The organism is Allokutzneria sp. A3M-2-11 16 (assembly GCF_024213555.1).
Lineage (GTDB): Bacteria > Actinomycetota > Actinomycetes > Mycobacteriales > Pseudonocardiaceae > Allokutzneria.
On record NZ_JANAVO010000010.1, the window covers coordinates 115,344 to 171,266 of the forward strand.

Consider the following 55,923-nt stretch of genomic DNA (forward strand, 5'->3'; position numbering starts at 1 on the left):
TGTGCGCGCCGGAGTGGCCGGTGCGGTCGGACGAGTTCGAGATCATCGGCCTGAAGGACGGCGACGAGGTGGTCGGCGCGAGCTGGCTGACCGACGGGGAGGAGACGCTGACCTTCGTGTCCTCGGACTCCTCGCTGCTGCGCTACTCCGCGTCGCTGGTCCGCCCGCAGGGGCTCAAGGGCGGTGGGATGGCCGGGATCAACCTGGGCGCAGACGCGCACGTGGTGTTCTTCGGCGCGGTCCGCACCAACGACGACGAGCACGGTGAGCCGATGGTGGTCACGGCTTCCGGTCAGACGGCGAAGGTGACGCCGTTCTCCGAGTACCCGGCGAAGGGGCGGGCGACCGGCGGGGTCCGTTCGCACCGCTTCCTCAAGGGGGAGAAGGCGTTGTTCCTGGCGTGGGTGGGACCGCGTCCGGCGGGTGCCTCCGACAACGGTTCCGCGGTCGATCTGCCCGATGTTGATCCGCGCCGCGACGGTTCCGGATCTCCCCATCCGGGGCCCGATGTGGTCGGTCACCTCATCGAGCGCGACTGACCCGCCGCATTTCTCCCGTTTCGTACTCATAACGGGAATTGGGAGCGCTCCCAATTCCGGTAGGAGTACGAAACGGGAATCCGCGCTGGATGTGATGGGGGTCACATGCGGTGGAGGTCGAGGAAGGAAAGGCGGATTCGACGTCCCGGGTGAAATCGACCTGAGGAGGACGTCATGATCGCTCTCGGCAGCATCCTGCTCGGCAGCGCGCACCCGGAGCGCCTGCGCGACTGGTACCGCGCGGCGTTGGGCTGCGAGCCCCGCGAGGACGGGTTCATCGACTACGGCGGTGTCTCGCTGCTCATCGACGGCCGGGACGACGTCGCGCCCGCGACCGCCGAACCGGGGCGGGTGATCCTCAACTTCCACGTGGAGGACGCCCGCGCGGTGGTCGCCCGGCTCGACGAGCTCGGCGTGGAGTGGCTGGCGCGCCTGGAAGACCGTGGCCCGGGGCTGTTCGCCACGCTGGTCGACCCGGACGGCAACTACGTCCAGGTCATCCAGATGAGCGAGGAGTACCTGGTCTCGCGGGGGTACAAGCAGCCGCGCAGCCTGCACAGCGCCGCGCCGTTCAGCGGCTTCTCGGTGGACGACATCCCGGCCGCGAAGGCGTTCTACACCGAGGTGCTCGGACTGAAGGTCACCGAGGAGCACGGCATGCTCCACCTGCACATCGACAGCGGCGAGGTCCTGGTCTACCCGAAGGACAAGCACGTGCCCGCGGAGTTCACGGTGCTGAACTTCCCGGTCGCCGACATCGACGCGGCGGTGGACGAGCTGACCGCGCGCGGGGTCACGTTCCTCCGCTACGAAGGCGTTCCCGCTGATGGGAAGGGCATCGTCCGCGAAGGCGGCCCGCAGATCGCGTGGTTCACCGATCCGGCCGGGAACGTGTTGTCGGTGCTCCAGTGAGCAGGTCGACCCGTTCGCTGAGGTAGCGGCGCTCGGGTTCGCTCGCGGTGCGCTCGGCGGCCCTGCGGTAGCAGGCGAGCGCGGCCTCCTGGTCGCCCGCCTGCTCCAGCAGGTGCCCGCGCACCGCGCTGAGCCGGTGGTGGCCTGCGACCCGCGGGTCCTCGTCCAGCGGGGCCAGCAGGTCCAGCCCGGCCCGCGGACCGTCGACCGCCGCCACGGCCACCGCGTGGTTGAGGGTGATCATCGGGTTGTCGGTGAGGTCGGTCAGCAAACCGTAGAGCGCGACGATCTGCGGCCAGTCGGTCTCGTCCGTACCGGGCGCCTCGGCGTGCACCGCGGCGATCGCCGCCTGCACCTGGTAGGGCCCGATCACGTTGTCCTGCAAGGACTGTGTGATGAGCGTGGTGCCCTCGGCGATCAGCGCGCGGTCCCACAGCAGCCGGTCCTGCTCGGCCAGCGGGACCAGGGTGCCGTCCTGGCGCGTGCGCGCCGCGCGCCGTGCCTCGGTGAGCAGCATGAGCGCCAGCAGGCCGGTGACCTCGCCGTCCTCCGGCAGCGCCCGGTGCAGCAGGCGGGTCAGCCGGATGGCCTCCGAGGTGAGGTCGGCGCGGCTGACCCGGTCGCCGCTGGACGCGGTGTGGCCCTCAGTGAAGATCAGGTACAGCACGCCGAGGACCGGGGCCATGTCCTCGGGGGCCGCGAACGCCGCGCCGCGGACGCGCTGCTTGGCACGGCTGATGCGCTGGGCCATCGTCGTTTCCGGCACCAGGAAGGCGCGGGCGATCTCCGCCGTGGTCAGCCCGCCGACCGCGCGCAGCGTCAGCGCGACCTGGGAGACCTGGCTCAGCGCCGGGTGGCAGCACAGCGCCAACAGTTCCAGGGTGTCGTCATCGGCCGGGATGTCTTCTGGGACAAGGGGTTCTTCGAGTGCGGCCACGGTGGTCTCACGCCGACGCCTGGCCTCGTCCTGCCGCAGCAGGTCGGTCAGTCGGCGTGAGGCCACCGTGATCAGCCACGCGCGGGGGTTGTCCGGGACACCCTCGCGCGGCCACTGGGTGGCCGCGGCCAGCAGGGCTTCCTGCACCGCGTCCTCGGCGAGGTCGAAGTGGCCGTACCGGCGCACCAGCGCCCCGAGGACCTGGGGGGTGAGTTCGCGCAGCTGATCCACGCGCGGGATCGTGCCACGCGCGCGGTCAGAACCAGTGCGCCCGTCCGCCGACGCGCCGCCCGGCCCCGCCGAGGACCGCCAGCACCAGGCCGATGACCAGCAGTGCGACCCCGATCTGCCACAGGATCGAGATGTTGGCCAGGAAGCCGATCAGCAACAGGATGACTCCGAGGGTAATCACGCGTTCGCCTCCTTGAGGTTCTGTCGTGCTCCGGGGGTTCACCGGCCGCATGATCAGCCAAACCTCACTGGTCCCCTCGGCCCAAGGTCGCTGCGTCGTCCGGGTGAGGCGTCGCCCTCAAGATCCTTTTTGTCCCGGTAAGGGCTTTCCGGCAAATGTGTTACCGATGGGCGACGGGCGGGTAGAAAAATGATTCACATTACCATTGTTTCCATTGTATTCGTTATGTATGTCCCCCTGATTCACTGTCGCGGCCGACCATTCTTCTAGCTTGAGGTGGACTTGATGCTTCGACTTCGACTGAGCGCTCGGACGCTGCAGTCGGTCAGCTTTTCCGCTGGCCCGCTGCCCATGGTCGAGGTTATTGGCGCTCTTCACCGTCTTCGTAGAATTGCCCGGAATTCCGATAAGGCACTCTACGAGTGGAGTTTGCCCGCTGTAGCCATGCCGCTTTTCGACCTTTTCACCGCCCGCGGTGAGGTCCCCGGCTTCCTGCTGTCCGCGCGTCCCGACATGGGTGCCGCGCTGGCGGAGATCGGAGCCTGCCCGCCGTCCCGCATCCGGGCCGACCTGCTCGCGGTCTTCGCTGGCGAGCCCGCCGCCCAGTGGGTGCGCGAGCTCGCGGGCGGCTGCCCCCGGGCCAGGGCCGCCCTGCTCGCCGCGCTCAACGCCGCCTACCGCACGCTGGTCGAGGCGCGCTGGCGGGAGATCGAGTCCGCGGTGCAGTCCGATCTCGCGCAGCGCGGGCACGTGCTGCTGCGGATGGGGCTGGCCGAGGTGCTCTCCACGCTGCCCGGCACCGTCCGGCACCGCGACCAGATCCTGGAGGTGGACTCGCCGGTCGAGCGCCTGCTCACCGTCGAGGGCGGGCTGCGCTTCGCGCCGTCGCTGCTGATGACCCACCCCGTCGTGCTGCCGGCCGCCCCCGGCGACGTGCCGACCGTGGTCTACCCGGCCGCGCCCGCGCCGGTGCGCTCCAGCAAGACCAGCCAGGACGTGCTGTCGGTGGTGCTCGGCGCCAGCCGGGCGGAGGTGCTGCGCGCCTCGGTCCAGCCGAGGGGCACCACCGAGCTGGCCCAGTACGCCGGGGTCAGCCTGTCCTCGGCCTCCGAGCACGCCACCGCGCTGCGCAACGCCGGTCTGATCATGACCGCGCGGGCGGGCCGCAAGGTCCGGCACACCGCGACCGCGCTGGGCATGTCCCTGGTGGCCGCGTGCGATCCCGGCCAGGTCCGGCCCGCCGCCTCCTCCGGTTCGGTCGAGCTGCTCTCGACGCTGCCCGACCCCGTTCGTCGGATGGCCGCGGGCAGAGGACGGTGAGGCCGCACCCCCAAACTGTCCATTGTGGAGCATCAAAGATGTGTTTCGGGGAGCGCCGAAACGGTGGACAGCGGTTCCGGGCGTGGATCTACTGGCCCGGTCGGCAGACGCAATCCGAACGTGGGGAGCGGCAAGCGAGATGACGGCCGCCATGCCTTGTGTTGACCAAGCCGCGTCGTTGCGGATCGCCGCGTTCCCGGTCAACGGGCCCGCAGGCGCGCTCGACGCCTTCAGCAGCCCCGACTGCGCGCAGACCGTGGACGGCCACCTCGCCGGACAGGTCAGCGAGGAGCTGGCGACCAAGGCCTATGAGGAGGCCGCGCTGACATCAGCGGCCGCGGTGTACCAGGTCGCCGTCGACCCGGGATTCCGCGACGCGGTCGGCGGCGGTGACGCGATGCTGGACCGCGCGCTCAGCAACCTCGTCGAGTCCGGAGTGGACGGTCCGCGCAACCGCGCCTACCGGCGTGACGCGGAACTGGTCGCGAAGTACTGGCAGCGCTACTGCGCGAAGACCGAGTTCGGCGGCGCGCGCCCGGTCGAGCTCCTGGAGTCTCCCGAGCGGGTCATCGCCCGGTCGGACGGCGGTTTCGCCTTCGGCAGCACCCTGCTCGACGAGCTGGCGCCCGCCTTCGACGCTGCGGGCCGCCGCACCGGGGTCGGCGTGCACCTGTGCGCGGCGAGCCTGGACGAGCTGAACGCGGGCGAGTACCTGGCGGTGCTCAACGATCCGACGGTCACCGGTGCGTCCGGCGGGCACACGCCGAGGATCACCGAGGGCCGGGTGGTGACCCAGCGCGCGACGTGGCACACCACGATCGCGGAGAGCGGGCTCGCCGAGGTGGTCGGGCCGAAGGAGCGTTACCTCGCGACGCGCCGGTGGCGAGCCGAACTCGGCCTGCCGGAACAGGTTTTCGTGGCGCTCTCGGACGCGACGAAGCCGATGTACGTCGACTTCACCAGCCCGATCTTCACCGCCGTCCTGTGCACCGCGCTGCGCGCGTGCGCGGACCACGACGTCGCGGTGACGATCACGGAGGTGCTGCCGGGACCCGGGGACGCGTGGGTCGCGGACGCGGAGGGCCATCGCTACCTGTCGGAGCTGCACATTTTCTGAGCGGGCATCCTCTGACGATCACACCTCGCGGCGGGCCTCGACCAGGAAACGCTGCGAGTGCGCGACGAACGAGCCGTGCTCGGCGATGTGCTCGTGCATCGCGCGGAGCCGGTCGCGGTAGCCGTCGACGGTGAACCCGGGGACGGTCCACAGCACCTTGCGCAGGAAGTGCACCACCGCGCCGACGTCGAAGAACTCCGCCCGCAGCGACTCGTGCCGCAGGTCGACCACGGTGAGCCCGGCGGCTTCGGCCTCCTCGCGGGCGCGGTCGGTGCTCCTGACCTGGCTGACCGGCTGCGGTCCCATCATGAAGTCGGTCAGCTCGCGCATCGTGCCCGCGCCGACCTGCTGGGACAGGTAGCTGCCGCCGGGGCGCAGCACGCGGGCGATCTCCGGCCAGATCGTGACCGTGGGGAGCCTGCTGACGACCAGCTCGAACGAGGCGTCGGGAAAGGGCAGCGGTCCCTCGTCGGGGGCCTCGACCACCTTGCCGCCCAGGGGCTCCAGGTTGCGGCGGGCGACCGCGAGGTTCGGCGGCCACGATTCGGTGGCGGCCAGCGCCGCCGGGGCGCGCGGGATCGTGGCCAGCACCTCCCCGCCGCCGGTCTGCACGTCCAGCATTGAGTCCACAGTGGACGAACGCTGACCGATCAACCGGGCGTAGCCCCAGGAGGGGCGCTGCTCGGTGGCCCGGCCCTCGAACCAGGAGAAGTCCCAGCCGTCCAGCGGGACGGCGTCGCCCTCCGCAACCAACTCCTCGAAAGTCGCCATGCCGGGCAGGCTCCAGTACGACCGCCGGTCATGCAACCTGATTGATCCGCGCCCGCAGGTCGCGCAGGCGGAGCAGGTCGCACGGCTCGTGCGCGTCCTTCGCCGGTGTGCCGTAGACGAAGTTCAGCGAGCTCCCGATCGTCCACGGCCGCACGACGTCGAAGACCTTCTGGAGTCCGGAGTGGACAGTCTCGGGATCGGTCCCGTCCAGCGGTGCGATCAAGCGCAGGATGTACTGCGCCGCACGGTGTCCGACCGCGTTCGGCACTTCTGGCTCGCGGGCGAGGGCGCCACCGAGATGTCGAATGTCCACAATGTACTGACCGGCGAGCGTGAGCACGTCGCGCAGCGCGTTCGCGTCCAGCTCGGTGAGCAGCACGTTGTCCCCGAGATAGCCGTGGGGCTGCGTCGGATCGTTGTAGATCGACCCGGCCTCGCTGAACGGCAGCTCGCCGAGCTTGTCGATCACTCGGGGACCGAGTTCGCGCAGCGGCGCCACCAGGCGGTCACCGTCCTCGCCGGTGTAGGCGATCCGGACGTGCGCGACGTACCGCCCGCGCAGCGGCTCGGGGAACATCGGCAGATCCGGCATGGAGTACACGCCGACCGAGGACGTCAGCTGCTCCGGAACCGTTGCGCTCCAAGCGAGATAGCCGCTCACCGCGTCCGGGACCCGATCGAGGTCGAAGTACAGCCCGCCACCGTAGATCGTGCTCACCGGCACGAGGTCGACCTCGATGCCCGTCACGACGCCGAAGCCGTCCCGGGCACCGCGCAATGCCCAGAACAGGTCCGGTTCGCTGTCCGCGGTGACACGCACCATTCGGGCGTCCGCGGTGACCAGCTCGATGACCCCCACGTGGTCCGCTGCGTAGCCGAATTCCCTTGCCAGCAAACCGATCCCGCCACCCAGGGTGTAGCCGATCGCGCCGACCTCCGGTGCGCTGCCGCTGAGCGGGGCCAGCCCGTGCGGCGCGGCGGCGTCGATCACGTGCCGCCACTGGGCGCCCGCCTCGATCCAGGCGGTGCACCGCTCCGCGTCCACCCGCACGCCCGTCATGGCGCGCGTGGAGATCAGCAGGTGGCCCTCGGTCACGCCCGCTCGCCCGTGCCCGGTGGCCTCGACGCTGATCGCCAGGTCCCGGTCCGGGGCCAGTGCGACCGCGGCGCGCACGTCCTCAGCGGTCCTCGCGGCAATGATCACCGCGGGGCGCTGCTCGAAGGCGGTCTGGAAGCCCGCGCGCTCGGTGTCGTAGGCGGGGTGGTCCGGGGTGATCTCCATGCCTCCAGCCTGCGGACCGCTCAGCCAGAAGTCCAAGATTTAGTCGTGCTCGATGTTAGAAGGACTGGTTATCGCTTGCCGGGGAGTCGGTCAGCCGGGGGCAGGAAGCGGTAGTGGCATGCCCGGCAGGCTGGAACATTGTTCCGGCGAATGTCGCCGCATTTCATTCAGTCGTGAAACCGTGCTGTTCGCGCAACCGCACTGGCGGTGCCCGGACCTGCGGAATTGAGCTTTATCTGAACACTCTTTCGTGATTTCTTGAGTATTCATTGAGTTGCGGCCAGGTGTTCGATCGGTCCACTGTTCTGTCGTCAGCGTTGTTTCCACAAAGGAGATGAAGATGTTTTCAGTGCGCCTGAGCGCCGTGCTCGCGGCCACCGTCGCCGTCGTTGCCTCGGCCGCGCTCGTGCTGCCTGGTCAGGCCAGCGCGCGCGAGAACCTGGACTGCGGCTTCAACAGGGCCATGGCCGCGCAGGCCAAGGGCTGGCCCAACGCCCCGCACTACAAGCACTGCGGTGACAAGCCCGTGCTCTTGCTGCTGGAGAACGCTCTGAAGAAGGGCAATGTCTGTTCTCCTCCGCACAAGCCGCACGAGGGGCTGGAACTGCGGCCGATCAAGAATGACCAGGGCGAGGAGTTCTACGAGGTCATGTCCGCCAAGGTCGTCGGCGACTGCGGCGGGGTCGGCTGAACGACGCCTTTCCGCCCCGGCCGATAATTCCGGCATGGAGCTGCGCCAGCTTGAGTACTTCGTCGCCGTCGCCGAAGAGGCGAACTTCACCAGGGCCGCCGCGCGGGTGCACGTGGCTCAGCCCGGGGTGAGCGCCCAGATCCGGCGGTTGGAGCGAGAACTGGGGGAGCAGCTGCTGGACCGGTCGGGGCGGACCGTGCGGCTGACCGAGGCGGGGGCGGCCGTGCTGCCCTACGCCAAGGCGGCGCTCGCGGCCGTAGCCGGGGCGAAGTTCGCCGTGGAGGAGCTGACCGGCCTGCTGCGCGGGCGGGTCGACATCGGCGTGGTGACCGCGTGCGGGGCCGTCGACCTGCCGACCGCGATGGCCGACTTCCACGAGCTGCACCCCGGCGTCGAGGTCACGCTCACCGAGGGGAACTCGGCGGACCTGCTCGACGCCATCCGCGCGGGCGGCCTCGACCTCGCGCTGGTCGGCCTCGCGGGGCCGCCGCAGGGCATCAGCACGCACGTTGTTGTCGACGAGCGACTGGTCGCCGCGGTGAGCCCGGACGACCCGCTGGCCGATCGGTCGGAGATCACCCTCGACGACCTCCGCGACCGCGCGCTGATCTGCCTGCCGAGGGGCACCGGCGTGCGCACGTGCCTCGACGACGCTTGCGCTGCGGCAGGTATCGCTCCGCGCGTCGCCTTCGAGGCCAGCGGTCCGATGATGGTGGAGCGCCTGGCATTGCGCGGGCTGGGCGTCGCGATCCTGCCCGGGGCGGCCGGCCCTGGCCTGCACACGCTCTCGATCACCCCCGAACTGCGCAGCCGCCTCGACTTCGCCTGGCGCTCCGACGACCCGATCGCCCCCGCCGCCCGAGCCTTCATCACCCACCTCCGCCACGCATTCCCGCACTCCGCCGCCGTAGGACCGTCTTCAAGTACCCCGAACCCCACCCAAATCCATCGCTAACCGCTACCAACCCCGGCCGAGGTTGGGGGCGGTTAACGACTCCTGGGGAGGGGGTTCGGGGTACTTGAAGACGCCCCAACCACCTGGCGCCAGGAGGTGGTGCACCGAGGACGGGGATGGGCAGGAGGAGGCAAGACCGCGTCCTGCAAGTGGTCCCCAACGATCGTGCCGCCACCCCTTCGTCCCCTCGCTCACAACATCAGCTGGGCAGCCCAAAATCCCGTTTCGTACTCAAAACGGGTTTTTGGAGCGCTCTTTTTCCCGTTATGAGTACGAAACGGGGTTCTCTAGGTTGAGGCCGCCGCGCGTTGGGTGTGCGGGCGGGTGGAGTGCATGGGCTGAGTTTACTCGGTGTGCGGAGTGCGGGCGGGGCCTTGCGGGGCACGGGTTAGGCGGGCCAGGAGGGGGAGCGGCCGCTGAGCGCCAGTGCCTTGTCCAATGTGGACGCATCGGTGGGGACGGGGGCCTCGGGGCCGTAGACGCCCATCTCGCGGCCCTGGTCGGCGCTCCTGGCGATCTCGCGGTGCACGTAGTCGACGACGTCGGCGTCCCACTCCACGTGCTGGCCGGTGGCGCGGGCGAGGTCCCAGCCGTGCACGACGAACTCGCCGACCACCATGCCGCCGACGAGTTCGGCGGGCAGCTCGAAAGAACCGCCCATGGTCGTCATGCCCTCCCACGCCGACGCCGGGCGCCACGCGGCGAGGGTCCGCTCGACCTGGGCCTCCAACGCCTCGGCCCAGTCACCGGAAGCCCCGCCGGGCGGAACCGCTTCCTTGCGCGCGGCGCCCTCCAACGACGGGCCCCAGTGCAGCAGGTGGTCGATCAGCGCGCGGACGTCGAACTCGGCGCACGGGGTGGGCGAGCCGAGCTGGTCGGGCTTGATGTTGCGGACGATCTCCAGGAAGGGCGCGGCGGCGCGGGCCATCAGGTCGCTCATGGGCCAAGAGCCAAGCCGAGCGGCTGGCGGGTGTCTTGAACAAACGCGACATAGGCTGCGCGGCATGGGCAGGGACGCACGTGGGCTCGGCGGCGCGTGGACGAAGTACCAGCGGCACGCCTTCCCCAGCCCCTCGCCGGACCTGGCGCCTTACGTGGCGCGCTACTGGGTGGTGTCGTGGGAGTACGACGAGCCCTACCGGCAGCTGATCGTCCCGTACCCGAACGTCCACCTGACCTTCCAGGGCGGCGGCGCGACGGTGAACGGCGTGTCCAGCGGGCACCAGGTGAAGGTGCTGGAGGGGCGCGACGGCGTGTTCGGGGTGGCGTTCCGGCCGGGAGCCTTCCGGCCGTTCCTCGGCGCGTCGGTCAGCACGATCACCGACCGCAGGGTGGACGCGGCCGAGGTCTTCCCCGGCCCCCTCCCCGCGGAGCCGGACGTGCCGGGCGTGGAGGCGTTCCTGCTCGCCCACCTGCCGGAGCCGGACCCGCGCGCCCAGTACGCGACCGACGTGGTCGAGAAGATCATCGCCGGGCCGGAGATCACCAGGGTGGACGTGCTCGCCGGGAACCTCGGCACGAGCGTGCGGGCCCTGCAACGGCTGTTCGCCGAGCACGTGGGCATCGGCCCGAAGTGGGTGATCCGCCGCTACCGGCTGCACGAGGTGACCGAGCGGCTGGAGCGCGGTGAGCCGATCGACTGGGCGGTGCTCGCGGCCGACCTCGGGTACTCCGACCAGGCACATTTCGTCCGGGACTTCCGGGCGATGTTCGGCGAGCCGCCCACTCGGTACGCGCAGCGGTACTGAAGATTCAGAGACTTGTGAAATGGGTGTAGCTTGACGCCATGGACCGCGAGAAGATCACGCTGACCGGAGCGCAGGAGACCATGCTGGCCACGCTCTACGCCCGAGCGCTGGACAGCGTGCGGCCGGACCCCGTCCTCGGCGATGTCGCAGCCGCCGACGCGGTGCGGCGCATCGACTACGACTTCCGCAAGACCGGCATCAAGGGCACCTCCGCCGTCGGGGTCGCGTTGCGGGCGAAGACGCTGGACGACTGGACGCGCGAGTTCCTGGCCGCCAATCCGGAGTGCACCGTGCTGCACCTCGCGTGCGGCCTGGACACCCGCGTGCACCGGATGGCCCCGCCCGCGTCGGTGCGCTGGATCGACGTGGACTTCCCCGAGGTGGTCGAGCTGCGCGAGCGCCTGCTGCCGACGCCGCCGGGGGACTACACGGTGATCAGCTCGTCGGTCACCGACGACGCGTGGCTGGAGCAGGTGCCCGCCGACCGCCCCGTCGTCGCGGTCTTCGAGGGGCTGAGCATGTACCTGAGCGAGGAGGACGGGACGCGGCTGGTCCAGCGGATCACCGGGCGCTTCCCGAGCGGTGAGCTGCTCTTCGACTGCTACGGCTCGATGGGCATCAAGCTGCAGAAGCTGGTGCCCGCCGTCCGCAACGCCGGGGCGACCCTGGACTGGGGGATCGACACCCCGGGCCAGATCGAACGCCTGCACCAGGGCCTGACCTGCGTGGACGCCCTGCGCAGCGTGGACATGCCCGGCCTGGAGAAGCTGCCGCTGTCCGGGCGGATCGGGATGAGGGTGATCGCGCACATCCCGGCCCTGCGCGATATCGGCAAGATCATGCGCTTCCGGTTCTGACCGCTTGACTTGGAGCGCACTCCACCCGCGAGGATTGCGCTCATGGACGAATCGCTCACGGTCAGCGAGGCCGCGGCGGCAGCCGGGGTCAGCACGCACACGTTGCGCTACTACGAGCGCGCGGGGCTGCTCGACCACATCGAGCGCGGGTCCTCGGGCCGCCGCCGCTACAGCCAGCAGAACCTGGGCGCGATCGAGTTCATCCTGCGGCTGCGCAGCACCGGCATGTCGATCGGTGAGATCAAGAAGTACACCGACCTGGTGCGCGCGGGCGCGGGCAACGAGCGGGCCCGGCTCGGCCTGCTGGAGGACCACCGGGACAAGATCGTGGCCTCGCTGGCCGAGCAGCGCGCGCACCTGGCCGCGATCGAGAAGAAGATCATGATCTACGCGGACCTGCTGGGCGTTCAGCCCGCGCGGCGCGACCTGCCGAGCAGCCCCAGCAGCACCACGCCGCCCGCGGCGAGCGCGAACCTGCGCAGTCCCCGGTAGTCCCTGCGCGCACCGCCGTCCACAGTGGACCGGTCGGACTGCTCGCCGGAGCCGCCGAGCCGGTCGGCGCTGAGCGCGGGACTGGTGCCGCGCACGCCCGCGCACAGCCCTTCCACCTGCTCGCGCGCGCAGTCGGCGCTGCTGTGCTTCGGCGCGAAGCCGAGTTCGCGGCGAGCACGCGAGCTGTCCAGCAACGGGGAGACCTCGGCCAGGTCGAGCCACCCCGGCGAGCCGCCGATCACCCTGGCCCGCCAGAGCGCCGTCACGGCCGCCTTCGCCAGGAAGTCCGGCACCGGGATCGCCTTGGCGTGCATGGCTTCCGCGAGCGCGGCGCGGTCGAGCGTGTCCTCGGCGGAGAGGTTGAAGGCACCCGTCGCACGCTTCTTCAGGATCGTGATGATCGCGTCGGCCACGTCGTCGGCGTGCACCAGCCGCAGCTTGAGCCCCGACGGAATCGGCAGTACCGGCATGAGCTTGCTGCGCCCCAACCGGAGCAGCAGCGGAGTGACGAGCGGCCGCAGGTACAGCGCGGCGATGCTCGCCGACGCGACGCGTTGCGTGACCAAGGTCGGCCGGATGACGGCGACGGCGCAGTCGCGGAAGCCTTCCAGCTCCTGCTCCACCGCGACCTTGTGTCTACTGTAGACAGAGCTGGGCACGCCCGTCGCGGGCGAGGACTCGTCGACGGGAAGCGCCGTAGGTGCGTACACACCAAGGGAAGAGGCGTACACCAGATGCGGAACGCCTGCCTGTCGCGCGGCCTCGAACACCGCGCGGCTGCCCTCCACGTTGACGGCGTGCAGCCAGTCCTCGTCCCGGATCGGCTGCACCGCCCACGCCAGGTGCACGACGGCATCGGCACCCGCGAAGACCTCGCTCAACCGCTCCGGCGCGGTGAGATCGACGGCCTCCCACCGGGCGATGTGGTACGGCGGGGCCGAGGGCGGCGGAGGCCGGCGGCACACGCCGACGACCTCGTGCCGCTCGTCGGACTCGGCCAGCCGCCGCAGCAAGCCGGTCCCGATGTTCCCGGACGCACCGGTGATCACGACCTTCATGGTGAAGGCGTACCCAGCGCGGGCGGGATCAGTCGCGGACGTGCTCCAGGTACCGCTTCGCCGAGCGCTGCACGACCTCGTGGCCGTCGCGCGGCACCTCGGACTCCCACCAGGCGCCGTGGATCGTCTCGAACCGGTACTCCGACAGCATGTCCGCCGCACGGCGCACCACGCTCGGCCGTTCGGGGATCAGGTTCGGGTAGCTGTACATGAAGCCGACGAACTCGCGGTCCGGGATGACCTGGACGATGTCGCCGGAGAGCAGCGTCCCCGCGCCGTTCGCGCCGTCCCGCCAGTGCAGCACGGTCCCGCCCGCGAAGTGCACGCCGAGGTTGACCAGGGTCAGGTCGTCGGCGAGCCGCTTGGTGGTGCCGCTCCACAGCTCCACCGCGGGATCGGGGCGGCCGATCCACTGCTGGTCGTTCTCGTGCAGGTGGATCGGCACGTCGAAGGTGTGCGCCCACTCGACCATCGTCGTGTAGTAGTGCGGGTGGCTGATCGCGATGCCGGTGATGCCGCCGAGCGCGCGGACCTGTTCGACGAGCTCGTCGTCGAGGTACGCGGCGCAGTCCCACAGGAGGTTGCCGGACTCCGCCCGCACCAGCAGCGCCCGCTGCCCGATGGCGAAGCGCGGCTCGCAGCCGATGCCGATCAGCCCCGGCCCCTGCTCGCGCACGACACCCCGGTGCTCGCCCGCGCGCAGCGTCGCGAGATCGGTCCACGCCTGCCCGGTCGGCGGCACGTACTGGCGCTCGTCCTCGCAGATCGGGCAGTCCGGGCGCGGGGCGGCGTACTGCGTCCCGCACGTGCGGCAGACCGGCAGGGTGCTCACGGTGCTCCTCGTCCTCGGGGTGCGCGCCCGTCCGGCTGGCTGACCTTGGGCGGCTCCGGGGCGGGCGGGATCGGCAGCGTCACCTCGGCGCCCGGCTCGACGACGATCGCCTCACCGTGGTGCGAGGTGTGCAGCGGCCCGCCGGAGACTACCCGGTAGGTGGCGCTCTCGCGGTCGACGGTGACGCAGAAGCTGGTGTCCCGCAAGCGAATCCGGAACGAGAAGCGATTCAGTGCCGGGGGAGTCCTCGGCGCGAAGCTCAGCTTGCCGCCGTGGTCGCGCATCCCGCCGAACCCGGCGACCACCGCCGTCCACGCGCCCGCGAGCGAGGCCATGTGCAGTCCGTTGCGGGAGTTGCCGTGCAGGTCGTCGAGATCGGTGAACACCGCCTCCAGGAGGTAGGAGTACGCGAGGTCGAGGTGCCCGATCTCCGCGGCCAGCACCGCCTGCGTCCCCGCGGACAGCGAGGAGTCCCGCACGGTCCGCGCCTCGTAGTAGGCGAAGTTGCGGGCCTTCTCCTCCGGGGTGAACGCGTCGCCGCGCAGGTGCATCGCGAGCACGAGATCGGCCTGCTTGATCACCTGCTTGCGGTACAGGTCGAAGTAGGGGTAGTTCAGCAGCAACGGGTAGCCGGACTCCGGGGTGTTCGCGAAGTCCCACTCCGCGTGCGCGGTGAAGCCCTCGGCCTGCTCGTGCACTTCGAGCTTGCGGTCGTAGGGGATGGCCATCCGGTCGGCGGCGGCGGTCCACCCGGAGACCTCGTCCTCGGAGACCTCAAGCCGCCGCGCCACGTCCGGCTGGCGCCCGCACACCGCGGCGGCCTCGCGCAGGTTCTGCTGCGCGATCAGGTTGGTGTAGACGTTGTTGTCCACCACGGCGCTGTACTCGTCGGGCCCGGTGACGCCGTCGATGCGGAAGCCGTCGTGCGGGTCGTGGTGCCCCAGCGCCGTCCACAAGCGCGCGGTCTCGACCAGCAGTTCCGCCCCGCAGGCGCGCTCGAACTCCTCGTCCCCGGTGGCCGCGACGTACTGGGCCGTCGCGTACGCGACGTCGCCGGAGACGTGGAAGGCCGCCGTGCCCGCGGGCCAGTACGCCGAGCACTCCGCGCCGTTGATCGACCGCCACGGGAAGGCGGCGCCGCACTGGCCGAGCTGTGTCGCGCGCTCCCGAGCTTTGTCCAAAGTGGAGTGCCGCCAGCGCAGCGCGTCCCGTGCCGCCTCGGGAACGGTGTAGGTGAGCAACGGCAACACGAAGATCTCGGTGTCCCAGAAGGCGTGCCCGTCGTAGCCCGGCCCGGTCAGGCCCTTGCCCGCGATGGCCCTGGTCTCCCCGCGCGCCCCGGCCTGCAGCACGTGGAACAGCGCGAAGCGGATCGCCTGTTGCACCCGCTCGTCGCCGTCCACCTCGACATCGGCCGCCGCCCAGAACTTGTCCAGGAACTCCCGCTGCTCGGCGAGCAACCCCTCCCAGCCGGTCTGCAAGGCCCCGTCGAGCGCCGCCTCCACCTGGGCGCGCAGCGCGGGCACGGACCGGTTCGCCGACCACCCGTAGCCCAGGTACTTCGTCAGCCGCAGCCGCCCGCCCTTGGGCACGTCGACCGCCACGGTGAACCGCGCCAGGTCGTCCTCGGCGTGGATGTTGGTGCGCAGGTTGTCCCGCGTGTGGAGCGTGTGGTCCATGGCCGCGGCCATCCGCAGCTCGGAGCGCCTGGTGTGGTGCGCGAGCACGGCCCGGCTGCCCTCGGCCACCGCGAAGTCCGACACCAGCGGGTTGTCCAGCGCCGCGGCCACTCGCGGATCACCGGAGCGCTGCTCGATCGGCTCGTTGGCCAGCAGGTCCGACTGCACGACGAGCTGGATGTCGTCAGCGGGCTCGATCTCGTAGTGGATCGCCGCGACCGCGCGCTGGGTGAAGGACACCAGTCGCTCGGTGCGCACGGTGACGCGCCGCCCGGTCGGCGACTCCCACTCCGTCTCCCTGCGCAGCGTGCCGGAGCGGAAGTCCAGCACGCGCTCGTGCGAGATCGCGCGGCCGTAGCGCATGTCCAGCGGCTCATCCTCGACCAGCAACCGGATGATCTTGCCGTCGGTCACGTTGACCACTGTCTGCCCGGCCTCGGGATAGCCGTAGCCGCCCTCGCCGTAGGGCAGCTGGTGCTCCTCGTAGAAGCCGTTGAGATAGGTGCCGGGCAGACCGCGCGGCTCACCCTCCTCCAGGGTGCCGCGCAGGCCGATGTGCCCGTTGGACAAGGCGAAACTCGACTCGGTGCGATCCAGGCTGCCGACATCGAGCCCCCGCCAGGCCAGCTTCCACGGGTCGGTGCTGTATCCAGTTGCGCCTCCGCGCGGAAAATTACGTCGGCGGTAACTCAAAGCAGCTCTCCCAGGTCGTCCACCACGATGTCGGCGCCGTGCTCGCGCAGCGCCTCCGCCTGACCGGCGCGGTCCACTCCGACCACGTAGCCGAAGTCCCCGGCCCGCCCGGCCGCGACGCCGGAGAGCGCGTCCTCGAAGACGGCCGTGGCCAACGGGTGCACGCCGAGCTTGCGCGCCGCGGCCAGGAACGAGTCCGGAGCGGGCTTGCCGCGCAGCTGCTCCTGGTCGATCACGACGCCGTCCACCCGCACGCTGATCAACTGCGCCAGCCCGGTCGCGGCGAGCACGCGCTCACCGTTGGCCGAGGAGGTCACCACGCCGAGCGCCAGACCCGCTTCGTGAGCGGCTTTCAGGAACCGCACGGAACCGGGATAGGGGGTGACGCCTTCCTCGGTGAGAATCTTGTCGATCAAGTCGTTCTTGCGGTTGCCGACACCGTGCACGGTGGCCAGGTCGTGCGGATCGGCCGGGCCGCCCTCCGGCAGGGTGATCCCGCGCGAGGCCAGGAACGTGCGCACGCCGTCCCGCCGCGGCCTGCCGTCGACGTAGTCCAGGTAGTCCCGCTCGCTGAACGGCCGGAAGGACGGTCCCTCGCGCGCGGCGAGGAACTCGTCGAAGACCTGTTTCCAGGCCTTGCGGTGCAGTTCCGCGGTGCTGGTGAGCACGCCGTCCATGTCGAACAGGCACGCGGTGATCTTCTCCGGCAACTTCGTCGGCATCCGCACAACCCCCGTGGTCGGTGATCGTTTCGCGCTGGGAGTGCCCTCCGCCGGACGAGCCTAACCGTGCCCGGTTCGGCGCACCGCCCGCCCGATTCCGGGCGAAACGGGTCCGTTTCATTACCCGGCAATTCCCGTGTGTTCTTGCCAGGGTCTCCCCGGGCCTTGTGAAAATGGGACACAAAGGGGGAAAATTCACCCCTCGTGGAGTGGCGCCAACGCTGCGAGGTGGGGCGATAGCTCAATGCTATGACCTGCGACTATGGCAGGTCGTTGAGATGTGAAGTTCCTGATTCCAGGCGGGGCGCGCGAACGCGGGACTGGTAAGTTCCCGTTCCGAAGTGAGCGGCGAACCATTCCTGGGGCGGAATGACGGGCGCGGCGCGGGAAGGCTATCCCTCCCACCCCTGTGCGGAACTGGGGCTGTTCCGCGGGGATAGGGGTCGGCTTTCCCCGCCACCGTCCCTAGGTTCGGTGGTGTCGCGCGTGCGCCTGGGGGCGTGCGCGGCACCGACCACGTCTCGCCGACGTGCTTGACGGCCGGCGCGGTCGTCGAGAAAGGGGACGACATGTCCGCAGAGGACGAGCGGATCGCGATCGTGTCGATGGCGCACCGGGAGCCCGGCGTGGGCCCACCCGGGTTCGACTCGGCGCTGTTCGGCATCGACGCCGCGGACCTCGACGCGGCCCGGCGGGTCTCGCTGGAGCTGGCGTGGGAGGTCCTGGAACGCGGCGGCCTCGACCCGCTCTCCGCGCGCGAGGGCCGGACCGGCGCCTACGGCTGCGCGGCCGCGGAGCTGGCGGGCGCGTTCCGGCTGGGCGGCCCGGCGATCGTGGTGGGCACCGCGCACACCCCGCTGGTGGCCGTGCACGTGGCCGCGCGGGCGCTGCGCGACGACGAGTGCGACCTCGCCATCGCGGGCGGCGCGACCGAGACGGACGGCGCGTCGATGCTGCTGCTGGAGCGCCTCGCCGACGCGCGCAGGCACGGCCACCCGGTGCTCGCGGTGATCGTCGCGGGCGCTGTGGGGTCGACGGTGGAGCGCGCCAACGACGCCGCGCTGCGGGCCGCGGGCCTGGAACAGTCCGAAGTGGACACTCTGGCGGACCTGCGCTCATTGACCCAGGACCACCGCGGTCTCGTCGGCGTCTCCGCCCCGCCCGGCGTGCACCTGGTCCTGGAGCCGGTCGAAGCCCCGTGCGAGGTCAGCACGGCCGTCGAGCTGCCGGACACGCCGCTGCTGCTCTCCGCCGCCAACCGGGCCGGACTGCGCGCGCAGGTCTTACGGCTGCTCGACCACCTCGAAGCCGACCAGGACGCCTGCCTGACCGACGTCGCCTACTCCCTGGCCACCAGCCGCGCCGCGCTGCCGCTGCGGATCTCCGTCGTGGGGGACCGGCGGGAGGTGCTGGACGGGCTGACGGCCATCGCCGCGAGCGAGCTGGACGTGACCAGGGCCGCTCCGGTCCCGGCCACGTTCTTCTGCACCGGTGAGGCGCCCCCCGCGTTCGGCCGTGAGCTGCACGCGGAGTTCCCCGTCTTCGCCGAGGCTTTCGACGAGATCTCCGGCGAGTTCGACGCGCTGCTGGAGCAGCCGTTGCGGGACGTGGTGTTCGCCGTCGACGAGCCCGCCGCCCCCTACGAGCGCGCCGCGACGTTCGCGGTCGAGGTCGCGCTGCACCGGCTCGCCGAGCACTGGGGCCTGCCGGTCCGCCGCGTGGACGGCCGCGGTATCGGGGAGATCAGCGCCGCGTACTGCGCGGGCGAGCTCTCCCTCGCCGACGCGTGCGCCCGGGTGCTCGCGACGGAGCCGGAGGTCGCGGCGGCCTCACGGCTGGACCTCGGCCCGCTCGCGGTGCTCACCACCATGCCGGAGATCCCGTTCGGCACCGCGCCCGGCACCGCCCGGGTGGCGCTGCTGCACCCCGACGAGCCCGAGGCGCGGTCCCTGGTGACCGGCTTCGCGCAGCTGCACGACCGCGGCGTCGAACTGGACTGGGCGGAGTTCTTCTCCGTGACCGGGGCGCGCCGGGTGGACCTGCCCACCTATCCCTTCCAGCACGTCACCGTTCCGTCCCGGCCGGAGCGCGAACTCTGGCGCGGCGTCCCGGAATCGGGTACCTGGCTGGTGATCACCGCCGCTGACGGCGCCGACGAGCCGCTGACCGGGGCCGTGCGCGACGCGCTCGCCCGCGACGGCGCGGTGGTGCGGTCGATGGAGGCGGGCCCGTGGAACCGGGAGCAGTTCGCCGAGCACCTGCGCGCCGCGCTCGGCGACGAGGCGCCCGACGGGGTGCTGGCGATGGCCGGGGTGGAGACCGACCTGCTCGTGCTGGCGATGGGCGACGCGGAGATCGACGCGCGGCTGTGGCGGCTGGCGCCCGCGCTGCGGGTCAACTCCGGTGGTGTCCGCCGCGGCCCGCGCGCCGGGTTCTGCCACCGGGGTCGCCGCTGATCAGCCGCGCGTGTTCGTGGCGTGGCCGCGCGGGAAGCCGTACTTGGTGAGCCGCGTGTCCGCGTTCTCCGGCGCGTAGGACAGCGAGTAGTACACGCCGACGATCATGCCGAGCAGCAGCGCGAGCAGCACGACCTCGCCGGGACCTCCCAGCGCCACGCCGAACACCAGGTACAGCAGCGCGAGCACCGGGGAGACCAGCACCAGCGAGCGCAGCACGTGCCGGAGGAACCAGGTCCGGCAGGTGAGGTCGTGCACCACCCAGTCGCGGTAGCGCGCGGGCAGCTTGCCGCCGAAGGCGTACCACAGCCACAGCACCGGATTCGGTCGTCGCACGGGCCCTCCTTGTTTGCCACACCAATGGTTAGTGTACCAATCATTGGTAGGCTCTCCGCTGTGACTCAGCAGACGGATCCGCTCGAGCTGGAGCGGCAGGTGTGCTTCGCGCTCTCGGTGGCCTCGCGGTCGGTGGTGGCGATCTACCGGCCGTTGCTGGAGCCGATGGGGCTGACGCACCCGCAGTACCTGGTGATGCTGGCGCTGTGGCAGCACGCGCCGCTCTCGGTGAAGGACCTCAGCGGCATGCTCCAGCTGGACCCGGGCACGCTCTCCCCGCTGCTCAAACGGCTGGAGGCGGGCGGCCTGGTGCGGCGCGAGCGGGACAGCCGGGACGAGCGCAGCCTCGCCGTGACGCTCACCGCGGCCGGGCGGGAGCTGCGCGCCGAGGCGGAGAAGATCCCGCCCGCCGTGGTCGCCCGGCTGGGCATGCCGGTGGAGGAACTGGAAAGCCTGCACGAGGCCCTCACCCGGGTGATCGCCGCCGCCTCGCGGACCGAACCTGTCCGCTAGGGGTGCCAGGGTGGCTTTTCCCGCAACGAACGGAGCCCACCGATGAGCCGCCACATCCAGGTCACCTTCGACGCCCACGACCCGCGCGCGCTGTCGTCCTTCTGGCGCGAGGCCCTGGGCTACGTCCACCCGGCCCCGCCCGGCGTCGAGCTGGCCGAAGGGGCCGACCCGCTGGCCGCCTGGGACGACTTCCTCGCGGGGATGGGTGTTCCGGAGGACCAGCGCAACACGCGGTCGGCGATCGAGGACCCGGACGGCCACGGCCCACGCGTCTTCTTCCAGCAGGTGCCCGAGGGGAAGACCGCGAAGAACCGCGTGCACCTCGATGTCCGCGTGGCGCCCGAACTCCGGGGCGATGAGCGGATGGCCGCGCTGGAGAGCGAATGCGCCCGGCTCGTCGCACTGAGAGCGACGCGCGTCCGCCGCTTCGAGCCCGAGCCCCCGATGGGCTTCGGCTTCATCGTCATGACCGACCCCGAGGGCAACGAGTTCTGCCTCGACTAGCCCGAGCCCCGCGCGCCCTCCACACACCACGTAAACTGGGCCTATGCGCCCCAACCGCCCCCCGGCCCAACGTGAGGCGGCCTCAACCTAGAGATCTCCCGTTTCGTACTCTTAACGGGGAAGAGAGCGCTTCCAAATCCCGGTAAGAGTACGAAACGGGAGATCTTGGCGGCCTCAGCGCGGGTTGAGGTCGCCGAAGCCCGCCGCGTCGAGGAGTTCGCGCTGGATGCGGCCCGCGGTCTCGTTGAGCTCGGCCCACTGGGGTGGGAGACCGGGGCCGAACGTGCGCAGCGGGCGTTTCCCGTGCGGCGTGCTCACGAGGCGGGCGATGGTGTCGGCGACCTGTTGGGGGTCGGGCGCTTCCGGGTCCTCGGTGAGGTGGGACTCCGCCCGCCCGACGAGGTCGCCGTACTGCTGCCGCCGCCGGTGGTCCTCCGGAGCGAGGGCCCGGACGTGCCGCCGGTAGTGCTCGATCCCGTTGGGGATCACGAAATCCGTGTTGTACGCGCCCGGCTCGACGATCACCACGTCGACGCCGAACCGCGACAGCTCGTAGCGGGACACCTCGGTCATCGCCTCCATCGCCCACTTCGAGCCGACGTAGGGGCCCATGAACGGCAGCACGAGCCTGCCGAGCGCGGTGGTCAGCTGCACCACCAGCCCCGCGCGCTGCCCGCGCATGATCGGCAGGACCGCGCGGTTCATCCGCAGATGGCCGAAAACGTTGGTGTTGAAGAACTCCTGAAGCTCGGCGACGGAGACGGTCTCCATGACGGCGGGGTGGAAGATCCCGGCGTTGTTGACCAGCACGTCGATTCGGCCCGCCCGCTCCCGCACCTGGCCGATCCCGTCGGCCACCGAGCGGTCGTCCCGGATGTCGATGTCGAGCACGTCGAGCGCGAGTCCCTCCTTGGCGGCGATGGCCCGCAGTTCCTTCGTCGCTGCGGCGTTGTCGCTCCGGGAGTGGCGCATGGTGGCGAAGACCCGGTGCCCGGCCCTGGCCAGGGTCAGCGCCGTGAGCTTGCCGAAACCGCTGCTGCACCCGGTGATCACCACGACCTTGCCACTGGGAGCGGCCTCGGCCCGGCCGGCGACGCCGAGCGCCGCGACCCCACCGAGGACTGTGCGCCTGGAGACACTCACGTCTTCCTCCTCTGCTCGGTACCGGCCTCAGCCCACCAGCGGGCCTCCCGGAACGGAAAGACCGCTTCGGTCACGCGTGATACCGCAGGGGTATGGGTGTTGTTCGACCGCCCCAATCCTCAGTGGACACCGCGGATCGCTCCGGGCATCGTCGCTGTCCTGCTCCAAAGCTGGGGAGTTAGGGATGCGTTACGCGAGACTGGTTTCGATGGCCGTGTCCGGGGCCGTCACCTTCGCCATGCCGTTGTCCGCCGAGGCGGCGAAGTCGCCACTCGTCGTCCGCGCGGGCGCGCTGACCGCAGAGATTTCCGCGCGGCCGTGGCAGATCACCTTCAAGGACGCGGGCGGCCGTGTCGTGCTTGCCGAGCACTCGGTTGGCGCTCTCGGGTTCCGGGCTGAAGGGCACTGGTGGCGGGCCAAGGAAGTTCGTTCGACGCGCAGGTCCGGAGGCGGCCTGGAGCTTCGGGTGGCGAGCACGCATCCGAACCGGGAGATGACGGTCAGCGTCGCTCCTGATGCCGATGGCGTCATCAAGGTCGCGGCCTCCGTCGACGGCGCATCCCCTGACTCATACGGTGTTTCCTTCCGCGCAGCCGACGGCGAGCGCTATCTCGGGTTCGGTGAACGCGCCAACGCGGTGGACCAGCGGGGAAACACGGTCGAGAACTACGTCTCGGACGGGCCCTGGCAGGACGCCGAATATCCGGCCATCGCCGCGTACGTCCCGCCGTGGGGGCTGAGGGAGCGGGCCGACGCCACCTACTACCCGGTGCCGTGGTTGTTGTCCTCCAAGGGATACGGGGTTCTCGTCGACAACGCCGAGACGAGCTACTTCAAGCTGGGCGATCCGAAGGCGTGGAGCGCCGAAGTGACCGGGAAACCGGACGGCGAAACGACGGCGGCCCCCGTGCCGTCACCACGTTCGTTCGGGTTCCGCGTCTTCGCCGGGCCGCGACCCGCGGATGCCTTGGCGCGCTTCACCAAGGCCACCGGGCGTCAGCCGTCGCCCGCCGCTCCGTGGCTGTTCGGCCCCTGGGTGCAGGCCACCGGCGACCAGCACCAGCAGGCGGCACAGCTCCGGAAACTCCAGCAGGCCGACGCTCCGGTGTCGGTCGCGCAGACGTACGGGCACTACCTCCCCGGGGGCGTCGACCGGGCCGCGGAGCGCGAGCGCTTCGCACGCCTGCACGCGATGGGCCTCGCGGCGACGACCTACTTCAATCCCATGGTCGACGTGAAGTACGGCAAGGCGTACGGGCCGATCGCGCGCGCGGGCGGCTTCACCTCTGGCGCAGACGGAAAGCCGTACGTCTACCGCTACGGGGTCACCAACTACGACGTCAGCCAGATCGACTTCCGGACGGAAGCGGGGCGGCAGGCGTACAAGGGGCTGCTCGCCGAGGCGATCGAGGACGGCGCGGACGGCTGGATGGAGGACTTCGGCGAGTACACGCCGCTCGACGGGCGCAACGACCACAACTCCTATCCCCGCGAGTACCACTGCGCTGCCAACGAGTTCTCGGCGCAGGCGGGGCGGCCGATCGTGCGCTTCGTGCGGTCGGGGTGGACCGGCTCGGCCCGGTGCTCGCCGGTGGTGTGGGGCGGAGATCCGACGACCGGATGGGGCTTCGACGGCCTCCGCGGTGCCTTGCACTCCGGGCTGAACATGGGCACGAGCGGCGTCGGACTGTGGGGCTCGGACATCGGTGGCTACTTCGCGCTCGGGCCGAACGCGCTCACACCGGAACTGCTCACCCGCTGGGTGCAGCTCGGCGCGGTGTCCGGGGTCATGCGCACGCAGGCCGAGGGAACCGCCGTCCCGGCGAAGGAGCGGCCGCAGGTGTTCGACGACGGCCAGATCGGGAACTGGCGTCGCTACGCGAAGCTCCGCACGCAGCTCTACCCGTACCTGGCCGGGGCCGCCGCCGACTACGAGCGCAGCGGCATGCCGTTGATGCGGCACCTGGCGTTGGCCTATCCCGATGATCCGCGGGCCGTCGCCCGAACCGACGAGTTCCTGTTCGGGCCGGACATCCTGGCCGCTCCCGTTCTTCAGGAAGGCCAGCGCGACCGCGCGCTTCACGTGCCGCGCGGCGAGTGGATCGACCTGTGGCGTTCGGTGTCCTACCAGGAGAACACCGGCGGGCTGAGCCTCGGCGCGGTCGCCCCCGTGCGCGGCGGACAGGAGACCACGCTGCCCGCTCCGCTGGACCAGCTGCCACTGCTCGTCCGGGCGGGTGCCGTGCTGCCGCTGCTACCGCCGGAGGTCGACTCGCTCTACAACCTCGCGACAGACGAGATGCGGCTGCTGGCGTTCCCGAACCGGACCAGTTCGGCGAAGCTGGGCAACGACGGGGAACTGCGATCGACCGAAGCGCAAGGGGCCTGGACGATGAGCCTGACCTCCCGGCACGAGCGGACTTACTCGCTGCAAGCCTCGATGGCCACCCTTGAGCGTCCCATCGTCCCCTGCGCGGTGACGTTGGACGGCAAGGAACTGCCTTCCTGGTCCTACGACGCGAAGTCGCGCGTGCTCACCGCTCAGTTCCGGGTCGACACCGGGACCCTGCGCGTCGCGGGCTGCCGGTGACCCCGCCGAGGAGAACGATCATGGTCGGTACACCGGTACCGCCCAAGGGTGCCCGCGCGACGGTGCATGTGGCGCCCAACCCGACAACCCAGCCAGGGCAACGGGTGACCATCACCGGCCACTGCGGAGGCGGGACGGGGTTGCGCGCCATCGCAAGTGGGGTCAACGGCTCGGCCATGCTCGAGGAAGTCACCATCATCGATCCGGGTCCAGATCGGTTCGTGGCCACCGCGCGGCTCCGCGCCGGTATCGGCAACGGCGTCGGCCCGATCTTCGTCGATTGCGGTGGCGAGATCGGAGTGACCCTCCTGGTCACCCACGTCGACCCCTAGTCCTCCTGGTGCAACGGCACGGCCAGGCCCGCCAGCAGGCCGCCGTCCACGCGGAGGTCCGCCCCGGTCACGAAACTCGCCCGGGGACCGGCCAGGAAGCCCACCGCCTCGGCGACCTCGCCGGGAGTGGCGACCCGGCCGAGGGGATGGGCCCGGCCCCACTCCGCGACCACCTCGTCGACCGGCCGCCCACCTCCGTGCAGGCCGCCCGCCCACCGCAGCATCGGTGTGTCCACCGAGCCGGGGCAGACCACGTTGACCCGGATGTTCTCCGGCGCGTGATCGACCGCCATCGCCTTGGCCATCGCGAGCAGACCGCCCTTGCTCGCGGCGTAGGCGGCCACCTCGCGTTGCGCCGCGTACGCCTGGACCGATGCCAGCAGGACGATCGAGCCGCCACCGCGCCGCCGCATGTGCGGTATCGCGTGCTTGGCCGCGAGGTATGCCCCGCGCAGGTTGACCGCGAGGACGTCGTCGAAAGTCGACTCGTCGGTGTCGACCACCGTGCCGTACCGCTGGATTCCCGCGCAGCAGACCAGAATGTCCAAGCCGCCCAACGTGTCCTGCGCGCTCGTCATCAACGCCCGAACGGCGTCGCCGGAGGTGACGTCGGTGGTCATCCAGTGGGCCTTGGCACCCGAAGCGGTCTGTTCGAGCCGTTCGGCATCGGTGTCGCCGAGCACGAGATCCGCCCCGGCAGCCGCCAAGTGCTCGGCCACTGCCTTCCCGATGCCTTGAGCCGCACCGGTGACCACGGCCACCTTTCCGGTCAGTTCGCCCACTGCGGCTCCATATCGTCATTGCCTTGTCCTGCTTGGGCAATTCTCGAATGCGGAGCGCGACATGTCCAACCGCTAGGCCGGGAAGTCGCCGGTCTGCAGGATCGTCGTGGCCACGGTGACCGCGGCGCTCATGGCAGTCCCGGCCAGCCAGGGCACGCTGACCCGCCGCGCACCGGCACCGGCGATCTCGGCCATCGACATGCCGGGCAGGGCCATGACGCTGACGGGCCGGGAAACGGCTCGGCAGACGGCGCGGATCTCGTCGGCGGCGCGCAGTCCCGGGGCGAAGAGGACGTCGGCACCGGCGTCCTCGTAGGCGCGCAGCCTGCGGATCGTGTCGTCGAGGTCCGGATTGCCGCGGTAGTGGTTCTCGGCTCGAGCCGTGAGGGTGAACGGGAACCCCAGCGCTCGCACGGCGTCGGCCGCCGCGGCGACCCGTTCGGCCGCCTGGCCTGGTTCGAGCAGGTACCCGTCCGGGTGCCAGTCCTCGATCGACCCGCCAACGGCTCCGGCGGCGGCCACGCGCCGGAACGTCCGTGCCACCTCGGCGAGCGTGATCCCGTGGCCGTGCTCCAGGTCCATCGAAACGGGGAGATCGGTGGCCTCTGCGAGCACCCGCGCGTGCTCCACCACCTCCTCGACGCCGACCTCGCCGTCGGCGCGGCCGAGCGTCTGGGCGAAGCCGCCACTGGTGCTCGCCAGCGCCTTGAAGCCGCAGCGCGCCAAGGCTTTGGCCGAGCCCGCGTCCCACGGGTTGGGGATCACGAACGGCTCGCCCTCGTGCAGCGCCCGGAACGCGAGCGCCTTCGCCCGCTGGGCCGCGGTCACCGGAACGCCGCCGCGGCGCGCTCGGCGAAAGAGGTGAACGTGGCCGGCTCGCGGCCGGTGACCCGTTCGAAGTCCGGGGAGATCATGACCCGCTCGCCCGCCTTCACCAGCGCGTAGAACTCAAGCAGGTCCTCGACCAGCGCGTCCGGCACACCGGAGGCCAGCATCGCCTCCCGGGCAGCGGCTTCCGGAACGTCGACGAACGTGATCGGCCTGCCGAGGACGGCGGACAACCGCTCCGCCTGCTCCGCGTGGGAGAGCGCCTCAGCGCCGGTGAGCGTGTACGCCCTGCCCTCGTGTCCGTCCGCGGTCAGCGCTTCGACCGCGACAGCGGCGATGTCGTCCGGATCGATACAGGACACCTTGCCGTCGCCGGTCGGCAGGTGGAAGGCGTTCTCGGTCCTGATCGACTCGGCGCTCAGCAGCAGGTTCGACATGAACGCGATCGGTCGCAGATGCGTCCAGGCCAGCCCGGAGCGCTCGATCCGCTGCTCCGTCTCGCGGTGCAGCCGGGCGAAGGCGAACTCCGGTTCGGTACCCCTGCCGGGGACTGAGAGGTAGACGATGTGCTTGACGCCCGCACGCTCCGCCGCGGTGACCGCGTTGGCCTCCAAGCGGAGCTTCTCCGTTCCCGGAAGGTCGGGTGACAGCAGGAAGATCCGCTCTGCTCCGGACAGCGCCGGCTCCAGGGAATCGGGCAGAGAAAAATCTCCCGGCACGATTTCCACATCTGCTCCGAGAATATCCCTGGCCTGGCGGGCGTCCCTGGCCAGTGCTCGAATCTGCTGGCCCGCCGAAGTGAGGCGGGCGACGACTCGGCGGCCGACGGTGCCGGTCGCACCGGTGACGACGATCAACATTCCTCCAGTTGTGCGCATTATTCCCGTTCGACCGGACTGTATCGCCGAAATTTTCCGGCGTATGGTCCGCTTTCGTGACGGAAACGTGGACCGGTTCGGGGCTGGAGCTGCCGATCGCCCTGGACCGCGACGGTCCAGGGTCGCTGGCCACCCGGCTCCGGGACGCGCTGCGCGAGGCCGTCCGCGCCGGAAGGGTGCGTCCGGGAGCACGGCTGCCATCGACCCGAACGCTCGCCGCTGACCTGCGCCTGTCCCGGGGAACCGTGGTGGAGGCCTACCGGCGGCTGATCGCGGAGGGCTACTTCGTCGCCAGCGGCGGGTCCGGGACGCGGGTGGCCGCGGTGGGCGCCGCGCCGCCGCCTCCGGTGCCCGCGCGGGAGTTGCGTTGGGATTTCCGGCCGTCGGTCCCGGACCTCGCGCTGTTCCCGCGGACGGCGTGGAGCAAGACATTCGTGCACACGTTGCGACATGTTCCCGACAGTGCTTTCGGTTACGGAGATCCACGCGGTGTTCTCGAATTGAGAACCGAACTGGCCAACTACCTCCGTCGCGTCCGAGACGTTCGGGCAGCCCCTGATCGAATCGTTGTTTGCAGTGGTTTCACGCAGGCGCTGACGCTCGTCTGCCGAGTTCTGGCGGCGCGTGGCGAATGGGCGGTCGAAAGTCCAGGTTCGACGGCGGCATGGGCCCGAATCACCGGCAACGGAATCCATTGTCGGCCTGTTCCACTCGATGACCGGGGGCTGTCGGTGGACGCGCTGGCGGCGACCGGCGCCGGGGTCGCGCTGGTCACGCCCGCGCACCAGTTCCCGACCGGGGTGACGCTCGCGCCCGGACGCCGCGCCGAGCTCCTCGCCTGGGCGACCGCCGGCGGCCTCGTCATCGAGGACGACTACGACGCGGAGTTCCGCTACGACCACGAGCCGATCGGAGCCTTGCAGGGCTCGGCGCCCGAGCGCGTCATCTACGCCGGATCGGTGAGCAAGACGCTCGCGCCCTCGCTGCGGCTGGGCTGGCTCGTCCTGCCGGGCGCGCTGGTGGACGAGGTCGCCGAGGCGAAACGGCTCGACGACATGGGGTGTCCGGCCCTCGACCAGCACGCGTTCGCGCACTTCCTGGCCAGCGGCGCATACGACCGCCATCTGCGTCGAGCGCGACGCAAGTACCGGTCGAGGCGCGACGTGCTTGTCGCCGAGCTGGGCAAGCAGCTACCCCGGTTCCGGGTACGAGGAATCGCAGCCGGGCTTCAGGCGCAGGTCACGCTGCCCGACGGCCTTGAGGAGCGCGCGATCGCCGAAGCCGCCAGGAAACGCGGTGTCGGTGTTTACCCGCTGAGCGACTACCTCCTCGACACCGGAGGCGCGGAGCAAGGGCTGGTCCTCGGCTACGGCCGGCTGAGCGAGTTGGAGATCGCCGCCGGCATCGCGCGACTCAGCGATGCTGTCGCCTGATGCTCCTGTTCGACCGTGCGGTACCCACAATCGAACTCAGGACAATGCCCACGAGGCTGCGAGACGCGCGGCGGCGCAGATCCCGGCGTCGAGGAAGTATGGAGCACTGCGACCGCAACCCTGCGCCGGAGCGACCGGCTGGCCGTGCCCCATTCCGAGGATCGTGAAGGTCTCCATCGCGTCCGCGTACACGGCGTGAGGATGTCCGGCGACCGTGTCGGTCCGGGTCGGCGTCGAACTCACGCCGTGCACGTTGGTCCACTGCTCGACCAGTTCCCGCGCGTTGGACGGCGCGACGGTCCGGTCCGCTGTTCCTTGCCAGAGCGTGACTTCCGGCCACGGACCGGAGTGCGAGCTGGCCGCCCGGACGGCATCGCCGAGGGCCGCCGGGGTGAGATCGCGGCCCGGGGACATGCAGGAGAACGCCTCCACCAAGCTCGAAGCGCACCGATAGGCGACTCCCGCGACGATGCCACCCGCGGCGAAGAGCTCCGGATAGGTCGCGAGCATCGCCGCCGTCATCGCACCACCGGCTGACAGGCCCGTGACGTAGGAACGCTTCGCTGTGGTCCCGGCATCGGCGAGCGCGCGCCGCACCATCTGTGCGATCGACTCGACCTCCCCGCGCCCGCGTGAGGTGTCCGCGCGGTCGTACCAGGTGAAGCACCGGTTGGCGTTGTTGGTGGCGCGCTGCTCGGGGAGCACGACGGAGAACTTCCAGCGCTGGGCGAGCTGGACCCAGCCGGAGTCCGTGCCGTAGGAAGCCCCGTTCTGCGTGCAGCCGTGCAACGCGAGGACCACGGGCCGACCCGCGGGAAGATCCGGCGGCGTGTAGCGCAACATCCGGAGATTGCCCGGATCGCTGCCGAAGCCGGTGACCTCCACAATGTCCCCAGCAGTGTCCACAGTGGACACTGCTGCGGCCGGTGTCCCGGCGAGCAGGGTGGCCGCGACCGTGATCGCGGCGAGTGCGCGGATCATCTCCCACCTCGCGGTGATCGGGAACCGAACCTCGACGGTAGCCCGGTCGCACCCGCGGCATCAGGGTGTCGACCCACATCATCCGGCCCCCGTATGTGGAGTTAGGGGTTGGCGGCGCGGTACTTGCGGTAGGCGGGACGCATCATCAGCTTGTCCTGCAACACGTGGATCGCCTGCACCACCTCGGGTTTGATCGACGGGTGCAGTTCGGGCAGCGCGAAGAACGCTCCGCCAGCGCGCGCCACGAGCAGCCAGCAGTCCGCCTCGGCCTCGGTGAACCCGGCTTCGAGCACGCGCTTGCGGTCCTTGAGCTCCTCCGGGGTCCACTGGTTCGGTGGCGCCGCGGCCGCCGTGGCGGGCAGGACTGAGAGGCTGGCCGCGGTCCCGGCGACAGCGGCCGATCGCAGCATGGCTCGGCGGGGCATCTCGTTCACGTGTCCTCTTTCTCCGGGTGCGGCTTTGTTCGGCTGCGGCGCAGTCTGGCAAATCCATCGCGGGTTCGGGCCGTGGATGTCGAACTCGGCCCGCCCCGTTCGACGCATGGTTATGACTGACACCGTGAAAGAGCCGATCTCGTCTCGCAACCTCGACCAGTACGGGCACGCTGAGCTGCCGTGGAGCCGCCCGCGCGACATCCTGGCCAGCGACACGGGCTCGGCCGACCTGACGTTCTTCGTGGCGACCGTGCGGCCCGACGGGCGTCCCCATGCCGCGGGCGTGGGAGCGGTGTGGGTGGACGACGCGCTGTACTTCAAGGGCGGGCCGGGTACGCGCAGGTCGCGCAACCTCGCGGCGAACCCCGCGTGCAGCGTGTCGGTGCGCCTGCGCGGCATCGACCTGGTGCTCAACGGCGAGGCCCACCGGGTCACCGACTCCGCCACGCTGGAGCAGGTGGCCGCTGTCTACCGCGCGGGGGGCTGGCCGGCTTCGGTGGAGGGCGACGCGCTCACCGCCCCCTTCACCGCACCCAGCGCGGGGCCCGCACCGTGGCACCTGTACCGGCTCACGCTGAGCGATGCGGTCGGTGTGGCCTGTGCCGAGCCGCACGGCGCCACCCGATGGGACTTCACCCACGAGTAGCCGACGTGGTCGAGCCCCAGGTTTCCGGCTCCACCGGCGCAGGGAACAGGACAGGTCATGAGTCGTTCCTGGGAGTTCGTTCCGTTCGTCCTCGGCTCGCTGCGCAGGCCGATCAGTACCGGCGCGTTCGTCCCCAGCAGCCGCCGTTGCGCCGCGGCCCTGCTCGACGGGATCGGGACGGCGGGCACCGACACGGTGGTGGAGCTGGGAGCGGGCACCGGGGCGATCACCCGCGCGCTCGACGCCGCCCTGCCGCCCTCCGCGCGCCTGCTCGCGGTGGAGATCAACGACGGGTTCGCCGAGCGGCTGCGGCGGACCGCGCCACCCCGCGTCGAGGTGGTGTGCGAGTCCGCGGTCGAGCTGCCCCGGATTCTCGACGCGCACCAGGTGGAGCGGGTGGACGCCGTGGTCAGCGCCCTGCCGTGGACGGTGATGCGCCCGGAGGACCAGCGCGCGGTCCTCGCGGCCGTTGCGAAGGTGCTCCAGCCGGAGGGCCTGTTCGCCACGCTGCTGTCGGTGCACCGCGCCCGCACCGACAGCGGCAAGGAGTTCGAGTCGCTCCTGGCCGACACCTTCGCCGACGTACGCCGCGGCAGAACGATCTGGGCGAACCTGCCCCCGGTCACCGCCTACCACTGCACCTGATCCGCTGCTCACCCGAGTCGGGGCGTCTTCAAGTCCTACGAACCCCCCAAACGATCACCGAAAACCGCCCCCAACCTCGGCGGGGTTGGGGGCGGTTTGAGACCTCTGGGGAGGGGGTTCGGGGTACTTGAAGACGCCCGAACCCGGTCAGGCCTCCGCGGCGGTGAGGGGGTTGGCGAACTGGGCGGCGTAGAGGCGGGCGTAGGGGCCGTTCGCGGCGAGCAGGGAACCGTGCGTGCCCTGCTCGACGATGTCGCCGGACTCCATCACCAGGATCAGGTCGGCGTCGCGGATCGTGGACAGGCGGTGCGCGATCACGAAGCTCGTGCGGCCCTCGCGGAGCGCGCCCATCGCGCGCTGGATGAGCACCTCGGTCCTGGTGTCCACCGAGCTGGTCGCCTCGTCGAGGATCAGGATCGCCGGCTCGGCCAGGAACGCGCGGGCCACGGTGATCAGCTGCTTCTCGCCAGCGCTGACGTTGTCGCCCTCCTCGTCGACCACGGTGTCGTAGCCGTCGGGCAGCGTGCGCACCAGGCGGTCCACGTGCGTCGCCTCGGCGGCGGCCACGATCTGCTCGCGCGTCGCCCCGGGGGAGCCGTAGGCGATGTTGTCCGCGATGGTGCCGCCGAACAGCCACGCGTCCTGCAACACCATGCCGGTCTTGGCGCGCACGTCCTCGCGGGTCATCTCCGCGATGTCCACGCCGTCCAGGGTGATCCTGCCGCCGTCCAGCTCGTAGAACCGCATCAGCAGGTTCACCAGCGTGGTCTTGCCCGCGCCGGTGGGGCCGACGATGGCGACGGTCCGCCCCGGCCGCACGGACAGCGACAGGTTCTCGATCAGCGGCTCGTCCGCCTCGTAGCGGAAGGACACGTCGTGGAACTCCACCTGCCCGCGCACCGCGGGCTGGCGGACCGGCTCGGCGGGCTCCGGGCTCTGCTCCTCGGCGTCGAGCAGTTCGAAGACCCGCTCGGCCGAGACCACACCGGACTGCAACAGGTTGGCCATGGCGGCGATCTGGGTCAGCGGCTGGCCGAACTGCCTGGAGTACTGGATGAACGCCTGCACGTCGCCGAGCGAGATCGCGCCCGAGGACACCCGCAGCGCGCCGACCACCGCGACCAGCACGTAGCTCACGTTGCTCAGGAACATGATCGCCGGCTGGATCATCCCGGAGATGAACTGCGAGCGGTAACCGGCGTCGTAGAGGTCCTGGTTGTGCTCCTCGAAGGTCCGCTCCGCCTGTTCGCGCCTGCCGAAGACCCGGACCAGCGCGTGGCCGGTGAACATCTCCTCGATGTGCCCGTTGAGCTTGCCGGTGGTGGCCCACTGCTTGACGAACTGCGGCTGCGCCCGCTTGCCGACCTTCGCCGCGACCAGCACCGACAGCGGCACCGTCACCAGTGCCACGAGCGCCAGCAGCGGGGAGATCACCAGCATCATCACCAGCACGCCGACGATCATCAGCAGCGAGGTCATCATCTGCGCGAGCGTCTGCTGCATCGACTGGGCCAGGTTGTCGATGTCGTTGGTGACCCGGCTCAGCACCTCGCCGCGCGGCTGCTTGTCGAAGTAGCGCAGCGGCAGCCTGGAGAACTTCGCCTCCACCCGCTCGCGCAGGTCGAACACGGTGTGCTGGACGACGCGCGCGGTCAGCCTGCCCTGGACCAGCGCGAACAGCGACGACAGCACGAACAGGCCCATCGCCAGCAGCAGCACCTGGCCGACCGCGGCGAAGTCGATCCCCAGGCCCGGACGCAGGTCCACGGTGGAGAACGTGTCCGCGAGGGTGTCCTGGCCCTCGGCCCGCAGCTTCGCCAGGACCTGCGCCTTGTCCATGCCCTCCGGGTACTGCTCGCCGACCACACCCGAGAAGATCAGGTCGGTGGCCCGGCCGAGGATCATCGGGCCGAGCACCATCAGCCCGATGCTGATCACCCCGACGGCGAGGATGCCGAGCAGCGCCATCCGGTGCGGGGCGAGCAACCCGAGCAGGCGACGCGTGGAGCCGCGGAAGTCGGTGGCCTTGTTCGTCGGCGGCCCGCCGAACATCCGCGCCATGGCCGCTCCGCCGGGACCGGCGGCCGGTGCCGGGCGCGAGGTCGTCTGGCCGCTCATGACGACGCCTCGCAAGCTCGGCGGATCATGAGCCAAGCTGCTGTGTCCCATGGTTCGCTCGCAAGCTCGCTCACGCTGCCTCCTTCTCACTGAGCTGGGAGAGCACGATCTCGCGGTAGACCTCGCAGGAGGCCATCAGCTCCTCGTGCCTGCCGGTGCCGACCACGTGGCCCTCGTCGAGCACGACGATGCGGTCCGCGTGCCGGATGGTGCTGATCCGCTGCGCGACGATGACCACGGTGGACTGCGCGGTCTCGTCGGCGAGCGCGCCGCGCAGCGCGGCGTCGGTGGCGTAGTCCAGTGCCGAGAACGAGTCGTCGAAGAGCATGATCGGCGCGCGGTGCACGAGCATCCGCGCGATGGCCAGCCGCTGGCGCTGACCGCCGGAGACGTTGGTCCCGCCCTGGGCGATCGGTGCCGCAAGGCGTTCCGGCAGCTTCTCGACGAAGTCGCGGGCCTGCGCGATCTCCAAGGCGTGCCACAGTTCCTCGTCCGTCGCGTCCGGATTGCCGTAGCGCAGGTTCGAGGCGACGGTGCCGGTGAACAGGTAGGCCCGTTGCGGCACGATGCCCACGGCCGCCGACAGGGAGTCGGCGTCCAGCCCGCGGACGTCGACGCCGTCGATGAACACGCCGCCCGCCGTGGCGTCGAAGAGGCGGGGCACCAGGTTCAGCAAGGTGGTCTTGCCGCTGCCGGTGCCGCCGATGATCGCCGTCGTCTCACCGGGCCGCGCCACCAGGTCGATGTCGTGCAGCACCGGCTGTTCCGCGCCGGGGTAGCGGAACTCCACCCCGCGCAGCTCCAGCTCGCCGCGCGGTTCGGGCAGCCGCACCGGGTCCGCGGCGGGCACCACGCTGGGGGAGGTCTCCAGCACCTCCTGGATGCGCTCGGCGCAGACCTCGGCGCGCGGCAACATCATGAACATGAAGGTGGTCATCATGACCGACATCAGGATCTGCATCAGGTAGGACAGGAACGCGGTGAGCGCGCCGATCTGCATCGCGCCGCTGTCGATCCGCCCCGCGCCGAACCAGAGCACCGCCACGCTGGAGGCGTTGAACACCAGCATCACGATCGGCGACATCAGCGCGGTCAGCCTGCCGACCCGCAGCGACACCGCGAGCAGGTCGGTGTTGGACTCGGTGAAGCGGTCGCGCTCGTGGGCGTCGCGGACGAACGCGCGGATCACCCGGATACCGGTGATCTGCTCGCGCAGCACCCGGTTGATGCCGTCGATGCGCGTCTGCATCGAGCGGAAGGCCGGGCGCATCCGCGCGATCACGAAGCTCACCGCGATGCCCAGCAGCGGCACCGCCACCAGCAGCAGCCCGGACAGCGGCACGTCCTGGTCGAGCGCGAGCACGATGCCGCCGACGGCCATGATCGGCGCCGCCGAGACCATGGTGAACAGCATCAGCACCAGCATCTGCACCTGCTGGACGTCGTTGGTGGTCCTGGTGATCAGCGACGGGGTGCCGAAGTGGCCGACCTCGCGGGCGGAGAAGTCCTGCACGCGGTGGAAGACCGCGGCGCGGATGTCCCGGCCCAGCCCCATGGCGCTGCGCGCGCCGTAGTAGACCGCGCCGAGCGCGCACGCGACCTGCACCAGGGTGACGGCGAGCATGATCACGCCGATCTCCAGGATGTAGCCGGTGTCGCCCTTCACCACGCCGTTGTCGATGACGTCGGCGTTGAGCGTCGGCAGGTAGAGCGCGGCCAGGGTCTGGGCGAGCTGGAACAGCATGACGAGCAGCAGGGGCCGGGTATAGGCGCCCAGGTGCGCTCGGAGCAGTCTGGTCAGCACAGGGGCTTCTTTCGGCGTGGTGGCTGGGGCAGGCCCGCGGCGAGCGACCGCAGCGCCTCGGTCAGGATCGGGATCAGTTCCGCGGGGGGCTCGGAGCTCAGCCAGTGGTTCATGGCCACCCTGGTCGCACTGGACACCGCGCCCGCAACAAGGCTCGGATACATGTCAAATCGGATATCGGCGCCGATGCGCTCGGCGATGCCCTCGGCGAGCACGCGCTCGATCTCCGCGCGGGCCTTGAGGTGTTCGCCCTGCAGCGACGGGTGGCGCATCTGCATCCGCACCCTGGCGACCATCTCGCGGTCGGGCTCGCCGCCGTACTGCTCCAGCACGCAGGCGATCACGGCATCCCACAACGGCTCGTCGGCGGGGCGCTCCAGCAGTGCGGCGCGGACCCGTTCCTGGCGGTCCAGGCCGATCGCGCAGATCGCCTCTTCCTTCGAGCCGAAGTAGTTGTTGAACGTCCGCGGCGAGACCCCGGCCTCGGCGGCGATCTGCTCGACGCGGACGTTCTCCGGCCCGTGCTCCATGGCGAGCTTGAGCGCGGCCCAGCTCAGCGCGGCGCGCGCCGCCAGCTTCTTCCGTTCCCGCAAGCCCACGGCGGCGACACTACACACACTTTTTGCGTGCCGCGCAAATTTTCGCGCTGCGCAGAATTGGTCAGCCGAGCTCGTCCAGTTCGGCCAGTGCCAGCGACCACAGGCGGCACAGTTGCGCGCCGCCGCGCACCGCCTGGTCCATCACGAACCCGGCACCGGCGTGGTCGGCGTTGTCCACCAGGTACGCGCTCAGCCAGTGCCCACGCGGCAGCGGTCCGAGCGGGGCCAGCTCGCGCATCCGGCAGTCCTGGAAGGCCAGCTCCCGGTCCGAGCCGGGCACGCTGCCCGCGACGAGCCCGATCCGCCTGGACCGTTGCGCCAGCCACGAGGGCCTGCCGCCTTCGCCGTCCTGGGCGGTGGCCGCGCCGATGACGGCCAGCCTGGTCGCCGGGTCCGGCTCGTGGCAGGGCAACAGCACCAGCTGGTCCACCCCGGGCACGACCGTCCACACCGGACACGGCAGCCCGCGTTCCCACGGGGTGTGCCGCCACTCCCGGAGCGCGGTGGTCAACGCCGCCAGGAACACGTCGTTCACGGTGACCCCGTGCCGCCCGGCGACCCGGTCGAGCCGGAGGCGGTCGGCGGCGGCCCAGAAGAACTGCCGCTCCCCGGAACCGTCGAAGTGGGTGAAGGCGCGGCGTGCCAACGGCAGCGGCCGGTGCTGCGTGGGCAGCCAGCCACGGGTGGCGGGCACGTGCTGGGCCCGCCTGCCGCGCTGCCGGGGGATGGGCACCGGGTCGAACAGCCCGGTCACCACGTGGATGACCGACGCGGTGTCCAGCAGCGCCGAGTGCGTGGTGAACACGACGGCCCACTCGTCCTTGGCGTAACCGCGGATCAGCCACAGCTCCCACAGCGGGCGCTCGGTGCGCAGGTTCACCGACATGACCTGCTCGACCGCGGCGTTCAGCCCGGTCCCGGTGCGGCACACCCACTGCCGCACGTGCTGGGTGAGGTCGGCTTCTGGCAGCCCGAGGCGGGGCCATTCGGCGAGCCGGGGCCGCATCGCCGCGCGGAAGTCCTCCAGCGTCGGCGGCCTGCCCTCGAACCGGGCGACACCGCCGCCCACCAGAGCGCGCTCCAGCCCGGACGGTCGCACCTCGCCCGTTCCCTGGAGCAGCACGTGACCACCGCTTCGCGTCTCGCCTGGCAGTTCCCCTTCCGCTGATCATCACATCGGCCCAGGTGACCGGCAACCGGAACCCGTCCGTCCTCATAGGACGGTCCGGAGCCGGTCGGCGAACTCCTCGGGGTGGAACAGGAAACCGGAGTGCCCGCCGGGGAAGTCCGCGGTGGCCGCGCCCAGTTCCTCGGCCAGTGCCCGCGCGCACCGGGCGGCGGTGATGTCGCCGGTGTCCCGGCCCAGTCCGATGACGAGCGGTTTTCCCTTGAGCGCGGGGATGTCCGGCTGGTGGCGCAGTACCGCGGGCATGTCCTCGCCCAGGAAGAAGTCCAGGTTCGCCAGCCGTGCCGCGTCCGGTTCGGGCATGGTCGGTGGTGGGGTGATCCCGGCCAGGCCCATCAGCTTCGGCCCGGCGACCGCGGGCCCGGCTTCGCGGTGGGTGTCGATGATGTCGGTCAGTTCGGCGACCGCCTCCTCGGACTCCTTTCCGCGCAGCAGCGCCATCGCGGGTGGCTCGTGGCTGACGAGCGCGCGGACCTGGCCGGGGTGGCGGGCGAGCAGGTCGAGCGCGATCAGGCCGCCGATGCTGAAGCCGACGACCGCCGCGGGCTCGTCGGTGACCGCGGCCAGCACCCGGCTCGCGTCCTCGCCGTGCGTGCTCAGGTCGTGCTCGCCCAGGTCGCGGACCGGGCTCCGGCCGAGCCCGCGGCGGTCGTAGGTGACCACGGTGAAGTGGTCGGTGAGGTGGCGCACCAGCGGGTCGGCGCCCTCGGCGGTGCCGTCCCCGCCCTGGAGCACGAGCAGGACCGGCCCGGAGCCCTGGAGGCGGACGTGCAGGTCGGCGCCGGTGCCGGGCACGGTCTTCGTCGTCGTCATGCCCTCGAATGTAATGCATCAGATCTGATGCATCAAATCCGATGTATGCTGCCCCGGTGAAGGGCCTTGAGCTGTTCCTCCTGGGGCGCAGGCTGATGAAGATCGGCGAGCGCGCCTTCGAGCCGTCGCACTACCACCGCATGCCCGCGAGCGTCCGGACGGTGATGCTCGACGTCTTCGAGAACCCGGACAGCTCGGTCAGCGAGATCACCGCGCGCACCGGGTTCCCGCAGAGCCACGTCTCCGCGTCGGTGGCCCGGCTCAGGGAGGACGGCGTGCTGGTGACCACGGCTGACCCCAAGGACCGCAGGAGGACCCTGGTCCGCCAGGCGCCCGACGTGCCGAAGCGCGCCGCGAAGGTCGCCAATTCCACAGTGGACGACGCGCTGGCCGCGGCGCTCGGCACGGACGATCCGGAGGAGGTGCGGGAGACCGTGGAGTTGCTGGAGAAGCTCGCCGTGCGGCTGTGGGGGACTATGCCTCCGCTGCCGCCAGATTCGCCTCCGTGAGCACTCGCATCCCGGCCAGCTGGGCGAGCACCAGGGGAACCATCACCAGGAAGACGGCGGTGACGCCGAGCAACTGCGCGAGCAGCCCGCCGGTCGCGGCGCCGAGGGGCATCGAACCCCAGGCCAGCAGCCGGTAGCCGCTGTTGACCCGGCCGAGCAGGCGGTCGGGCGTGATGCGCTGGCGCAGCGACACGGTGATCACGTTCCAGATCATGATCCCCATGCCGCCGAGGAAGAACGCGCCGCCGATGACGAACGGGTTCGTCGTCAACCCGGGTGTGCCGACGATCCCCGCGGTGCCGAGCACGGTCAGCGTCAGCGCGCGCGGGCGCCCGAGCGCGCGCTCGACCCGTTCGGCCACGAAGGAACCCGTCAGGCTGCCGATCGCGAAGGTGGTCAGCAGCAGGCCGTAGGACCGTTCGGACAGCCCCATCGCCGACGACGCTCCGGCCGCGTGCAGCACGAACACCGCGAACATCGCGTTCATCGCGAAGTTCGACGTGCCGACCATCATCGCCAGCGTGCGCAGAATCCGGTGGTGCCGGAGGAAGCGCAGCCCTTCGGCGATATCGGCGCGCAGCGTCGTCGGCTGCTCGCGCTCCACCCGGAACGAGCCGCGCACCAGCAGTAGCGCCACCACCGCGAGGGCCCAGAGCGCCACCGGGGTACCGAAGGCGAGCGCGGCCCCGGCCGTGACGAGCAGACCGGCCAGCGGCGGGCCGATGAACTCGTTGGCGGTCAGCTCGGCCGCGTAGAGCCTGCGGTTGGCCCCGGAGAGGTGATCGCGCGGCACGATCTGCGGGATGATCGACTGCGCCGAGGTGTCGTAGATCGTCTCCGCGGTGCCGATGCACACGGCCACCGCGTAGAGCGCCCAGATCGAGCCGAACCCGGTCAGCACGGACACGGTGAGCACGCCGAGCGCGAGCGTGCGGACGAGGTTGGCGCCGAGCATGGCCTTGCGCCGGTCGAGGCGGTCGGCGAGCGCGCCCGCGGGCAGGGCGAACAGCAGCCACGGGATGGTGAGCGCGACCGCGAGGCCCGCGATGAGCGTGGGGGAGCGGGTGAACTGCACCGCGACCAGCGGTAACGCGACTTTCACGATGCCGTCGGCGAGGTTCGACAGGCCGGATGAGGTCCAGAGCGTCCAGTAGCTCCTGCCCAGGGGGTGCGTCATGCGATGGAGACTCACACATCGATTGGGAAAAATCCATCGATGGAAGAGAACTCCATCAAGCCTTAACCTGGACCGATGACCGACCGCCTGCGGGAGCGCCGCGAGATCACCGCCGACGAGGCCAAGGCCATGGCGCACCCGCTGCGCCTGCGCATCCTGCGGCTGTGCCGACAGCGGGAGATGACCAACAAGCAGCTGGCCGAACGGCTCGACCGCGATCCGGGCACGGTCCTGCACCACGTCCGGCACCTGGTCAAGGCCGGTTTCCTGGAGCAGGCCCCCGTGCGGACGGGGGAGAGCGGCGCGCTGGAGAAGCCCTACCGCGTCGGCGTGGACACGTGGTGGCTGTCGGCCCCGGCCGACGCGGTCCCCGGCACGGCGCAGGCGCCGATCGCCGCCTTCCAGGAGGAGCTGGCCGAGGCCGGACCGGACTCGGTGCGCACCTTCGCGCGGTTCATGCTGCACCTGTCGCAGGAGCAGGTCGAGGAGCTGGACCGGCGCATCTGCGCGGTGATCGACTCCTACATCGAGACCGAGGGTGAGCGCCTCGACCAGCCCGCGCTGGGCGGGATCTTCGTGATGCACCGCCTCGCCGAGTGATCCTCAGCGGGCGAGCGCCCGTACTGCCCGCAACAGCGTGCTGGGCCGCGCCAGTGACAGCGGGTGCTGGACCATCGTGGTCACCGAGTTCAGCCGGGCGTTGAGCTCGCGGTCCTTCATCGACGCGGTGAACAGCAGCTCGCCGAGCCAGCTGGTGATCCGGTAGCCCTTCGGGTACGGACCGTCCACGTGCGGCAGTTCGAGGTCGGCCTGGGTGGAGATCTGCCATGCCGCGTCGACCACCACCCGGACCCGGTCGAAGTAGCCGCGCGCGGGCTCGGCGGGGGAGGCGCCCGAGCGCAGGTGCGCCGACAGGCAGGACGCGTGCAGCATCGCCGAGGTCATGCCCTGGCCGTAGACGGGGTTGAACGAGGCCACCGCGTCGCCCGCCGCGACCAGGCCACCGGGCAGCCGGGACAGCCGGTGGAACTCGCGCCGCCTGCTGTCGGCCTGGTGGTAGGTGATCACCTCGCCCAGCGGTTCGGCGCGCTCGGCGATCTCGCCGAAGACCCGGGGGAAGTCCCGGCGGCAGCGGGCCTTGAAGTCGTCGAGGTCCCGGCTCGGCCGGTCCGCGCCGTACCCGGCGATGAGCATGATCCAGCGATCGCCCTCCACCGCGTTGATGCCGCCCATCCGCGCGACGCGGCCCTTGCCCGCGGTGGTCTGCGCGACGACCACCGAGGCGTCGCTGATCTCCGGATCGCGGCGGAACAGCGCCGTCGCGTAGTTGAGCTTGATCGGCATCCGCTTGAGCTCCGGGGCGGGCCAGCCCGCGCGCTCCAGCCAGTCGCCGAGCTTGCTCGACCGCCCCATGCCGTCCACCACCAGGTCCGCGGCCTCGGTCACCGCCTCGTCCGAGCCGGTCGGGGTGTAGCGGACGCCGGTGACCCGGGTCGCGGAGAGCTCGATGCCCTTCGCCTGGCCGGTGACCAGGGTGACGTTGCCGATGGCCAGGGTCCGGCGCCGGATCAGCGTCTCCAGGAACGGCCGCGTGCTGACCAGCGCGCCGCCGCCACCCAGCGGCGGGGCGCTCGGCCGGAGCACGCCGTTGAGGTGGATCCGCGCGCTGTCGTGGTCGGCGATCATCACGCCCGCGGCGACCGCTTCCTCGGAGAAGCCCGGGAACCACCGGTCCAGCTGGATCTGGCCCGCCGGGAGCAGGCCGTGCACCTGGCTGCCCTGGGGGACTCCCGGACGAGGGTCGCCGCCGGACTCCGTGGTGTCCCGCTCGATGACCAGGACCTCGTCGGCGTGGTCGCTGAGCACCCTGGCCGCGAGCAGCCCGGCCATGCTGGCGCCGAGCACCACCGCCCTGCGCATCACCACCCGCGCCCCCTCGGGCCGCTCGGCGGTGCTGATCTCGGCGAACAGGCGGGACGGAGAGGACGCCACCACACACTTCCCTCGGTCGGGTGAACGGGTCCTCCCCATCCTGCCCTATATCGCTACGAGTTCGTAGCGGTTGGGGGAGCTGCGCCGCCAGGCGACTGCCAGGAAACCGACGAGTCCGAACAGGGGCAGGGCGCTGACCGACCAGCTCAGCGCGAGCGGCGGGCCGGGCTGGTCGAGCACCTGGAGCCCGGTCAGCACGCCTTCGCCGCGCCCCGCGGGGCCGTCGATGGTGAACGCCAGCGACCACTCGCCGGGCCGGTCCAGTGACCGGATGTCCAGTCCCCAGACATCGCGCTTGCGCGGGTGCCGGGCCAGCGGCGCGGACCGGCCCCGCCCGGTGTTCTCGACCTGCGCCGTGCCCTGGAAGCGCTGTTGCAGCGTGCCGGACTTGCCCGCGATACCGCCGTCCGGCACGAAGGTGAAGTCCAGCGACTGCATCGCGCGCACCGGCCACGTGCTGAAGCCGACCGTCAGCCCGTACGGCCCGGCCTGCACCCGCTCGGTGTGCACGATGTTCACCGGCTCGTAGGCCGCCGCCGAGGGGGCGCTCACCACCAGCGCGCCGAGCGCGGCCAGTAGCGCGGAGAGGCGCTTGATCATCGGGTTTCCTCCTCGGTGGGGACCAGGGCGCGCAACATCAGGCCGAAGCGCCAGCCGAGGAACCCGGCGAGCAGGCCGAAGAGGGCGGCGACCACGCAGGTCATGGCGATGTAGTCGAACCCGTTGAGCGGGAACCCCCGGAAGACCAGGCGCTGCACCGGGGCGAGCGCGGTGATCGCCACCGCGCCCGCCGCGCCGAGCAGCGGGGCCACGAGGCGGGCCGACCAGCCGTTGCGGCGACCCAGCAGCAGCACGCCCTCCACCACGAGCGCCACGCCGATCAGGCTCATCGGGATCAGGTTCGGCATCGCGGGAACGCCCTCGACGTAGTCCCGCACCGGCAGCCCGACCGAGTCCGCGTAGGCGTGGGTCGCCCACGGCGTGAACACCCACAGCACCACCTGGAGCCCGGCCACGGTGACCGCGGTCAGCAACGCGGCGCCTGGCTGACGGAAGAACGAGGTGGCCATCAGCAGCAGCATGACCGTGGTGAACGCGATGCTGATGTCCACCACGTGGACGCCGCTGTTGGCGTCGTTGAAGGCCAGCGAGGTGATCGTGCAGAACGCCAGCAGCATGGCCACCGCGAGGAACACGCCCGCGCGGCCCCACCGCTCCCGCCGGGCCACCGCGAAGGTCATCAGCGAGCCGATGATCGTGGCCGAGACCGACAGCAGCAGGCCGATGTGCGGCGGTGAGTCGATCGTCGCGTCGAAGCCGTAGACCCCGTGCCACCACTGGTCCCACAGGCCGTAGACCAGGAAGACCGCCGCCGAGGTCCCGGTCACCAGGTAGGCGACGGGCGCGGCGAAGGTCCTGCCGAACACGCCGACCGCCCGGCCGCCCACCGCCGGGTCCAGCTCGCGGCCCGCGCGCTCGGCCGCCGTCGCGCGCAGCACCACGGTCAGCGCGGTCAGGCCGGTCACCGCGCTGCCCGCGTAGATGAACAGGTGCGGCAGCGTGAAGAACGTGTCCGGGCCGACGTCGATGTGCCACTGCACGTCCCAGCTGAGGCCGATCAGCGACGACATCGCGCCGAGCAGCACGCACAGCGCGGGCGCAAGTCCTCGCGTCCCGGTGGTCCCGGGGGCTGTCACAGCCATGGCTCTCCTCTTTCTCAGCTCACCAGCAACGGGAAGACGACGCGCTCGGTCCCCGCGGAGTCCCGCAGCACGACGGTGACCTCCCACTGGCCGGTCATCTCCAGCAGCACGTTCTCGGCGCGGTAGCGCCCCGGGCCCACCGCCGCGGTCTCGGCGAGCGGCATCGCGTGCCCCATGTGCATCACGGGCTCCAGCCGGACACCCTCCACAGTGGACTCTCCGGCGATCTCGACCTCCATCGCCGTAGTCCCCACGCGCGCCCGCTCGACCACCAGGCGCACGGAGTGCCGCGCCGAGCTGGAGTTCAGCTCCACCCGGCCGCCGCCCCCGCCGCCGAGCAGCACGAACCCGCCCGCGGCCACGAGCAGGACGACCAGGGCCACCGCCACCCAGCGCCCGCGCGTCACCGGGGCTCCTTGCCTGGTGCCACAACGATCTCCACCGGTTTGGTCATCAGGGAGTACTCGCGTTCGGCCTGGATCCACGCGCGGTAGCGGCCGGGCGATGTGAAGGTGTGCGTGAACGACACCTCCGGCCCGTACGCCGCGACGGTCTCGTCCGGGAGGCCGCCCGCGCCGCCCCGGGTCAGCGGCGCCATGTGGTGCACGTGCGACCAGGTCGCCGAGCTCGCCGCCGCGCGCCCGACCTCGGGCTCCTCCGGCAGCGGGCCGACGATGATCAGGTGGCCGACCATTCCCAGCCACGGTTGGAGATCGCGCTTCTCGCTCATCCGCGCGGTGATCGTCGTGGGGGAGCCGCCTTCGGCGCGCACGGTCTCGGTGGTGGGCACGGCGGGACGTGGTGTGCCGGGCAGGGTGAAACCCGTGGCCGACCGCAGCAGCTGCACACCGCCGCCGCGCCGGGCGATCTCGACGGAAACCGCGTGGTAGCCCGGTTCTGGCGCGTCGAGGTGCACGCGGTACTCGCCGGGAGCGACGCGGACCGGGTGCAGGTGCCGCAGCGCTCCGGACGGCGGCACGATCAGCAGGTGTGCCAGCGCGCTGTCGTGGATGAGCAGATCGTCCACCGGGCGTCCGCTCGCACCGTCGACGAGGCGCAGTGTCAGCTCAACGCCGTCCTGTACCGACACCAACACGTTCACCGGTGGTCGTGATTCGTCCACAGTGGACTGCGGGCGGGTGGAGTACGGGTCGAGGACGTTGTCCACCGTGGCGTCGATGTCCTCGCCGGGCACGGGCGGAGCGGGTGTGGAAGCCGACAACAGCGCCGCCGTCACCGCTACCGCCAAGGCCGCGACGACCCCGCCGCCGGGCACCAGGGCCAGCCACGATCGCCGTGCTTTCACCGACACCACAAGGGAAACGAACAACAACACACCCGCGGCAACGAACCCGCCGTAGGTCACGCGCTCCGCCGGAGAGAGCACGGAAACCGGGACCACGAAAGGAATGCGGGCGGTGTTGTCGATCACCAGTTCCTGTGGCCCGGGGAGGCTGACCGTGAGCGTGGCGTCGTGCGAGCCGGGCCGGTCACGCAGCTCGACCGAGGTCGCGCTCTCCGTGCGAGGCCCGCTCACCGAGCCGACACCGGTCGGCACGAGCCGCAGCGACAGACGGCCCGGCTGACTGCCCGCGTGCGTGATCACGTTGACGCGCAACGGTCCTGGCACCGCGTCCACCCGGCGCAGCACCACGGTCAGCTCGCGGGCACCCAGGGTCTGCGCGACGTGGATGTCGGCACCGGCCATCGCCCCGTCGGCGAACGCCTGTGGCGCGCCGCAGAGCAGCAGCAGGAACGCGACCAGCGCGGTGGCGGTGATTCTCATCGAGGCCGAAGGTAGAACGCGGCCCCGACAAGATCGTCACGGCGGCGGGGGACCGGGCATCCCCCGTGCGGGGGACATCGGCACCAGACCGTGCAGGTAGGCGTAGACGGCGGCGTGCACGCGGTCGCGGAGCCCGAGCTTGGCCAGCACGCGGGACACGTGGGTCTTCACCGTCTCCTCGCCGACGCACAGCTCCTCGGCGATCTCGGCGTTGCTGCGCGCGGCCGCGATCAACAGCAGCACCTCGAACTCCCGGCTGGTCAGCCGCTGCACCTCGGCGGGCTTCGACGGTGGCGCGATGCTCTTGGTGAACCGGCTGATCAGCCGCTTCGTCACCGACGGGTCGATCAGCGCGTCCCCGCGCACCGCCACCCGCATCGCGGAGATCATCTCCTCCGGGGGCAGGCTCTTCAGCAGGAAACCGCTGGCCCCGGCCCGCAACGCGCGGTAGACGTACTCGTCGCTGTCGTAGGTGGTCAGGACGAGGACCCTGGTGGCGTTGCCCGGCGCGCTGAGGATCGCCTCGGCCGCCGCCAGCCCGTCCAGCCGGGGCATCCGCACGTCGAGCACGGCCAGGTCCGGGCGCAACCGCGCAGTCTCCGCCACCGCCGCGCGCCCGTCCTCCGCCTCGCCGACGCACTCCAGGTCCTGCTGCGTGTCCAGCACCGCGCGCAGCCCGGACCGGAACAACGCGTGGTCGTCGGCCAGCAGGATCCGCACGGTCACACGAGCTCCTCGGTCGGCAGGCTGACCCGCAGTGCCCAGCGGTCCCCGGAGGGGCCGAACGTGGCTTCCCCGCCGAACAGCGCCACGCGGTCCCTGATCCCGGTCAGCCCCGAACCGGGAACCACGCTGTTGTCGTTGTGCCGCAACGGGTTCGTCACTGTCAGGATGATCTCCTCCGAGCGGTGGTCCAGTGCGACCTCGGCCGCCCCGTCGCCGTGCCGCAGCGCGTTGGTCAGCGCCTCCTGGAAGATGCGGTAGAGCGCGATGTCGACCGAGCCGGGCAGGTCCAGCGGTGCTCCGGTGGTGGTCACGGTGACCGGCAACCCGGCGGCGCGCACACCCGCGAGCAGCTCGTCGGCGTTGCCCATGCCGGGCTGGCGGTGCTGGCTGTCGTCCTTGCCGTGCAACAGGTCCAGCAGCCTGCGCAGATCCGTCATGGCCGAGCGGCTCGCCGTCTCCACCGCGCTGAGCGAGCGCTGTGCCGCGGCGTTGCCGTCCGCGCCCATGCCGAGCCGGGCCGCGCCCGCGTGCACGCCGATCGCGCTGACGTGGTGGGAGATCATGTCGTGCAGGTCGCGGGCGATGGAGCTGCGTTCCTCCGCGAGCGCGCGCCGGATCGCCGTCTGCGCCGCGTGCTCCTGGCGGTCGGCGCGGCGTTCGAGGTCGGCGATGTAGGCGCTGCGCGTGGTGGTGTGGCGGCCGACGATCCACGGCAGCACCGCGCTGGTGGTGATGGCGATCGCGAGCGGCAGCACGCCCGGACCGGGGAACTTGCCGTCGAAGACGTCGGCCACCGCGAGCGCGCCGATCGCGAGCAGGCCCGGTCCCGCGGGCAGCCACGCGCCGACCCGGTAGGCGGCCATCATCCCGCCGGTGTTGCAGATGTGGTGCGAGCCCGGATCGAGCAGGAGGGGGATGACGATCTGCACCGCCGCCACGCCCACCGCCACCAGTCCGGACCGCTTCGCCGAACTGGCCAGCGCGGCGTCGACGAGCAGGATCAGTCCGATCGCCACGACGTCCACCCAGCCGAAGGCGGGTTTGCGCAGGTTCGTCACGTAGAGCACCGAGTCGACGCTCATGCACAGCGCCGCGACCAGGCGGGACTGCCTGGTCAACGTTCCCCGAGTGTCCACCGCTGCCCTTCGCTCATCGTGCCGGGCGCAGCGTAATCGGCCCCCGCCCGCGAGGCGTCCCCCGCGCAGGGGAGGAGCACCGATTCCCCGAGCTACACTCACTCCGCGCCTTCGCCCACCCATCGGTGGGCCCGCGCAGAGGAGAGACGCCCGTTTCGTACTCATAACGGGAAAGAGAGCGCTCCCAAATCCCGTTATGAGTACGAAACGGAAAAAGCGACGCTGGGTCAGGGGGCTTGGAGCCAGGCGAGGGTGGTGGGGGTCGCGGCGAAGTGGCCCGCGTGCGCGGCTTCTGGGGCCCGGACCAGTTCGGCTGACGGGATGCGTTCAGACAGCCAGGTGGAGTGGCTTGCCGGGACGACGGTGTCTAGGTCGCCGTGCCAGAGGCGGACCGGGGCGGTGATGGTGGCGGGATCGAATCCCCACGGCAGGCCGTAGAGCGCCAGCGCGTCGTCGATCCAGCCGTCCAGGCCGGGGCGCAGCGCCTCGGTGAAGGCGGCCGAGAGCATGGCCGAAACGTCGGGCTGGGCAAGGACTTCCTGCTCCGCCTGGGGCAGCAGCCTCCGCATGTCCTCCGACCGCGCGTTGGCCAGGTGGTGTTCGACAGCGGCGCGTCCGAGCAGTGCCGCCGCCCCGCTCTCCTGGTTGCCGTGCATCATCCCAGCGGTCCAGTCCAGGCCCTCGGCGTCGCGCGGCGCCGTGCTGGCGAGGGTCGCGACGCGGGTGACGCGGTCGGGGTGGCAGGCCGCGAACGCGAGTGCGTGCGGGCCGCCGCCGGACACCCCGAACACGGGGAACCGGTCCAGGCCGAGCGCGTCGGCGATCGCCGCGATGTCGTTGGTGGCGTTGACAACCCGGCGTCCGATGTCCGGTGTGGACAGTCCGTAGCCGGGGCGGTCGTAGGTGACCAGGCGGACGCCCAGCTCGGTGAAGAGGCGGTCGTCCGGGTAGCGGGCCAGACGGCTCATCGGCGTGCCGTGCGCGTACACCACCGGGGTTCCGCCGGGGACGCCCCACTCCTCGACGGCGAGCACTCGGCCGTCCGCTGTCTGAACTTTCCGCATGGGGCGCAACATAATCGGCGGTGCTGGGCGGCACAGCCCGGTTTCACCGAGAGCGCAAGTCCGGCCCCCGGAACGTGCGGCGGTAGCTGCTCGGGGAGACGCCGAGGGCGCCGCGGAAGTGCTGGCGCAGGGACTCGGCGGTGCCGAAACCGGTGCGCGCGGCCAGCAGCTCGATCGGCAGGTCAGTGGACTCCAGGAGGTGGCGGACACGTTCCACGCGTTGGACGGTCAGCCACTCGCCGGGGCTCAGGCCGGTCTCGGCGCGGAACCGCCGGGTGAACGTGCGCCTGCTCATCCGCGCGGAGGCGGCGAACTCGGCCAGCCCGATCGGCTGGTCGAGGCGGTCGGCAGCCCACGCGCGAGCCACCGCGGTGGTGGTCGGCGCGGTCTTGGGCACCGGGTGCTGGACGTACTGCGCCTGGCCGCCGTCGCGCCACGGCGGGGCGACACAGGTCCTGGCGACCTCGTTGGCCACCTCGCTCCCGTGGTCCCTGCGCACGATGTGCAGGCAGAGGTCCACGCCCGCGGTGACCCCGGCCGAGGTGAGCACGTCGCCGTCGTCGACGAACAGCACGTTCGGGTCCACCCGCACCGCGGGGAAGGTCCGTCGCAGGTTCTCCGCCTCGCGCCAGTGCGTCGTCACCCGCCGCCCGTCCAGCAGACCCGCGGCGGCCAGCACGAACGAGCTGGTGCAGATCGCGGCGAGCCGGGTGCCGGGCCGGATCTCGGCCAGCGCGGCGGCCACCTCCTCGGGCAGGCCGCTCCCGGCGCACAGCGCGCGCATCGTGTGCGACGGCGGGATCACCACGGTGTCCGCAGTGCGCAGCGCCGTGGCGTCGTGCGCGACTGTGATGGCGAAGTCGGACGCGGTCACGACGGGGCGCCCGTCGACGCCGCACGTGGTCACGGTGTAGAGCCCCCGGCCGGACGCGTCGCGGGCCGCGCCGAAGATCCGCGCGGGGATGCCCAGCTCGAACGGGAGGACGCCGTCCAGCGCGAGCACGACCACGCGGTGGGTGGCCCGATCATTGGCCACGATGGCCCCCGGAACGGTTCTCCGCGGCGGCCCCGGCGGCGAGCCTGGGTGCCATGAAAATCATCTTGGTCCTGGCCGCAGTGGCCGGAGTCGGCTTCACGAACCCGGGAACGCCTTCGTGGACCGGGCTGCTGTCCCCGGAATCGATCACACACGACACACACACCGACACCTACCTAGCGTCCAACATCAACGGTGGTGTGGCCGTGAAGGACAACAACGGGTTCATCGCCCGGTTGTCCCCGTCCGGCGGCGCAGCGACAAGGTGGGTCGAGGGCGGCAAGCACGGCGTGACCCTGAACGCCCCCAAGGGTTTGGCGCTGACCTGGACCACCGTGTGGGTCGCGGACATCGACACCGTGCGGGGGTTCGACCGGACCACGGGCAAGCCGGTCGCGCAGATCCCGGTCCCCGGTGCCACCTTCCTCAACGACATCGCCGTGGGCCCGCGCGGTGAGCTGTACGTGACCGACAGCGGCGTCGGACCGGACGCGACGGGGGCGATCGTGCCGACGGGCACCGACGCCGTCCACGTGATCGACCGGGGCCGTGTCCGCCCGTTCGCCGTCGGTACCCACCTCAACCAGCCGAACGGGATCTTCGTGCGGCCCAACGGTTCCCTGCTGGTGGCCACCAGGGGCGCGGACCAGGTACTGACGCTCGACCGCACCGGCTCGGTCACGGCACGGCGCACGGTGCCGGGTCGCGTCGTCGACGGCGTGCAGGTGCTCCCGGACGGTCGCGTGGCGGCCACGACCTGGAACGGGCCGGGGCTGTGGCAGGTCAATCCGGACGGAACACACCAGGAGCTGGTCCCCGGCCTCGAACTGCCCGGCGCGGCGGACTTCTCCGTCGACCGCAAGCGGTCGCGCCTGCTGCTGCCCCTGTTGTTGGAGAACCAGCTGCGGACCGTGACCCTGTCCTAAGCTCCGGCCGCGCGGTGGAGCCTCGTGAAGCGGCTGGGCAGGACGCGGTGCTTGCGCACGACGGTGGTGGTCGCGGTGCGGTGCAGCGTGCGCCTGGCCTGCTTCGGGGCGACGCGGCCCTCGGGCTGCGCGTTGTCGCTCATGTGGTCGGAGATGGCCATCAGGACGAGCACGGCCAGCCCGGCGGCAACGCCGACCCAGGTGGTGACGATGGTGATCATGGGAGCCTCGCTTTCCTCGTGACAACACGAGAATGGCTGGTCAGCGGGCTGTTCCGGCTCGGCCTAAGGGCCGGGCGGCCCGGCCGGAAGGCTGAGTGACGCAGCGTGCGCGCCCCCGCACCCGCGGTGCGGGCTCTAACCTGGCCCGGTGACCACCGAGTTGACCTTGTTGCCGCGCGTGGCCTACCGCGACCACGAGATCACCGGGCCGCGGTTGCGGGGGCTGCTGGCGCTGCTCGCCGCGGACCTGCGCACGGGGTGCAGCACGGGGAGGCTGATCGAGGGCCTGTGGCCGGACGCGCTGCCGGAGAACCCCACGAAAGCCTTGCAGGTACTGGTTTCCCGCGTGCGTTCGCAGCTCCGGCCGGACCTGGTGGTCAGCACGCCGACGGGCTACCGGCTGGCGCTGGCCGAGGACCAGGTGGACGCCTCCGCGGTGGTGCTCAGCGCTGCGACGAGCGCCCGGCACGCGCGTGCGGGGGACCACGCGGCAGCGCTGGAGCACGCCGAAGCGGGCCTCGCGCTGTGGCGGGACGCCGAGCGCGGGGAGCCGGTGCCGGACGATCCGGTGTCGGCGCTGCGCGCTGAGCGGGCGGGAACCCACCGCGCGTTGAAGCGGGCGCGAGCGCTGGCGTTGGCGCGGCTCGGCCGAAAGGCTGAGGCGGTCGAACCGCTGGTCACGCTCGTGGAGGAGCTGCCGAAGGACGAGGAGATCCTCACCGAGCTCCTGCGCTGCGAGCCCGCGCCCGCCGCGCTGGCCCGTTACGACGCCTACCGCCGGGCGCTCCGCGCTGAGCTGGGCGTCGATCCCGGGCCGGAGCTCCAGGCGGTCTACCACGCGCTGTTGCGGGGCGAGACGCCCACGGTGCGGCACGGCGTTCCGCACGAACCCAACCCGTTGCTCGGCCGGGACGACGACATCGACGCGGTGCTGAACCTGCTGCGGACCTCGCGGGTGGCCTCGATCGTCGGCGCGGGAGGGCTGGGCAAGACCAGGCTGGCGCACGCGGTCGGCATGCAGGCGGAGCAGCGCGCGGTGTACTTCGTCGCGCTCGCCGGTCTGCCCGCGGAGGGCGAGGTGGTGCGTGCGGTCGCCTCGGCGCTCGGGCTGCGCGAGTCCGCCCAGTCCGATCTCGTCCCGGGGATCGCCCGCCTGGTCGGCTCCGAGTCCGTGCTGCTGGTGCTGGACAACTGCGAGCACGTGATCCACGGCGTCGCGGAGCTGGTGCGGGCGTTGGTGTCGATGACGGCGAACCTGCGGGTGCTCACCACGAGCCGCGCTCCGCTCGGGCTGTCGTCGGAGTCGGTGTACCTGCTGCCGGAACTGGGACTGCCCACGTCCGTGGAGCTGTTCGGCCAGCGCGCGCGGGCGGCCCGGCCCGACGTGGACCTGCCGGTGGGCGTGGTGGAGGCGCTGTGCGGTCAGCTCGACGGCCTCCCGCTCGCGGTGGAGCTGGCCGCGGCGCGGGTGCGGGCGATGTCGGTCACGGAGATCACCAGCCGGCTCCAGGACCGGTTCGCGCTGCTCCGCGGCCGGGCGAGGGACGTGCCACAGCGGCACCGCACGCTGCACGCGGTGGTCGACTGGAGCTGGGCGCTGCTCGACGCGGCCGGGCAGGCGGCGATGCGGGCGCTGTCGGTGTTCCCCGGCGGGTTCTCGGTCGAGGCGGCCGAGCGGCTGGTGGGCGCGGAGGACGCGCTGGAGCTGCTGGAGTCGCTGGTCGACCAGTCGCTGATCAAGGTCGCGGACACGTCGACCGGCACCCGCTTCCGGATGCTGGAGACCGTCAGGGAGTTCGCGGCCGCGCGCAGGGAGGCCGCGGGCGACTCCGCCAGGGTTGAAGAGGATTTCCTCTCCTGGGCAAGGGAATTCGGTGTGGAGCACTACGACCTGGTGTTCGGCGGGCCGACGCGGGAGGCCGTCGGGCGGGTCCGGGCGGAGCAGGACAACCTGGTGCTGGCGCTGCGCACGGGGGTGCGCCGCGGCGACGGGACGGTGGTGGCCGCGGTCTCGGCGACGCTGGGCGGGATGTGGGTGATCGAGTCGAACTACGCGCAGCTGGCGCTGATCACCCGCGAGGTCGCCGACGTGCTGTACCGCTTCCGGCCGGAGCCGGAGCTGGTCGAGCCGACCAGGGTGACGGCGGTGCTGACAACGACGACGACGTTCATGGTGATCGGACCGCGCGCCACCCGTTCCTACGCGGTGCTGCGCCGCCTGCCGCCGCCGTCCCCGCGGACCGTGTGCGGGGCGCTGGCGATCGTGCTGTGCGCACGGGACACGGCGGAGCTGGAGGCGATGTGCCTGCACCCGGAACCGTTCGTCGCGGGCATGGCCAACGTCGTCGCGGGCTACCTGTGGGAGAACCTGGGTGAGCCGGAGCGCGCGCTGGAGTACACGACACGGGTGCTCGACTGCTTCCGGGACGGGACGAACCCGCTGCTGATCAGCACCGTGCACGGGCGGCTCAGCGAGCTGTGCCTGCACCTCGAACGCGCCGAGGAGTCCCGGGAGCACTCGCGGGCCGCGGTGCGGGCGCTGGGTGGGTTCCGGGCGTTCAACACCACGCAGATGCGCCTGGGCCTGGTGCTGACCGACCTCCAGGTGGGCGATGTCGAGTCGGCCGAGCGCGGCCTCGCGGCGATCACCCCGGACCGGCTGGCCGAGGCGGTCGAGATGATCACCTTCGAGATGGCGGCGCGGGCGGAGGTGCTGCTCGCGCGCGGCGAGGTCGAGCTGGGGCTGCGCCAATGGCGGCGGGTCGCCGAACGGGTGGTGCTGGGCGACGACGAGAGCCCCGTCGCGGGCACCGACCAGCTGGGCGTCAACCCATGGCACGTCGAGGTGCACGGGGTGACCGTGGTCGCGCACGCGCGGCACGGCCGGACGGACCTGGTCGCGGGCATCGTCGAGAGCCTGCCGGACAGCCTCGCCGCGCTGCTGGCGGGCGAGCCGTTGCGGACCCCGTCGGTGCTGATGGTCCGCCCGCTCTGCGGCACGCTCCTGGTCGCGATGGGCATGGCGGACATCGCCAGGGGAGACGCGTCGGGGGTGCGGCTGATCGCGCTCGGGGAGTGCTTCCGGTTCCAGCGGGCGTTCCAGCCCACCATGTCGTCGGCGGCGATCCGCGCGGCCGCCGAGCACGCGGACGGGCCGGCGTACGCCGACGCGGTGTCGGAGTACGCCGGCCGGAGCCCGGACGAGCTGTGCCGGGACGCCCTCGACGTCCTGCGCGTGCGGGCTAGGCGGTGACGCGCAGCGGCAGCGAGCTGACGCCGGTCATGAAGGGCGAGTCCATGAACTTCGGCGGGTTCGCCGGGATCGTCCGCAGCACCGGGAACCGGTCCAGCATCAGGTTCACCGCGACGCGGCCCTCCAGCCGCGCCAGCGGGGCACCGAGGCAGAAGTGCACGCCGCGACCGAAGGCGATGTGCGGGTTGGGGTCCCGGCCCGCGTCGAACTCGTCGGGCCGGTCGAACTGCCTCGGGTCCCGGTTCGCCGCGCCGAGCAGCGGGTTCACCATCTGACCACGGGGGATGAGCTTTCCGCCCAGCTCGACGTCGGTTGCGGTGACGCGTGCGGTCGCCGCGAACGGGCTGAGCATCCGCAGCGACTCCTCGATGGCAGTCGGCACCAGGGAGCGGTCCGCGCGCACCCGCTCGGCCTGCTCGGGGAAGGTGTCCAGGCACAGGATCGTGTTGCCCAGCAGCATGGTCGTGGTGATGTGCCCGGCGACCAGCAGCAGCCCGGCGAAGTTCACGATCTCCGTGTCGTTGAGCCGCTCTCCGTCGACCTCGGCCTGGACCAGCTTGGTGAGCAGGTCCTCCCTGGGCGCGCGCCTGCGCTCGGCCGCGTGCGCGGTGAGGTAGTCGCTCATCGGCTTGAGGGCGTTCAGCTGCGCCTCGAGGTCCTCGCGCAGTTGGTCGTCGCCGTCGGCGAGGGAGAGCTCCGCCTGGTCCTGGAACATCGTGTCGACCCACGTGCGGAACAGGTCCCGGTCGCTCGCGGGCACACCCAGCAGTTCGGCGATGACGATCACCGGAAGCGGGTAGGCGAGCGCGGAGACCAGTTCGATCTCGTCCTGGTCCGCCACCTCGTCCAGCAGCTCCACGGTCACCCCGGCGATCCTCGGTTCCAGGTCGGCGACGATCTTCGGGGTGAAAGCGTTGCTGACCAGCCTGCGCAGCTTGCGGTGGTCCAGCCCGTCCATCTGGACCAGGTTGCCCTCGTTGAAGGACATGTCCGTGCCTTCCGGGAAGGCCGCGGAGAGGTCGGACTGGAACGTCGTGGGGTCGTTGAGCACGGCGAGCGTCTCGGGGTAGCCGTGGACGGTCCACATCCCCCGCTCCTCGTAGTACTCCACCTGGTGCTCGGCGGTCCCGCCGCGCAGCCAGTAGTGGTTCTCGTGGATGCCCCAGGTGTCCGCGGGGAAAGTCATGGTGGGAAGTCCTTTCTGCGAAGTCAGCGGGCTACGGCGCGGGAGAAGGCCCTGCGCGCCCAGAGAAATCCGATGAGCGCGATCAGCGCGCACCAGCCGAGGGCGAGCGCCCCGGTGCCGCCGACGAGCGGCGTGCCCATCAGCAGCCCGCGCAGCGTCTCGATGATCGGCGTGAACGGCTGGTGCTCGGCGAACCAGCGGACCGCGCCGGGCATCCGCTCCGGTGGCACGAAACCGCTGCCAAGCATGGGCAGGAACATCAGCGGCATCGGCGCGTTGCTCGCCGACTCCGGCCCCTTGGACACCAGGCCGAACGCGGCGGCCAGCCAGGTCATCGCGAAGGTCATCGCCAGCAGCAGGCCGAACGCGCCGAGCCAGTCCAGCGGGCCCGCGGTGGGCCGGAAACCCATCAGCAGAGCCACTCCGACGACGAGCGCGATGCTCACCATGGTCTGGATCACGCCGCCGATCACGTGTCCGGTGAGGACGGACGACCGGGAGATCGCCATGGTGCGGAAGCGGTTCACGATGCCTTCGGTCATGTCCACCGAGACCGACACGGCCGTCGCGACGCTGCCCGAGGTCGCGGCCATCAGGATGATTCCCGGTGCCACGTAGTCGACATAACTGCCGATGTAGCTCGCGCCGCCGATGCCGGTGCCCAGCGCTCCGCCGAAGACCCCGACGAACAACAGCAGCATCAGCACCGGCATGGCGACCGTGCTGATCGTCATCGACGGGTAGCGGCGCGCGTGCAACAGGTTGCGGCGCAACATTGTGACGCTGTCATGTATCGAGTCACGCACTGAGCACCTCCCGCTTGGAGTCGGTCAGTGCGAAGAACACGTCGTTGAGGTCCGGGGTGTTCACGGAGAACTCCTCGGCCTCCACCCCGGCGTCGTCGAGCTCGTCCAGCAGCATCCGCAGCGACCTGACGCGGCAGTCGCTCGGCACGCGCAGGCTGAGCCCGTCCTCGCCGCGCACGGAGTGCCCGAGCAGGCGCATGGCGGCGAGCAGGGCGTGCTCATCGGCGAACCGGAGCCGCACGTGCCCGCCGGGGATCAGCCGCTTCAGCTCGTCCGGGCCGCCCTCGGCGGCCAGCTTCCCGTTGTGCAGCACGGCGATCCGGTTGGCGAGCTGATCGGCCTCCTCCAGGTACTGGGTGGTGAG

Annotated in this window: 56 protein-coding genes (2 of these 56 running past the window's edge); 21 read left to right on the forward strand and 35 right to left on the reverse strand. The window is 71.1% G+C overall.

Translation table 11 applies throughout. The features are described 5' to 3' along the window. Positions 1 to 539, forward strand: partial view of a DNA gyrase subunit A gene (locus NLX83_RS42345; RefSeq protein ID WP_254239074.1) — the 3' portion only. It extends 3,235 nt beyond the left edge of the window; only the last 539 of its 3,774 coding nucleotides appear in the window; the start codon falls outside the window, past its left edge; it ends in the stop codon at positions 537 to 539. Between the two features lie 174 nt (positions 540 to 713). Then, positions 714 to 1,451 carry a VOC family protein gene (locus NLX83_RS32590; protein ID WP_254239075.1) on the forward strand — a complete coding sequence of 246 codons (738 nt, stop codon included), beginning with the start codon at positions 714 to 716 and terminating at the stop codon, positions 1,449 to 1,451. On the opposite strand, the gene NLX83_RS32595 is transcribed toward NLX83_RS32590, so the two are convergent. Further along, positions 1,411 to 2,619: an RNA polymerase sigma factor gene (locus NLX83_RS32595; protein ID WP_254239076.1), complete on the reverse strand. Its 1,209-nt coding sequence runs from the start codon at positions 2,617 to 2,619 to the stop codon at positions 1,411 to 1,413. The genes NLX83_RS32590 and NLX83_RS32595 overlap by 41 nt on opposite strands. A gap of 25 nt (positions 2,620 to 2,644) precedes the next feature. After that, positions 2,645 to 2,800 (reverse strand): hypothetical protein, encoded by a 156-nt coding sequence (locus NLX83_RS32600; RefSeq protein WP_254239077.1) that lies wholly within the window; start codon positions 2,798 to 2,800, stop codon positions 2,645 to 2,647. Between the two features lie 444 nt (positions 2,801 to 3,244). Between NLX83_RS32600 and NLX83_RS32605 the strand changes: the two genes are divergently transcribed. Both NLX83_RS32605 and NLX83_RS32610 read left to right on the forward strand, forming a co-directional pair. Further along, positions 3,245 to 4,120: a winged helix-turn-helix domain-containing protein gene (locus NLX83_RS32605; protein ID WP_254239078.1), complete on the forward strand. Its 876-nt coding sequence runs from the start codon at positions 3,245 to 3,247 to the stop codon at positions 4,118 to 4,120. Between the two features lie 139 nt (positions 4,121 to 4,259). Further along, positions 4,260 to 5,237, forward strand: coding sequence for a lantibiotic dehydratase (locus NLX83_RS32610; protein WP_254239079.1), 978 nt, complete (start codon positions 4,260 to 4,262; stop codon positions 5,235 to 5,237). 18 nt (positions 5,238 to 5,255) lie between these two features. Here NLX83_RS32610 and NLX83_RS32615 read toward each other — a convergent pair whose 3' ends face one another. Then, the gene (locus NLX83_RS32615; protein ID WP_254239080.1) at positions 5,256 to 6,008 is read right to left on the reverse strand and encodes a class I SAM-dependent methyltransferase; all 753 of its coding nucleotides are present in this window, start codon (positions 6,006 to 6,008) and stop codon (positions 5,256 to 5,258) included. A gap of 28 nt (positions 6,009 to 6,036) precedes the next feature. Continuing rightward, entirely contained in the window at positions 6,037 to 7,290 is a 1,254-nt protein-coding gene (locus NLX83_RS32620) for an FAD-binding oxidoreductase (RefSeq protein WP_254239081.1), read from the reverse strand. 340 nt (positions 7,291 to 7,630) lie between these two features. Here NLX83_RS32620 and NLX83_RS32625 point away from each other — a divergent pair, with 340 nt between their 5' ends. Both NLX83_RS32625 and NLX83_RS32630 read left to right on the forward strand, forming a co-directional pair. Next, on the forward strand, positions 7,631 to 7,981 hold the full coding sequence (locus tag NLX83_RS32625; protein WP_254239082.1) for a hypothetical protein: 351 nt from the start codon (positions 7,631 to 7,633) through the stop codon (positions 7,979 to 7,981). Between the two features lie 34 nt (positions 7,982 to 8,015). Continuing rightward, positions 8,016 to 8,936, forward strand: coding sequence for a LysR family transcriptional regulator (locus NLX83_RS32630; protein ID WP_254239083.1), 921 nt, complete (start codon positions 8,016 to 8,018; stop codon positions 8,934 to 8,936). Between the two features lie 388 nt (positions 8,937 to 9,324). Here NLX83_RS32630 and NLX83_RS32635 read toward each other — a convergent pair whose 3' ends face one another. Then, positions 9,325 to 9,876 (reverse strand): TIGR03086 family metal-binding protein, encoded by a 552-nt coding sequence (locus NLX83_RS32635; RefSeq protein WP_254239084.1) that lies wholly within the window; start codon positions 9,874 to 9,876, stop codon positions 9,325 to 9,327. Between the two features lie 64 nt (positions 9,877 to 9,940). On the opposite strand from NLX83_RS32635, the gene NLX83_RS32640 reads away from it, so the two are divergent. Genes NLX83_RS32640 through NLX83_RS32650 form a run of 3 tightly spaced genes read left to right on the forward strand, consistent with a single transcriptional unit; the run spans position 9,941 to position 12,033 of the window. After that, positions 9,941 to 10,684, forward strand: coding sequence for a helix-turn-helix domain-containing protein (locus NLX83_RS32640; RefSeq protein ID WP_254239085.1), 744 nt, complete (start codon positions 9,941 to 9,943; stop codon positions 10,682 to 10,684). A gap of 38 nt (positions 10,685 to 10,722) precedes the next feature. After that, positions 10,723 to 11,541 carry a class I SAM-dependent methyltransferase gene (locus NLX83_RS32645; RefSeq protein ID WP_254239086.1) on the forward strand — a complete coding sequence of 273 codons (819 nt, stop codon included), beginning with the start codon at positions 10,723 to 10,725 and terminating at the stop codon, positions 11,539 to 11,541. 42 nt (positions 11,542 to 11,583) lie between these two features. Continuing rightward, a complete protein-coding gene (locus NLX83_RS32650) occupies positions 11,584 to 12,033 on the forward strand; it encodes a MerR family transcriptional regulator (RefSeq protein WP_254239087.1) in 450 nt (149 codons plus the stop codon). Here NLX83_RS32650 and NLX83_RS32655 read toward each other — a convergent pair. Genes NLX83_RS32655 through NLX83_RS32670 form a run of 4 tightly spaced genes read right to left on the reverse strand, consistent with a single transcriptional unit; the run spans position 11,949 to position 17,017 of the window. After that, positions 11,949 to 13,091 carry an NAD-dependent epimerase/dehydratase family protein gene (locus NLX83_RS32655; protein ID WP_254239088.1) on the reverse strand — a complete coding sequence of 381 codons (1,143 nt, stop codon included), beginning with the start codon at positions 13,089 to 13,091 and terminating at the stop codon, positions 11,949 to 11,951. The two genes, NLX83_RS32650 and NLX83_RS32655, sit on opposite strands and share 85 nt — an antisense overlap. A 28-nt stretch (positions 13,092 to 13,119) precedes the next feature. Continuing rightward, the gene (locus NLX83_RS32660) at positions 13,120 to 13,923 is read right to left on the reverse strand and encodes an MBL fold metallo-hydrolase (RefSeq protein ID WP_254239089.1); all 804 of its coding nucleotides are present in this window, start codon (positions 13,921 to 13,923) and stop codon (positions 13,120 to 13,122) included. Beyond that, positions 13,920 to 16,295 carry a glycoside hydrolase family 65 protein gene (locus tag NLX83_RS32665; RefSeq protein WP_254239090.1) on the reverse strand — a complete coding sequence of 792 codons (2,376 nt, stop codon included), beginning with the start codon at positions 16,293 to 16,295 and terminating at the stop codon, positions 13,920 to 13,922. The genes NLX83_RS32660 and NLX83_RS32665 overlap by 4 nt, the downstream gene beginning before the upstream one ends. After that, entirely contained in the window at positions 16,292 to 17,017 is a 726-nt protein-coding gene (locus NLX83_RS32670; protein WP_254239091.1) for an HAD family hydrolase, read from the reverse strand. The genes NLX83_RS32665 and NLX83_RS32670 overlap by 4 nt, the downstream gene beginning before the upstream one ends. 569 nt (positions 17,018 to 17,586) lie before the next feature. On the opposite strand from NLX83_RS32670, the gene NLX83_RS32675 reads away from it, so the two are divergent. Beyond that, positions 17,587 to 19,473: a beta-ketoacyl synthase N-terminal-like domain-containing protein gene (locus NLX83_RS32675; RefSeq protein ID WP_254239092.1), complete on the forward strand. Its 1,887-nt coding sequence runs from the start codon at positions 17,587 to 17,589 to the stop codon at positions 19,471 to 19,473. Here NLX83_RS32675 and NLX83_RS42125 read toward each other — a convergent pair whose 3' ends face one another. Beyond that, positions 19,474 to 19,809: a DUF5313 family protein gene (locus NLX83_RS42125; protein ID WP_254239093.1), complete on the reverse strand. Its 336-nt coding sequence runs from the start codon at positions 19,807 to 19,809 to the stop codon at positions 19,474 to 19,476. Between the two features lie 60 nt (positions 19,810 to 19,869). Here NLX83_RS42125 and NLX83_RS32685 point away from each other — a divergent pair, with 60 nt between their 5' ends. Together NLX83_RS32685 and NLX83_RS32690 are read left to right on the forward strand one after the other, a co-directional pair. Then, a complete protein-coding gene (locus tag NLX83_RS32685; RefSeq protein WP_254239094.1) occupies positions 19,870 to 20,322 on the forward strand; it encodes a MarR family winged helix-turn-helix transcriptional regulator in 453 nt (150 codons plus the stop codon). A 42-nt stretch (positions 20,323 to 20,364) separates the two neighbouring features. Next, a complete protein-coding gene (locus NLX83_RS32690; RefSeq protein WP_254239095.1) occupies positions 20,365 to 20,826 on the forward strand; it encodes a VOC family protein in 462 nt (153 codons plus the stop codon). 174 nt (positions 20,827 to 21,000) lie between these two features. Here NLX83_RS32690 and NLX83_RS32695 read toward each other — a convergent pair whose 3' ends face one another. Continuing rightward, positions 21,001 to 21,969, reverse strand: coding sequence for an SDR family oxidoreductase (locus NLX83_RS32695; RefSeq protein ID WP_254239096.1), 969 nt, complete (start codon positions 21,967 to 21,969; stop codon positions 21,001 to 21,003). 208 nt (positions 21,970 to 22,177) lie between these two features. Between NLX83_RS32695 and NLX83_RS32700 the strand changes: the two genes are divergently transcribed. Next, complete coding sequence (locus NLX83_RS32700) at positions 22,178 to 24,559, forward strand: TIM-barrel domain-containing protein (protein WP_254239097.1); 2,382 nt, start codon at positions 22,178 to 22,180, stop codon at positions 24,557 to 24,559. 20 nt (positions 24,560 to 24,579) lie between these two features. Next, positions 24,580 to 24,891 (forward strand): hypothetical protein, encoded by a 312-nt coding sequence (locus NLX83_RS32705; protein ID WP_254239098.1) that lies wholly within the window; start codon positions 24,580 to 24,582, stop codon positions 24,889 to 24,891. Here NLX83_RS32705 and NLX83_RS32710 read toward each other — a convergent pair. From NLX83_RS32710 to NLX83_RS32720, 3 genes are all read right to left on the reverse strand, one after another. Continuing rightward, positions 24,888 to 25,673 (reverse strand): SDR family NAD(P)-dependent oxidoreductase, encoded by a 786-nt coding sequence (locus NLX83_RS32710; protein WP_254239099.1) that lies wholly within the window; start codon positions 25,671 to 25,673, stop codon positions 24,888 to 24,890. The two genes, NLX83_RS32705 and NLX83_RS32710, sit on opposite strands and share 4 nt — an antisense overlap. A 72-nt stretch (positions 25,674 to 25,745) precedes the next feature. Further along, positions 25,746 to 26,501, reverse strand: coding sequence for an isocitrate lyase/PEP mutase family protein (locus tag NLX83_RS32715; RefSeq protein WP_254239100.1), 756 nt, complete (start codon positions 26,499 to 26,501; stop codon positions 25,746 to 25,748). Next, positions 26,498 to 27,361, reverse strand: a complete 864-nt coding sequence (locus tag NLX83_RS32720; RefSeq protein WP_254239101.1) for an SDR family oxidoreductase — start codon at positions 27,359 to 27,361, stop codon at positions 26,498 to 26,500. The genes NLX83_RS32715 and NLX83_RS32720 overlap by 4 nt, the downstream gene beginning before the upstream one ends. 74 nt (positions 27,362 to 27,435) lie before the next feature. Between NLX83_RS32720 and pdxR the strand changes: the two genes are divergently transcribed. Continuing rightward, positions 27,436 to 28,812, forward strand: coding sequence for a MocR-like pyridoxine biosynthesis transcription factor PdxR (gene pdxR, locus NLX83_RS32725; RefSeq protein ID WP_254239102.1), 1,377 nt, complete (start codon positions 27,436 to 27,438; stop codon positions 28,810 to 28,812). A 36-nt stretch (positions 28,813 to 28,848) separates the two neighbouring features. Here pdxR and NLX83_RS32730 read toward each other — a convergent pair whose 3' ends face one another. Both NLX83_RS32730 and NLX83_RS32735 read right to left on the reverse strand, forming a co-directional pair. Then, positions 28,849 to 29,793, reverse strand: a complete 945-nt coding sequence (locus tag NLX83_RS32730; protein WP_254239103.1) for an extracellular catalytic domain type 1 short-chain-length polyhydroxyalkanoate depolymerase — start codon at positions 29,791 to 29,793, stop codon at positions 28,849 to 28,851. A gap of 101 nt (positions 29,794 to 29,894) precedes the next feature. Next, on the reverse strand, positions 29,895 to 30,227 hold the full coding sequence (locus NLX83_RS32735) for a hypothetical protein (protein ID WP_254239104.1): 333 nt from the start codon (positions 30,225 to 30,227) through the stop codon (positions 29,895 to 29,897). Positions 30,228 to 30,339: 112 nt separating this feature from the next. On the opposite strand from NLX83_RS32735, the gene NLX83_RS32740 reads away from it, so the two are divergent. Continuing rightward, positions 30,340 to 30,873 (forward strand): pyridoxamine 5'-phosphate oxidase family protein, encoded by a 534-nt coding sequence (locus tag NLX83_RS32740; RefSeq protein ID WP_254239105.1) that lies wholly within the window; start codon positions 30,340 to 30,342, stop codon positions 30,871 to 30,873. A 57-nt stretch (positions 30,874 to 30,930) separates the two neighbouring features. Then, complete coding sequence (locus tag NLX83_RS32745; RefSeq protein WP_254239106.1) at positions 30,931 to 31,518, forward strand: class I SAM-dependent methyltransferase; 588 nt, start codon at positions 30,931 to 30,933, stop codon at positions 31,516 to 31,518. Positions 31,519 to 31,665: 147 nt separating this feature from the next. On the opposite strand, the gene NLX83_RS32750 is transcribed toward NLX83_RS32745, so the two are convergent. From NLX83_RS32750 to NLX83_RS32770, 5 genes are all read right to left on the reverse strand, one after another. Then, positions 31,666 to 33,636 carry an ABC transporter ATP-binding protein gene (locus NLX83_RS32750; RefSeq protein ID WP_374118836.1) on the reverse strand — a complete coding sequence of 657 codons (1,971 nt, stop codon included), beginning with the start codon at positions 33,634 to 33,636 and terminating at the stop codon, positions 31,666 to 31,668. 70 nt (positions 33,637 to 33,706) lie between these two features. Next, complete coding sequence (locus NLX83_RS32755; RefSeq protein ID WP_254239107.1) at positions 33,707 to 35,440, reverse strand: ABC transporter ATP-binding protein; 1,734 nt, start codon at positions 35,438 to 35,440, stop codon at positions 33,707 to 33,709. Then, on the reverse strand, positions 35,434 to 36,039 hold the full coding sequence (locus NLX83_RS32760; protein WP_254239108.1) for an acyl-CoA-like ligand-binding transcription factor: 606 nt from the start codon (positions 36,037 to 36,039) through the stop codon (positions 35,434 to 35,436). Before NLX83_RS32760 ends, NLX83_RS32755 begins: the two co-directional genes overlap by 7 nt. Positions 36,040 to 36,100: 61 nt before the next feature. Further along, positions 36,101 to 37,162, reverse strand: coding sequence for a wax ester/triacylglycerol synthase family O-acyltransferase (locus tag NLX83_RS32765; protein WP_254239109.1), 1,062 nt, complete (start codon positions 37,160 to 37,162; stop codon positions 36,101 to 36,103). A gap of 90 nt (positions 37,163 to 37,252) precedes the next feature. Beyond that, positions 37,253 to 38,038 (reverse strand): alpha/beta fold hydrolase, encoded by a 786-nt coding sequence (locus tag NLX83_RS32770; protein ID WP_254239110.1) that lies wholly within the window; start codon positions 38,036 to 38,038, stop codon positions 37,253 to 37,255. 56 nt (positions 38,039 to 38,094) lie between these two features. Here NLX83_RS32770 and NLX83_RS32775 point away from each other — a divergent pair, with 56 nt between their 5' ends. Then, positions 38,095 to 38,547: a MarR family winged helix-turn-helix transcriptional regulator gene (locus tag NLX83_RS32775; protein ID WP_254239111.1), complete on the forward strand. Its 453-nt coding sequence runs from the start codon at positions 38,095 to 38,097 to the stop codon at positions 38,545 to 38,547. On the opposite strand, the gene NLX83_RS32780 is transcribed toward NLX83_RS32775, so the two are convergent. Further along, entirely contained in the window at positions 38,513 to 39,724 is a 1,212-nt protein-coding gene (locus NLX83_RS32780) for an MFS transporter (protein WP_254239112.1), read from the reverse strand. The genes NLX83_RS32775 and NLX83_RS32780 overlap by 35 nt on opposite strands. A 75-nt stretch (positions 39,725 to 39,799) precedes the next feature. Between NLX83_RS32780 and NLX83_RS32785 the strand changes: the two genes are divergently transcribed. After that, positions 39,800 to 40,324, forward strand: coding sequence for a winged helix-turn-helix domain-containing protein (locus NLX83_RS32785; protein ID WP_254239113.1), 525 nt, complete (start codon positions 39,800 to 39,802; stop codon positions 40,322 to 40,324). Positions 40,325 to 40,327: 3 nt separating this feature from the next. Here NLX83_RS32785 and NLX83_RS32790 read toward each other — a convergent pair whose 3' ends face one another. The 9 genes from NLX83_RS32790 to NLX83_RS32830 form a co-directional block, all read right to left on the reverse strand. After that, positions 40,328 to 41,716, reverse strand: coding sequence for an FAD-dependent oxidoreductase (locus tag NLX83_RS32790; protein WP_254239114.1), 1,389 nt, complete (start codon positions 41,714 to 41,716; stop codon positions 40,328 to 40,330). A 45-nt stretch (positions 41,717 to 41,761) separates the two neighbouring features. Further along, entirely contained in the window at positions 41,762 to 42,316 is a 555-nt protein-coding gene (locus NLX83_RS32795; RefSeq protein WP_254239115.1) for a hypothetical protein, read from the reverse strand. Then, a complete protein-coding gene (locus NLX83_RS32800) occupies positions 42,313 to 43,419 on the reverse strand; it encodes a hypothetical protein (protein WP_254239116.1) in 1,107 nt (368 codons plus the stop codon). The genes NLX83_RS32795 and NLX83_RS32800 overlap by 4 nt, the downstream gene beginning before the upstream one ends. A gap of 14 nt (positions 43,420 to 43,433) precedes the next feature. Beyond that, complete coding sequence (locus NLX83_RS32805; RefSeq protein WP_254239117.1) at positions 43,434 to 43,826, reverse strand: FixH family protein; 393 nt, start codon at positions 43,824 to 43,826, stop codon at positions 43,434 to 43,436. Beyond that, positions 43,823 to 45,205: a hypothetical protein gene (locus NLX83_RS32810; protein WP_254239118.1), complete on the reverse strand. Its 1,383-nt coding sequence runs from the start codon at positions 45,203 to 45,205 to the stop codon at positions 43,823 to 43,825. Before NLX83_RS32810 ends, NLX83_RS32805 begins: the two co-directional genes overlap by 4 nt. Positions 45,206 to 45,241: 36 nt before the next feature. After that, positions 45,242 to 45,931, reverse strand: coding sequence for a response regulator (locus tag NLX83_RS32815; protein ID WP_254239119.1), 690 nt, complete (start codon positions 45,929 to 45,931; stop codon positions 45,242 to 45,244). Then, a complete protein-coding gene (locus NLX83_RS32820; RefSeq protein ID WP_254239120.1) occupies positions 45,928 to 47,067 on the reverse strand; it encodes a sensor histidine kinase in 1,140 nt (379 codons plus the stop codon). The genes NLX83_RS32815 and NLX83_RS32820 overlap by 4 nt, the downstream gene beginning before the upstream one ends. Before the next feature lie 227 nt (positions 47,068 to 47,294). Further along, positions 47,295 to 48,131, reverse strand: coding sequence for an alpha/beta fold hydrolase (locus NLX83_RS32825; protein ID WP_254239121.1), 837 nt, complete (start codon positions 48,129 to 48,131; stop codon positions 47,295 to 47,297). Positions 48,132 to 48,174: 43 nt separating this feature from the next. Next, positions 48,175 to 49,167, reverse strand: a complete 993-nt coding sequence (locus NLX83_RS32830) for a GlxA family transcriptional regulator (protein ID WP_254239122.1) — start codon at positions 49,165 to 49,167, stop codon at positions 48,175 to 48,177. Positions 49,168 to 49,220: 53 nt separating this feature from the next. Here NLX83_RS32830 and NLX83_RS32835 point away from each other — a divergent pair, with 53 nt between their 5' ends. Then, the gene (locus tag NLX83_RS32835; protein WP_254239123.1) at positions 49,221 to 50,093 is read left to right on the forward strand and encodes an SMP-30/gluconolactonase/LRE family protein; all 873 of its coding nucleotides are present in this window, start codon (positions 49,221 to 49,223) and stop codon (positions 50,091 to 50,093) included. On the opposite strand, the gene NLX83_RS32840 is transcribed toward NLX83_RS32835, so the two are convergent. Further along, a complete protein-coding gene (locus NLX83_RS32840) occupies positions 50,090 to 50,314 on the reverse strand; it encodes a hypothetical protein (protein ID WP_254239124.1) in 225 nt (74 codons plus the stop codon). The genes NLX83_RS32835 and NLX83_RS32840 overlap by 4 nt on opposite strands. Positions 50,315 to 50,462: 148 nt before the next feature. On the opposite strand from NLX83_RS32840, the gene NLX83_RS32845 reads away from it, so the two are divergent. After that, entirely contained in the window at positions 50,463 to 53,567 is a 3,105-nt protein-coding gene (locus NLX83_RS32845; protein WP_254239125.1) for an ATP-binding protein, read from the forward strand. Here the strand turns inward: NLX83_RS32845 and NLX83_RS32850 are convergent. The 3 genes in view from NLX83_RS32850 to NLX83_RS32860 are tightly spaced (at most 23 nt apart) and all read right to left on the reverse strand, a layout consistent with a single transcriptional unit that may run on beyond the window. Further along, positions 53,557 to 54,753: a cytochrome P450 gene (locus NLX83_RS32850; protein WP_254239126.1), complete on the reverse strand. Its 1,197-nt coding sequence runs from the start codon at positions 54,751 to 54,753 to the stop codon at positions 53,557 to 53,559. The genes NLX83_RS32845 and NLX83_RS32850 overlap by 11 nt on opposite strands. Before the next feature lie 23 nt (positions 54,754 to 54,776). Further along, entirely contained in the window at positions 54,777 to 55,529 is a 753-nt protein-coding gene (locus NLX83_RS32855) for an ABC transporter permease (RefSeq protein ID WP_254239127.1), read from the reverse strand. Positions 55,530 to 55,551: 22 nt separating this feature from the next. Beyond that, positions 55,552 to 55,923: the end of an ATP-binding cassette domain-containing protein gene (locus NLX83_RS32860; protein WP_254239128.1), read on the reverse strand. 579 nt of this gene lie beyond the right edge of the window; the window shows 372 of its 951 coding nt (coding positions 580-951); the start codon falls outside the window, past its right edge — the gene reads right to left on this strand; its stop codon occupies positions 55,552 to 55,554.

Coding starts and splice junctions, on each gene's coding strand:
- NLX83_RS32590 (WP_254239075.1), top strand. CDS start 714: ATGATCGCTCTCGGCAGCATCCTGCTCGGCAGCGCGCACCCGGAGCGC.
- NLX83_RS32605 (WP_254239078.1), top strand. CDS start 3,245: ATGCCGCTTTTCGACCTTTTCACCGCCCGCGGTGAGGTCCCCGGCTTC.
- NLX83_RS32610 (WP_254239079.1), top strand. CDS start 4,260: ATGACGGCCGCCATGCCTTGTGTTGACCAAGCCGCGTCGTTGCGGATC.
- NLX83_RS32615 (WP_254239080.1), bottom strand. CDS start 6,008: ATGGCGACTTTCGAGGAGTTGGTTGCGGAGGGCGACGCCGTCCCGCTG.
- NLX83_RS32620 (WP_254239081.1), bottom strand. CDS start 7,290: ATGGAGATCACCCCGGACCACCCCGCCTACGACACCGAGCGCGCGGGC.
- NLX83_RS32625 (WP_254239082.1), top strand. CDS start 7,631: ATGTTTTCAGTGCGCCTGAGCGCCGTGCTCGCGGCCACCGTCGCCGTC.
- NLX83_RS32630 (WP_254239083.1), top strand. CDS start 8,016: ATGGAGCTGCGCCAGCTTGAGTACTTCGTCGCCGTCGCCGAAGAGGCG.
- NLX83_RS32635 (WP_254239084.1), bottom strand. CDS start 9,876: ATGAGCGACCTGATGGCCCGCGCCGCCGCGCCCTTCCTGGAGATCGTC.
- NLX83_RS32640 (WP_254239085.1), top strand. CDS start 9,941: ATGGGCAGGGACGCACGTGGGCTCGGCGGCGCGTGGACGAAGTACCAG.
- NLX83_RS32645 (WP_254239086.1), top strand. CDS start 10,723: ATGGACCGCGAGAAGATCACGCTGACCGGAGCGCAGGAGACCATGCTG.
- NLX83_RS32650 (WP_254239087.1), top strand. CDS start 11,584: ATGGACGAATCGCTCACGGTCAGCGAGGCCGCGGCGGCAGCCGGGGTC.
- NLX83_RS32655 (WP_254239088.1), bottom strand. CDS start 13,091: ATGAAGGTCGTGATCACCGGTGCGTCCGGGAACATCGGGACCGGCTTG.
- NLX83_RS32670 (WP_254239091.1), bottom strand. CDS start 17,017: ATGCCGACGAAGTTGCCGGAGAAGATCACCGCGTGCCTGTTCGACATG.
- NLX83_RS32675 (WP_254239092.1), top strand. CDS start 17,587: ATGTCCGCAGAGGACGAGCGGATCGCGATCGTGTCGATGGCGCACCGG.
- NLX83_RS32690 (WP_254239095.1), top strand. CDS start 20,365: ATGAGCCGCCACATCCAGGTCACCTTCGACGCCCACGACCCGCGCGCG.
- NLX83_RS32700 (WP_254239097.1), top strand. CDS start 22,178: ATGGCCGTGTCCGGGGCCGTCACCTTCGCCATGCCGTTGTCCGCCGAG.
- NLX83_RS32705 (WP_254239098.1), top strand. CDS start 24,580: ATGGTCGGTACACCGGTACCGCCCAAGGGTGCCCGCGCGACGGTGCAT.
- NLX83_RS32720 (WP_254239101.1), bottom strand. CDS start 27,361: ATGTTGATCGTCGTCACCGGTGCGACCGGCACCGTCGGCCGCCGAGTC.
- NLX83_RS32730 (WP_254239103.1), bottom strand. CDS start 29,793: ATGATCCGCGCACTCGCCGCGATCACGGTCGCGGCCACCCTGCTCGCC.
- NLX83_RS32740 (WP_254239105.1), top strand. CDS start 30,340: ATGACTGACACCGTGAAAGAGCCGATCTCGTCTCGCAACCTCGACCAG.
- NLX83_RS32745 (WP_254239106.1), top strand. CDS start 30,931: ATGAGTCGTTCCTGGGAGTTCGTTCCGTTCGTCCTCGGCTCGCTGCGC.
- NLX83_RS32750 (WP_374118836.1), bottom strand. CDS start 33,636: ATGAGCGGCCAGACGACCTCGCGCCCGGCACCGGCCGCCGGTCCCGGC.
- NLX83_RS32770 (WP_254239110.1), bottom strand. CDS start 38,038: ATGACGACGACGAAGACCGTGCCCGGCACCGGCGCCGACCTGCACGTC.
- NLX83_RS32780 (WP_254239112.1), bottom strand. CDS start 39,724: ATGACGCACCCCCTGGGCAGGAGCTACTGGACGCTCTGGACCTCATCC.
- NLX83_RS32785 (WP_254239113.1), top strand. CDS start 39,800: ATGACCGACCGCCTGCGGGAGCGCCGCGAGATCACCGCCGACGAGGCC.
- NLX83_RS32795 (WP_254239115.1), bottom strand. CDS start 42,316: ATGATCAAGCGCCTCTCCGCGCTACTGGCCGCGCTCGGCGCGCTGGTG.
- NLX83_RS32800 (WP_254239116.1), bottom strand. CDS start 43,419: ATGGCTGTGACAGCCCCCGGGACCACCGGGACGCGAGGACTTGCGCCC.
- NLX83_RS32810 (WP_254239118.1), bottom strand. CDS start 45,205: ATGAGAATCACCGCCACCGCGCTGGTCGCGTTCCTGCTGCTGCTCTGC.
- NLX83_RS32825 (WP_254239121.1), bottom strand. CDS start 48,131: ATGCGGAAAGTTCAGACAGCGGACGGCCGAGTGCTCGCCGTCGAGGAG.
- NLX83_RS32835 (WP_254239123.1), top strand. CDS start 49,221: ATGAAAATCATCTTGGTCCTGGCCGCAGTGGCCGGAGTCGGCTTCACG.
- NLX83_RS32840 (WP_254239124.1), bottom strand. CDS start 50,314: ATGATCACCATCGTCACCACCTGGGTCGGCGTTGCCGCCGGGCTGGCC.
- NLX83_RS32850 (WP_254239126.1), bottom strand. CDS start 54,753: ATGACTTTCCCCGCGGACACCTGGGGCATCCACGAGAACCACTACTGG.
- NLX83_RS32855 (WP_254239127.1), bottom strand. CDS start 55,529: ATGTTGCGCCGCAACCTGTTGCACGCGCGCCGCTACCCGTCGATGACG.